General features: G+C 62.7%; 48 protein-coding genes. 9 read left to right on the top strand and 39 right to left on the bottom strand.

Annotation, left to right across the window (positions count from 1 at the left end):
- Positions 1 to 235: 235 nt before the first annotated feature.
- Genes I5R65_RS24020 through I5R65_RS24010 form a run of 3 tightly spaced genes read left to right on the top strand, consistent with a single transcriptional unit; the run spans position 236 to position 3,102 of the window.
- Entirely contained in the window at positions 236 to 2,161 is a 1,926-nt protein-coding gene (locus tag I5R65_RS24020) for an FUSC family protein (RefSeq protein ID WP_180671272.1), read from the top strand.
- 48 nt (positions 2,162 to 2,209) lie between these two features.
- The gene (locus I5R65_RS24015; RefSeq protein ID WP_180671271.1) at positions 2,210 to 2,668 is read left to right on the top strand and encodes a hypothetical protein; all 459 of its coding nucleotides are present in this window, start codon (positions 2,210 to 2,212) and stop codon (positions 2,666 to 2,668) included.
- A gap of 56 nt (positions 2,669 to 2,724) precedes the next feature.
- On the top strand, positions 2,725 to 3,102 hold the full coding sequence (locus tag I5R65_RS24010; RefSeq protein ID WP_180671270.1) for a DUF423 domain-containing protein: 378 nt from the start codon (positions 2,725 to 2,727) through the stop codon (positions 3,100 to 3,102).
- Positions 3,103 to 3,109: 7 nt separating this feature from the next.
- On the opposite strand, the gene I5R65_RS24005 is transcribed toward I5R65_RS24010, so the two are convergent.
- The 4 genes from I5R65_RS24005 to I5R65_RS23990 form a co-directional block, all read right to left on the bottom strand.
- A complete protein-coding gene (locus I5R65_RS24005; RefSeq protein ID WP_180671269.1) occupies positions 3,110 to 3,799 on the bottom strand; it encodes a methyl-accepting chemotaxis protein in 690 nt (229 codons plus the stop codon).
- Between the two features lie 126 nt (positions 3,800 to 3,925).
- On the bottom strand, positions 3,926 to 4,738 hold the full coding sequence (locus I5R65_RS24000; RefSeq protein ID WP_180671268.1) for an ABC transporter ATP-binding protein: 813 nt from the start codon (positions 4,736 to 4,738) through the stop codon (positions 3,926 to 3,928).
- A 17-nt stretch (positions 4,739 to 4,755) separates the two neighbouring features.
- Positions 4,756 to 5,685, bottom strand: coding sequence for a nitrate ABC transporter permease (gene ntrB / locus I5R65_RS23995; protein WP_180671267.1), 930 nt, complete (start codon positions 5,683 to 5,685; stop codon positions 4,756 to 4,758).
- A 76-nt stretch (positions 5,686 to 5,761) separates the two neighbouring features.
- Positions 5,762 to 6,934, bottom strand: coding sequence for a CmpA/NrtA family ABC transporter substrate-binding protein (locus I5R65_RS23990; RefSeq protein WP_180671275.1), 1,173 nt, complete (start codon positions 6,932 to 6,934; stop codon positions 5,762 to 5,764).
- Between the two features lie 670 nt (positions 6,935 to 7,604).
- On the opposite strand from I5R65_RS23990, the gene I5R65_RS23985 reads away from it, so the two are divergent.
- Positions 7,605 to 7,763, top strand: a complete 159-nt coding sequence (locus I5R65_RS23985; protein WP_006464722.1) for a DUF3309 family protein — start codon at positions 7,605 to 7,607, stop codon at positions 7,761 to 7,763.
- A 246-nt stretch (positions 7,764 to 8,009) separates the two neighbouring features.
- Complete coding sequence (locus tag I5R65_RS23980; protein ID WP_180671266.1) at positions 8,010 to 8,345, top strand: hypothetical protein; 336 nt, start codon at positions 8,010 to 8,012, stop codon at positions 8,343 to 8,345.
- 141 nt (positions 8,346 to 8,486) lie between these two features.
- Here I5R65_RS23980 and I5R65_RS23975 read toward each other — a convergent pair whose 3' ends face one another.
- From I5R65_RS23975 to I5R65_RS23915, 13 genes are all read right to left on the bottom strand, one after another.
- A complete protein-coding gene (locus tag I5R65_RS23975; protein WP_006464720.1) occupies positions 8,487 to 8,702 on the bottom strand; it encodes a glycine zipper 2TM domain-containing protein in 216 nt (71 codons plus the stop codon).
- 87 nt (positions 8,703 to 8,789) lie between these two features.
- The gene (locus I5R65_RS23970) at positions 8,790 to 9,128 is read right to left on the bottom strand and encodes a hypothetical protein (protein WP_180671265.1); all 339 of its coding nucleotides are present in this window, start codon (positions 9,126 to 9,128) and stop codon (positions 8,790 to 8,792) included.
- A 248-nt stretch (positions 9,129 to 9,376) separates the two neighbouring features.
- Positions 9,377 to 9,547: a CsbD family protein gene (locus tag I5R65_RS23965; RefSeq protein ID WP_180671264.1), complete on the bottom strand. Its 171-nt coding sequence runs from the start codon at positions 9,545 to 9,547 to the stop codon at positions 9,377 to 9,379.
- Positions 9,548 to 9,847: 300 nt separating this feature from the next.
- Positions 9,848 to 11,881, bottom strand: a complete 2,034-nt coding sequence (locus tag I5R65_RS23960) for a PAS domain-containing protein (protein ID WP_180671263.1) — start codon at positions 11,879 to 11,881, stop codon at positions 9,848 to 9,850.
- 220 nt (positions 11,882 to 12,101) lie between these two features.
- Complete coding sequence (locus I5R65_RS23955) at positions 12,102 to 12,596, bottom strand: response regulator (RefSeq protein WP_180671262.1); 495 nt, start codon at positions 12,594 to 12,596, stop codon at positions 12,102 to 12,104.
- A gap of 75 nt (positions 12,597 to 12,671) precedes the next feature.
- A complete protein-coding gene (locus tag I5R65_RS23950; RefSeq protein WP_006464715.1) occupies positions 12,672 to 13,301 on the bottom strand; it encodes a response regulator transcription factor in 630 nt (209 codons plus the stop codon).
- Positions 13,302 to 13,620: 319 nt separating this feature from the next.
- Positions 13,621 to 13,950 (bottom strand): BON domain-containing protein, encoded by a 330-nt coding sequence (locus I5R65_RS23945; protein ID WP_180671261.1) that lies wholly within the window; start codon positions 13,948 to 13,950, stop codon positions 13,621 to 13,623.
- A gap of 93 nt (positions 13,951 to 14,043) precedes the next feature.
- Complete coding sequence (locus I5R65_RS23940; RefSeq protein ID WP_102664530.1) at positions 14,044 to 14,421, bottom strand: cell envelope biogenesis protein TolA; 378 nt, start codon at positions 14,419 to 14,421, stop codon at positions 14,044 to 14,046.
- A gap of 167 nt (positions 14,422 to 14,588) precedes the next feature.
- Positions 14,589 to 14,801 carry a CsbD family protein gene (locus I5R65_RS23935; protein WP_180671260.1) on the bottom strand — a complete coding sequence of 71 codons (213 nt, stop codon included), beginning with the start codon at positions 14,799 to 14,801 and terminating at the stop codon, positions 14,589 to 14,591.
- A 78-nt stretch (positions 14,802 to 14,879) separates the two neighbouring features.
- Positions 14,880 to 15,446: a ferritin-like domain-containing protein gene (locus I5R65_RS23930; protein WP_180671259.1), complete on the bottom strand. Its 567-nt coding sequence runs from the start codon at positions 15,444 to 15,446 to the stop codon at positions 14,880 to 14,882.
- Between the two features lie 108 nt (positions 15,447 to 15,554).
- On the bottom strand, positions 15,555 to 15,869 hold the full coding sequence (locus I5R65_RS23925) for a YqjD family protein (RefSeq protein ID WP_180671258.1): 315 nt from the start codon (positions 15,867 to 15,869) through the stop codon (positions 15,555 to 15,557).
- A 433-nt stretch (positions 15,870 to 16,302) separates the two neighbouring features.
- On the bottom strand, positions 16,303 to 16,485 hold the full coding sequence (locus I5R65_RS23920; RefSeq protein WP_180671238.1) for a hypothetical protein: 183 nt from the start codon (positions 16,483 to 16,485) through the stop codon (positions 16,303 to 16,305).
- Positions 16,486 to 16,524: 39 nt separating this feature from the next.
- Positions 16,525 to 16,722 carry a CsbD family protein gene (locus tag I5R65_RS23915; RefSeq protein ID WP_180671257.1) on the bottom strand — a complete coding sequence of 66 codons (198 nt, stop codon included), beginning with the start codon at positions 16,720 to 16,722 and terminating at the stop codon, positions 16,525 to 16,527.
- A gap of 915 nt (positions 16,723 to 17,637) precedes the next feature.
- Here I5R65_RS23915 and I5R65_RS23910 point away from each other — a divergent pair.
- Entirely contained in the window at positions 17,638 to 18,102 is a 465-nt protein-coding gene (locus I5R65_RS23910; RefSeq protein WP_180671256.1) for a PA2169 family four-helix-bundle protein, read from the top strand.
- A gap of 167 nt (positions 18,103 to 18,269) precedes the next feature.
- Here the strand turns inward: I5R65_RS23910 and I5R65_RS23905 are convergent, their stop codons facing one another.
- From I5R65_RS23905 to I5R65_RS23880, 6 genes are all read right to left on the bottom strand, one after another.
- Entirely contained in the window at positions 18,270 to 18,995 is a 726-nt protein-coding gene (locus I5R65_RS23905; RefSeq protein ID WP_180668129.1) for an ABC transporter ATP-binding protein, read from the bottom strand.
- A gap of 15 nt (positions 18,996 to 19,010) precedes the next feature.
- A complete protein-coding gene (locus tag I5R65_RS23900; RefSeq protein ID WP_006464705.1) occupies positions 19,011 to 19,778 on the bottom strand; it encodes an ABC transporter ATP-binding protein in 768 nt (255 codons plus the stop codon).
- A 15-nt stretch (positions 19,779 to 19,793) separates the two neighbouring features.
- Positions 19,794 to 21,008, bottom strand: a complete 1,215-nt coding sequence (locus I5R65_RS23895; protein ID WP_180668130.1) for an ABC transporter ATP-binding protein — start codon at positions 21,006 to 21,008, stop codon at positions 19,794 to 19,796.
- A gap of 89 nt (positions 21,009 to 21,097) precedes the next feature.
- Positions 21,098 to 22,027, bottom strand: a complete 930-nt coding sequence (locus tag I5R65_RS23890) for a branched-chain amino acid ABC transporter permease (protein WP_180668131.1) — start codon at positions 22,025 to 22,027, stop codon at positions 21,098 to 21,100.
- Between the two features lie 612 nt (positions 22,028 to 22,639).
- Entirely contained in the window at positions 22,640 to 23,608 is a 969-nt protein-coding gene (ispH, locus tag I5R65_RS23885; protein ID WP_180671255.1) for a 4-hydroxy-3-methylbut-2-enyl diphosphate reductase, read from the bottom strand.
- Between the two features lie 59 nt (positions 23,609 to 23,667).
- Entirely contained in the window at positions 23,668 to 24,123 is a 456-nt protein-coding gene (locus I5R65_RS23880) for a peptidylprolyl isomerase (RefSeq protein WP_180671254.1), read from the bottom strand.
- A gap of 206 nt (positions 24,124 to 24,329) precedes the next feature.
- On the opposite strand from I5R65_RS23880, the gene radC reads away from it, so the two are divergent.
- The 3 genes from radC (at position 24,330) to rpmG (ending at position 25,638) form a co-directional block, all read left to right on the top strand.
- Positions 24,330 to 25,004 (top strand): DNA repair protein RadC, encoded by a 675-nt coding sequence (gene radC / locus I5R65_RS23875; RefSeq protein ID WP_180671274.1) that lies wholly within the window; start codon positions 24,330 to 24,332, stop codon positions 25,002 to 25,004.
- A 205-nt stretch (positions 25,005 to 25,209) separates the two neighbouring features.
- Positions 25,210 to 25,446, top strand: coding sequence for a 50S ribosomal protein L28 (gene rpmB / locus I5R65_RS23870; protein WP_006463730.1), 237 nt, complete (start codon positions 25,210 to 25,212; stop codon positions 25,444 to 25,446).
- A gap of 24 nt (positions 25,447 to 25,470) precedes the next feature.
- Positions 25,471 to 25,638, top strand: a complete 168-nt coding sequence (gene rpmG, locus I5R65_RS23865; RefSeq protein WP_006463731.1) for a 50S ribosomal protein L33 — start codon at positions 25,471 to 25,473, stop codon at positions 25,636 to 25,638.
- Between the two features lie 335 nt (positions 25,639 to 25,973).
- Here the strand turns inward: rpmG and I5R65_RS23860 are convergent, their stop codons facing one another.
- The 16 genes from I5R65_RS23860 to I5R65_RS23785 all read right to left on the bottom strand — a co-directional run bounded on the left by I5R65_RS23860 (position 25,974) and on the right by I5R65_RS23785 (position 41,083).
- Entirely contained in the window at positions 25,974 to 27,170 is a 1,197-nt protein-coding gene (locus tag I5R65_RS23860; RefSeq protein ID WP_180671253.1) for a fatty acid desaturase, read from the bottom strand.
- 82 nt (positions 27,171 to 27,252) lie between these two features.
- Entirely contained in the window at positions 27,253 to 28,611 is a 1,359-nt protein-coding gene (locus tag I5R65_RS23855) for a mechanosensitive ion channel family protein (protein ID WP_180671252.1), read from the bottom strand.
- Between the two features lie 44 nt (positions 28,612 to 28,655).
- A complete protein-coding gene (locus I5R65_RS23850; protein WP_180671251.1) occupies positions 28,656 to 29,234 on the bottom strand; it encodes a phospholipase D family protein in 579 nt (192 codons plus the stop codon).
- On the bottom strand, positions 29,231 to 30,490 hold the full coding sequence (locus I5R65_RS23845) for an RsmB/NOP family class I SAM-dependent RNA methyltransferase (protein WP_180671250.1): 1,260 nt from the start codon (positions 30,488 to 30,490) through the stop codon (positions 29,231 to 29,233). The genes I5R65_RS23850 and I5R65_RS23845 overlap by 4 nt, the downstream gene beginning before the upstream one ends.
- A gap of 55 nt (positions 30,491 to 30,545) precedes the next feature.
- Entirely contained in the window at positions 30,546 to 31,157 is a 612-nt protein-coding gene (purN, locus tag I5R65_RS23840) for a phosphoribosylglycinamide formyltransferase (protein WP_180671249.1), read from the bottom strand.
- Between the two features lie 114 nt (positions 31,158 to 31,271).
- Complete coding sequence (locus I5R65_RS23835) at positions 31,272 to 31,739, bottom strand: barstar family protein (RefSeq protein WP_370461039.1); 468 nt, start codon at positions 31,737 to 31,739, stop codon at positions 31,272 to 31,274.
- A 46-nt stretch (positions 31,740 to 31,785) separates the two neighbouring features.
- Positions 31,786 to 32,199: a ribonuclease domain-containing protein gene (locus I5R65_RS23830; RefSeq protein WP_370461038.1), complete on the bottom strand. Its 414-nt coding sequence runs from the start codon at positions 32,197 to 32,199 to the stop codon at positions 31,786 to 31,788.
- A gap of 119 nt (positions 32,200 to 32,318) precedes the next feature.
- A complete protein-coding gene (locus tag I5R65_RS23825; RefSeq protein WP_180671247.1) occupies positions 32,319 to 33,524 on the bottom strand; it encodes a patatin-like phospholipase family protein in 1,206 nt (401 codons plus the stop codon).
- A gap of 60 nt (positions 33,525 to 33,584) precedes the next feature.
- The gene (locus I5R65_RS23820; RefSeq protein WP_180671246.1) at positions 33,585 to 34,343 is read right to left on the bottom strand and encodes an SDR family NAD(P)-dependent oxidoreductase; all 759 of its coding nucleotides are present in this window, start codon (positions 34,341 to 34,343) and stop codon (positions 33,585 to 33,587) included.
- A gap of 212 nt (positions 34,344 to 34,555) precedes the next feature.
- On the bottom strand, positions 34,556 to 36,598 hold the full coding sequence (locus I5R65_RS23815) for a sodium-translocating pyrophosphatase (protein ID WP_180671245.1): 2,043 nt from the start codon (positions 36,596 to 36,598) through the stop codon (positions 34,556 to 34,558).
- 326 nt (positions 36,599 to 36,924) lie between these two features.
- Positions 36,925 to 37,581: an adenylate kinase gene (gene adk, locus I5R65_RS23810; protein WP_180671244.1), complete on the bottom strand. Its 657-nt coding sequence runs from the start codon at positions 37,579 to 37,581 to the stop codon at positions 36,925 to 36,927.
- Positions 37,582 to 37,869: 288 nt separating this feature from the next.
- Complete coding sequence (gene kdsB / locus I5R65_RS23805) at positions 37,870 to 38,685, bottom strand: 3-deoxy-manno-octulosonate cytidylyltransferase (RefSeq protein ID WP_180671243.1); 816 nt, start codon at positions 38,683 to 38,685, stop codon at positions 37,870 to 37,872.
- Positions 38,686 to 38,718: 33 nt separating this feature from the next.
- Positions 38,719 to 38,934: a Trm112 family protein gene (locus I5R65_RS23800; RefSeq protein ID WP_180671242.1), complete on the bottom strand. Its 216-nt coding sequence runs from the start codon at positions 38,932 to 38,934 to the stop codon at positions 38,719 to 38,721.
- Positions 38,915 to 39,949 (bottom strand): tetraacyldisaccharide 4'-kinase, encoded by a 1,035-nt coding sequence (gene lpxK / locus I5R65_RS23795; protein ID WP_180671241.1) that lies wholly within the window; start codon positions 39,947 to 39,949, stop codon positions 38,915 to 38,917. Before lpxK ends, I5R65_RS23800 begins: the two co-directional genes overlap by 20 nt.
- 83 nt (positions 39,950 to 40,032) lie before the next feature.
- The gene (locus I5R65_RS23790) at positions 40,033 to 40,461 is read right to left on the bottom strand and encodes a biopolymer transporter ExbD (RefSeq protein ID WP_180671240.1); all 429 of its coding nucleotides are present in this window, start codon (positions 40,459 to 40,461) and stop codon (positions 40,033 to 40,035) included.
- Between the two features lie 16 nt (positions 40,462 to 40,477).
- The gene (locus tag I5R65_RS23785; protein ID WP_180671239.1) at positions 40,478 to 41,083 is read right to left on the bottom strand and encodes a MotA/TolQ/ExbB proton channel family protein; all 606 of its coding nucleotides are present in this window, start codon (positions 41,081 to 41,083) and stop codon (positions 40,478 to 40,480) included.
- Positions 41,084 to 41,310 lie beyond the last annotated feature (227 nt).

Below are 41,310 nucleotides of genomic sequence, written 5' to 3'. Positions count from 1 at the left end.
GGCAGGCACTTCCCCGCCTGCCGGCTCCCCCCTCACCGCATCCCATCTCCGCCAAACCCGACCGGCGACAACACCACCGGCATGGAAAGTGCTTGGCACGGGAGGTAGCGAAGAGATCGACCGCCCCGTCCTCCTACCTCCAGGCCCTGCGCATTCATGCAGGTCGCCTGTAGTATTCGTGAAAGAAACTCCTCATATCCTTTCAAAGTGGTCCCACCACGTTGATGCAGTCCTGATGAAAACCGCCCGCTCCCCCTTCGCCCTCCGTCACCGCCCCTCCCTGCTGCATCGACATGGCCGGCTTGCCAGCCTGCTGTCTGCGTTCACGCGTCGTGCCGCGCGGCGGCTGGAGTTGCGCTCCTTCCCCTTGCTGCAGGAACAGTTCAGCGCCGAGGAAGGATGGCGCGCCTGCCTGGCCATCGCGCTGCCGCTGGCGGCGGCCATGGTGAGCGGCCAGCACTGGCTGGCATGGGCCGTGTTCGCCGCTTTCTGGACCTGCCTGTGCGACGCCCCGGGGCCGCACGTCCAGCGGCGGCGCCTGCTGGCCGGCTTTGCCGTGGCGGGCACGGTAGTGGCGTTCATCGGTTCATGGAGCGCCTCCTGGAGCAGTCACGCGGCCCTGCTGGCCGCACCGGTGATGGTGCTGCTCAGCGTCACGCTGATCGGTGCCATTCAGTCGGCAGCCCTGCTGGGGACGCTGCTGGCAGTGGTGGCGGTGGTGGCGGCCGGGTTCCCGCACGCGCCGGCGTTGGCGGCGCTGCAGGCTGCATCCTTCCTGATCGGCGCGCTCTGGGCCTGGCTGCTGATCAACCTCGTCTGGCGTATCGACGAACACACCGCCTTGCGCCAGGCGGCGCAGGCGGCCCTGCTGCGCATGCTCGACATGAGCCGCGACCTGCTGGCCGCTCGCGACGGCCAGCACCGTGAACAGCACTGGCACAGCGAACACGGCGAACACCGCCGTGCCGTGCGACTGGCATTGGAACGGCTGCGCACCATGCTGCAGCTTCATGAACGCGCCCCGGGTGGTGGCGCGCACACCTATCGCCGCCTGCTGGAAGCCTGCGAAATGATCTTCAGCGCCTTGATCGCGCTGGAACACGCCGCCATCCAGCAACTGGCCTCGCCCGGCGAGCGCCGCATCGTGGCGCGGGTAGCACGCATCGTGGTGCTGCGCGCATACCAGCGGCTGTCGCTGGAACCGCATGCCCCGCTGGCATCCAACCAGGCCCGCCCGATCGACCTCAAGCGCAGCAGCCGGCTGACCGACACCTTGATGCGCGGCTGCCTGTCGGCCTTGATGCAGGCCCACACGCTGCTGCTGTCCGATCCCGCCTGGGCGCAATACCACGAGGAGCACGGCAGCGATGATCCCTCACCGACCGCAACGCGACCCGACTGGCGCACCGGGCTGGGCCGGGGCCTGCAACAGGGCGCCCGTCAGGCCGCCGGCGTGGCCGCCGTGTTCTATGCGGCCCAGGTGTTCCAGCTCGGCTATCCCTACTGGGCCACGATGGCCGTGGTAGTGGTGCTGCAAGGTGCGGCACGCCAGACCTGGACGCGCTGCCTGGAGCGCATCCTGGGAAGTCTGCTCGGCGGTGCATTGGCGCTGAGCCTGCTCCAGGTCGCCTCCGGCGTGACCTGGGTGCTGCCGCTGGTGGCGGTGATGCTGGCCGGCCTGGCCATCGCCCTGCGGCTGGTGAACTACACGGTATTCGTGGTGTTCCTGACCATGTTGTTCATCTGCGTGACCGAAATGCTGCAACCTGGTGTGGGCATCGCCTCGGCCCGGGCGCTGGACAACCTGATCGGCAGCGCCGTCGCCTTGCTGGCCGCCCTGGCGCTATGGCCCGAACTGGGTGCCTCGCCGCGTGAGCGCATCGCGCTCGGTCTCAAGGCCAATCGCGACTATCTGGATGCAGTGGTCGGCCACCAGCCGCCATCGACCTTGCGTCGCCTGCAGCGCCAGGCCGGGCTGGCCAGCATCGACGCCGAGACCGCCCTGCACGACCTGGGTGGCTTGCGCCGCCACAGCGAACGCCTGTCCCACAGCGAGATGGCCCGTCTACGCGAAGTGCGCGAACTGGCCGGGCAGGCATCGGTGGCCTGGCATCTTGATCAAGGCACCCGGCAGGACCTGGCCACGGCGCGGGAGAGCTGATCCGGTATACTTCCGGTTTTACCGAGTCTGCCTGCCCCGCCCACCGACATGTCCGACCAAGCCCCCGAACCGATCTTCCCTGATGACGCTGTTGCCGGTGCCGATTCCATCCCCGCGCCGCGACGCTGGATCGTCCTGCAGAACATCCATGAAGTGGAAACCTGGATCGATACCTACAACCGCGAACTGCAGGCGGTGGTGTTCCGCCACAAGATGAACACCGTGAACGCCGGCCAGGGCATCTGCTTCACGCTGGAACTGGGCGGCGAAATCTATCTGCACACCACTCCGGAAGGCCAGATCCTGCTGGATGTCAGTGAGGAAGCCGCCTGGGCCGCGCCGGTCATCAGCGCTGCCGCCAATGTTCCCGCCCCTGCCGGTTCGGTCTGGGTACTGCCGCCCGATACGCTCACGCAACTGGTGCTGGGTCTGTCAGGGCTGATCGCCAGTTCACAGTTCGTGCTGCGGCATGAATATCGCCTGGGCAGGTCGCAGCGCCCGTACTGAGACGACCGCCCTGCTCCGCCTCGCCTGCATCGATACCCATACGAAGAAAGTCAACGATGAAAGAACGCACCCTGATCGCCGCCGGCGCCATCAACATGTTCATCGCCGTAGGCTGCGGCGCCTTTGGCGCGCACGGCCTGAAGCGGATGATTTCGGAAGAGATGCTGGCGATCTGGCATACCGCCGTGACCTACCAGGCCATGCACGCCCTGGGCATGATCGCCATCGCCCTGCTCATGCCGCGCATGGCCGGCGCGGCGATGCGCTGGGCCGGCAATCTGATGCTGGCCGGCATCGTCGTCTTCAGCGGCAGCCTCTACCTGCTGGCGCTGACGGGAACGCGCATCCTGGGCGCCATCACGCCCCTGGGTGGTGCGGCCTTCCTGGCCGCCTGGCTGCTGGTGGCGTGGGCCGCCTGCAAGCGCGACGCCTGAGACCTGCTCAGGCAGCCGCGCCGCTCAGGACTTCCTTGACCAGCTCGTCGATCTCGCCGGTGATGTTGGACAGCACGCCGGCCACCACCGAAAATTCCTTGCCGGCCTGACCCGAACGGGCTGCCACGATGCGCGCATTGAAGGCCACCATCTTGGCTTCGCGGGCGATGATCTCGATGTCGGTCATGATGCCGCGCAATTGTTCGCGCATGAGCCGCGCATGCTTCTTCGACTGGGCCTCGTAGACCGCCGTGATCTCGTTGAGCACGCCCAGCAGCGGCGTGGTCTCCTGCACCAGTTGGGCCAGCAGCTCGGGGCCGCTCTTGAGCCGGTCTTCGATGGCGTTGAGGGTGCGCTGGGCCAGCGCGGCGAATGCGGTGATGCGGGCATCACCGGCGGCGCGCCCGTAATACACCTCTTCCAGCTCGGGACAGAACACTCCGGGCAAATCGCCTGAACGCTTGAGCAGGGCCGCATGCGCATTGCTGAACAGGGCCAGCGCCTCGCGGGCGGTAGCACAGGCGCCCTGCTGCCCCTGCGCGGCCAGCACCGCATAGAGCACCAGACGCTGCGAGGTGAAGCGACGACGCCCGGAAAGATTGATCAAGGCGCCGAAGACTTCTCCCGACAAGGGCACGGTGGACGCATCCTCCGCCACGCGGTCGGGTGCGGTATCGATCAAGGCCAGGGTGGACATGGCAAGCTTCCTTCCTACAATGCAACGATAAAGCGCGCAGACGTGCAGCGCGCTGCGCGTCTGCGCAAGGGCCGGGGGCGACCGGACCCAATCAGGTCAAGAGCCGCGCCGACTACCCGTGACGGCTCAGGCCGCCTCGCGCGCCGGATGGGCCTGCTTGCGATACAGGAATTCCAGCACCGCGGTGCGGTACAGGCCATACTGCGCGTCCTGTGCCAGCACCACCCGGTCACGCGGCCGGGCCAGCTTCACCTCCAGCACTTCGCCGATGGTGGCGGCCGGGCCGTTGGTCATCATGACGATGCGGTCCGACAGCAGCACCGCCTCGTCCACATCGTGGGTCACCATGACCACGGTGGATTCGGTCTTGGCCACGATCTTGAGGAGTTCATCCTGCAGATGGGCGCGGGTCAGTGCATCGAGTGCGCCGAACGGCTCGTCCATCAGCAGGACCTTGGGTTCCATCGCCAGGGCGCGGGCGATGCCTACGCGCTGCTTCATGCCGCCGGAGATTTCATTGGGACGCTTGGTCTCGGCCGCGTTCAGCCCCACCAGCGCCAGTGCGGCGCGGGTGCGGTCGCGCAGTTGCGTGCGGTTTTCGCTGGCGCCAAAGACGCGTTCCACGCCCAGGTAGATGTTTTCATAGCAGGTCAGCCAGGGCAGCAGTGAATGGTTCTGGAACACCACCGCCCGCTCCGGGGCCGGGCCACCGATCTCGCGGTTGGCGCACAGGAGCACGCCGTCGCTGGGCTTGAGCAGGCCGGCGATGAGATTGAGCAGGGTCGACTTGCCGCAACCGGAGTGGCCGATCAGGGTAATGAATTCGCCCTTGGCCACCGTCAGGTTGATCTCGCGCAGCGCGTGGAAGTCGCCCTTCCTGGTATGGAACACCATCTCCACGCCGTGGATGTCGATGAATTTGCCGTTGATGTTATCCATGAAGTGCTCCCGCCTGTTCAGTTGTTGACCTGTTCATAGGTAAAGGCCTTGGCCAGCGCCACCAGCAATTGCTCCAGCACCAGCCCCACGACCCCGATGACGACGATGGCGATGATGATGTGCGGCACGTTCAGGTTGTTCCATTCGTCCCAGACCCAGAAGCCGATGCCGACGCCACCGGTGAGCATCTCGGCGGCCACGATGACAAGCCAGGCGGTACCGATGGACAGGCGCACCCCGGTCAGCATGTAGGGCAATACCGAGGGGAATAGGATCTTGGTCAGCACCTTCCATTCCGACAGGTTCAGCACGCGCGCCACGTTCATGTAATCCTGCGGCACCCGCTGCACGCCCACGGCGGTGTTGATGATCATGGGCCAGATCGAGCAGATGAAGATCGACCAGATCGCCGCCGGATTGGCCGACTTGAACACCAGCAGCCCGATGGGCAGCCAGGCCAGTGGCGAGACCGGACGCAGCAGGCTGATGATGGGGCCGAACATGCGCGACAGGAATTCCACCCGGCCGATGGCAAACCCCAGCGGGATGCCCACTAGCGCCGCCAGGCCGAAGCCCATGCCGACCCGCTGTAGCGAGGCCAGCACGTTCCAGCCTATGCCCTGGTCATTGGGACTGTTGCGATAGAAGGGATCGGAAAACATCACGCCGGCCTCCTTCAGGGTGACCCATGGCGTGGGGAAACTCGCGGTCTTCAGGGCGATGATCTGCCACACCAGCACCAGCAGCGCCACGCCCAGCACCGGCGGCACCACGCGCATGAACAGTCCGCCTGCGGCCAGGCGCTTCCTGGCGGCGCGCACTCTGGAGCGGGTGGTGACGGCTACCGGCGCCGCCTGCACCTGGCTGGCGGCAGGAACAGGTCCACCCTGGCCGTTGGCGGCGGGCTTGGCGTTATCGCCCATGATGCTTTCCATGACTGCACTCATCGCTTTCCCCTTGCTGATGACATTTCACTGTGACGGCCAGCGCTTTGGCTGCACTGCCAGCGCTGGCCGCCGAGGCTTACACCTTGATCTTGAACGACTGCGCATAGGCAGCCGGATTCTTGCCGTCCCAGACCACGCCATCGACCAGTTTGGAACTGCGCATGACTTCCTTGGGCAAGGGCGTCTTGGTCATGGCGGCGGCCTCCTTGTAGAGATCGATCTGGTTCACCGACTTGGCCACGGCGAGGTAGTCCGGATCGCTCTTGAGCAGGCCCCAGCGGCGATGCTGGGTCATGAACCACATGCCGTCCGACAGAAAGGGGAAGTTCACCTGCCCTTCATCGTAGAACTTCATGTAGTTGGGGTCGTCCCAGGTCTTGCCCAGCCCGTTCTGGTAGCGGCCCAGGATGCGCTGGTCGATCACGTCCTTGCTGGTGTTGACATAGGACTTGTCGGCAATGACCTCGGCCATCTTGTTCTTGTTGGCCAGCGAGGCGTCGATCCATTTGCTGGCGTCCAGGATGGCGGCCATCATGGCGCGGCAGGTATTGGGGTATTTCTGGACGAACTCCAGCGAGGTACCCAGCACCTTTTCCGGGTGGTCCTTCCAGATGTCCTGGGTGGTGATGGCGGTGATGCCTACGCCATCGACGATGGCGCGATGGCCCCAGGGCTCGCCCACGCAGAAGCCGTCCATGTTGCCCACCCGCATATTGGCTACCATCTGCGGCGGCGGCACGGTGATCACCTTGGCATCCTTCATCGGATGGATGCCGTTGGCGGCCAGCCAGTAATACAGCCACATGGCGTGGGTACCGGTGGGGAAGGTCTGGGCAAAGGTGTATTCACGCTTGTCGGTCTGCATCAGCTTGGCCAGCGAGGCGCCGTCGACGGCGCCCTTGTCGGCCAGCTTCTTGGACAGGGTGATGGCCTGGCCGTTGTGGTTCAGGCCCATGAGCACCGCCATGTCCTTCTTCTGCCCGCCGATGCCCATCTGCACGCCGTAGATCAGGCCATAGAGCACGTGCGCCGCATCCAGCTCGCCATTGGTCAGCTTGTCGCGCACGCCGGCCCAGGAGGCTTCCTTGCTGGGGACGATCTTGATGCCGTACTTCTTGTCGAAGCCCAGTACCGAGGCCATCACCACCGAGGCGCAATCGGTCAGGGGGATGAAGCCGATCTTGACCTCTTCCTTTTCCGGTTTGTCCGACCCGGCGGCCCAGGCGCCGCCGCTGGCCAGCCCCAGCATGCCGGCCCCGGCCGCCAGGCCTGCGCCCTGTATCAGCGTGCGGCGCTTGCCGTCCACCACGTCGATCATCCCCGCCGGCTTGGCTGGTTCGATTTCTGCGAGCTTGCCGGCCTTGTCCGCCTGAGCGTTGAATTCCATAGCACCCTTCCCCTTGCGTTGCGAATTGACGAAAGACATCAACAAAAAAGGCGTGTCCCGTCATGGATGACCATGCCGGAAGACGCCTTTGTCCTGGACGATGCGACCGCCGTTGGTCACACCTTCACATCTATTGCGCACCGAGTGCGCTATATCCTCGATTCAGCAAAGACTGTGCCAGCGCCTGATAATCGCCCGCAAAGCCTTGTCGCCGCTGTGCCGTTGGTCGATGGACCAGGGCTGCCGGGTGCTCCCGCCAGCCTGCGTGCGCCGTCAAAACGCGCGCAGACCGCACTTCCTTTGTGCTTTGCACCAACTTGGCGGCATGGTCGGGGCGGAGCCGGGGACGTAATGGGGGAAATGGAGGAGGTGGCCGCCTACCCGGCCTTGCCGGATTTTCCTACAGCACATTGCGAAGGCCGCTGATCGCGGCCACAACATCGCTCAGCCTATGATGGCTCAGCATCAAAGAACGACCCGGCGCTTGCACCCTGGCGGGCAAGAACGAACTCAATAAGAAAGGAGAAACTCCATGACCCTCGGCACCATCCTGCTCATCGTCCTGATCCTGATCCTGCTCGGCGTGATTCCGGCCTGGCCGCACAGCCGCGGCTGGGGCTATGGTCCCAGCGGCATCGCCGGCACCATCGTCATCATCCTGTTGATCCTGTTGCTGCTCGGGAAGATATAAGGCGGGGCGGCAGCAGATCCGCCAAGGTGCTCTGCTGCCAGCGCCCCCTGATCCCATCCCTGCGACCCTCCCCTCCCGGATGCAAGCCTGATACCATCGGCCTGCGGAAGGGAACACGGCGCAGTCGGTGCCCTGTCACCGACCGCGCCGTTTGCATTGCGTCCGGCTGGCTTCTCCGCCGCGACAGAGGTGTGGACGGCCCATCCCCTTGAAGTTTTCGCACGTCCGTGATGAGGCCTACAACAGATGAACAACAAACTCCTCGCTTGCCCCCTGCCCGCCTGCCTGGCCGCGCTGACCATCCTGTGCGCAGGCGCTGCCCATGCCGCCCCGCAATCCCAGTCCAATGGCGACCCCGCCCGCTGGTACCAGACCGCCGACACGCCCAAGGAGCGCCTGCGCAATCTCAATCAGGAAACCGCCGCTGCCTACGCCGAGGCGCTGAGCGACTGCAAGGCACAGCGCGGCAAACAAGCCAGGAACTGCCGCAAGGAGGCCGCCGCCGCCCGCAAGGACGACAACGCCCGTGCCCGGCGCATCTACGAGGACTACAAGGCAACGGACGCCAAGCCGGCGTCCTGAGGCCGACGCGCCGTGCTCCCGCCGCTGGATTTCTCCTGCACCATGACAAACGCCGCAACGAAATGCATCGTTGCGGCGTTTGTCGCATTCGGTCTACGCAGGCCGGGATGACCCGCTTTCCGCTTTCAGTAGAGTGCCGGCTTACTTGCCCACCTGGTTACCGATGACACCCCCCACGGCGGCACCACCCACGGTGCCGATGGCGCTACCACCGGTGAGCACTGCGCCACCCACTGCACCGGCGCCTGCGCCAATGGCGGTGTTCTTGTCGCGTGCGGACATGTTGCTGCAGCCGGTCATCGCGGAAAACGCAAAGATGGCTACCGAGGTCACTGCCAGTTTTTGAATTGTTTTCATGACTACTCCTTCCTCATTGTCGAATTGAGCCCGACGATCAGATTGCGCAGAGGGTGTCGCCGAACCACTGGCAACATCGCCACGGCATCAGGTCATCGGACGCATGATCACGCGCGCAGCCGGAGCTTGCGGCGCAGCCTTGGCCGATTCGCGGGCCACATCCTCGGAACATGCATCAGCCTGTTGCCCGGAGAGCAATACGGCTTCACGCATGAACCTGGAACGACGGCCTTCAGCCATGTCCATGTACCGGAACTTCTGTTGACCAGCCTTCTGCAGGCGGGACGCATCGACCGGCATGTGACGATCCATCGTCGAGGTCGACCAGCGTGCTGCGCTGGCATCGGCCTGTCGGGGCGCTGCATAAGCGGAAGAGGCAAGTGCCGAGGCGGCTACCAGCATGCAAATACCGACTGTTTTTTTCATGGTCTGCCCTTTCAGGGGTCCCTTCTTGGCGGTGAGCAAAAAATTTCATGCGGCAACCCGAGAACTCTTTTCCATTTCCCGGCTCTACCAGCACCATGGCGACATGGTCGCGGAAATTGCTGCATCACAAAATCAGCCGTTTCCGATTCTGGCGTAGGAAAATTCCTACACTGCCATCCCGCCGCGTGCCGAAAATGCCGTGGGCTCGTCAGAACCCATGCGGCACTCACGGCGACGGCGCCCGCCTCTTAGTTCTTTGCCGCTTCCTTGGCATCGCCATAGGACTTCTGGACATTGCCTTCCACCTGCTTGGCGGCACCCTTGACCTGCTGCGTGGTGTTGCCGGTCAGCTCACCGGTCTTCTGCTGCACCTTGCCTGCCACTTCCTTCAAGCTACCCTTGACTTGATCCTTGTTCATGATGGCTCCTTTGTGGTTGATTGCCTGATAGGTCCCGGCTGCAAAGTCAGGACATTCCTGCCCGCTGGCCGGCACCGCCGCCTTGTCTGCCCTTCGGGTCAGGCTGCGACGATGAGTCCATGGTATCGATGAGCCTGTGGCGCGCACATAAGAGAGTCGCCCTTTCGCACGTAGGAAAAAACGAAAAATCGTGCAGGAAAAACGCCCCCCTGAACAATCCTCACCAAAATGCAGAAAGCCGCCCTGGAGGCGGCTTTCGGACGAATGGCGGGAGGCAGGAACGGCGTCGGTGCGGGCCGCTCAGGCGTCGCTGGTCGGCAGTTCAGGACGGATCGGCAGGCTGATACTGATCAAGGCGCCCTTGCCCGGCGTCGAGCGGATATCGACCTCCCCGCCGAAGAAGGTGGCACGCTCGCGCAGGCCGCGCAGGCCATAGGTCTTGTGATTGTCACGCCGCTCCTCGGGGATGCCCACCCCATCATCGCGCACGGTCAGGGCAACGTGGTCCTCGTCGATATCGAGGATCACATCCACCTTGCTGGCCTGGGCGTGCTTGGTGACGTTGTTGAGCATTTCCTGCAGCATGCGATAGATGGCGATCTCCATCTCATGGCCCACATCCACGTCTTCATCCGGCAGGCTGGCGTGACAGGCGATACCGGTGCGCTCATGCAATTCGTCGAGTTGTTCGGAGATCGCGGCCTTGAGACCGAACAGGTCCAGCGTATTGGGGCGCAGTTCGGTCTGGATGCGGCGGGTGGTGGCTACGAGCGACTTCATCAGGCCCTGCATGCGGGTCTTGCGATCGGCCCATTTTTCATCCGGCGGCAGGATCTGATAAACCCCTTCCAGGTGCATCGACAAGGCCGTCAGGGAGGCGCCCATGTTGTCGTGCAGCTCGCGGGCGATGGCACGCTTTTCTTCTTCGCGCACGGTTTCCAGGTGGTTGGTCAGCTCGCGCAGCAGGGCGGTACGCTGGATCACGGTCTTTTCCAGCTGGCTCTCGCGCTGGCGCAGTTCGTCCTCGGCCTGCTTGCGCTCGGTGATGTCGGTGCTGATGCCGATGACACCCTGCACGCTGCCATCCTTGCCGAACCACGGCACCTTGGCGGTCTGGAAGGTGACCACGCCCTCGGGCAGGTGCAGCGTCTGCTCCAGCTTCTCGGGCTTGCCCGAGGCCATGACGCGGCGGTCGTCGCGGTCCACCGTATCGGCCTCTTCCTGCACCAGGAACAGTTCGCGGCTGGCGCGGTACATGGTCTCTTCCCAGGTCTTGCCCAGCTTGTGCAGGGTGGCCGGATTGGCGAAGATCATCAGGCCCTGGCGGTTCTTCACGAAGATCGGATCGCTGGTACTTTCGCTGACGGCATTCAACAAGGCGCTGGTCTCGGCCAGCTTCTGTGCATTGCGGGTCCGTTCGCCGTATTCGCTGTCCAGCCGGCTGGCCGAGCCCCAGAAGATGAAGAGCACGATGGCGCCATTGATCAGGGTCAGGGTCGGCAACACCAGCTCCGGCACGATCCAGCCATGCGTCATGCCCCAGCTCAACAGCAGGCTGAAGGCCAGTAGCAGGAACAGCGTCTGCGGCAGCAGATGACGTAGCATCTGGCCGCCCGGCGCAATGCGCATGATCACCGCCATCAGGGGGTGCGCCGGCCGCGCCATGAGCAGGGCCGCACCCAGCAGCGCGAATACCAGCGCCGATAGCAGCGACACTGGCAAGGGGAAATCGAGATAGATGAACTGGCTGACATCGTACAGATAGCCGACCAGCGGAATGGCTGACAGCGCGATCAACGCAAAGGCCAGGTACTCGGCCGGATAATAGCCGCCCAGCAGACGCCAGTCATGCAGCAGCAAGGCGGCGGCCATGAGCACGAAGCCCAGCGACAGCAAGGGTGGGATCGCCAGCGGCGAGATTGTTTCGGCGCCCTCCAGCGGCAGCCAGCCCAGCGCGAACATGACACCGTGCGCCAGCGTGGCCAGCCCGCCGACCAGCAGCAGCACCGCCAGACCGACGGCGAAGCGCCGCAGCAGCGGACGGCGTACCGGTGAATTCATGCTATTGAAGTAAAGCGCCAGGGCGCCCACGATGAAACCGCCGGCCGTGACTTCGCGCACGGCCAACAGGCCGGAGAGCAGACGCCGGTATTCCGCACCGAGGAAGCCAGTCAGCAGGACCACGATGCCCAGCAGGATCACGGCCATGGACAAGCCCATGGCCAGCGTCACCATGCCGCTGTAATTGGCGTGCGATGCCGCGAAATACTCGACCGATGCGCTGTTCTGGATATCGGCGGAGGACGGACGAAGTCCGTCTTGGTTCTTCTGCATCGTCGGGAATCCCTTGTTCTTTTGCGATCCGTGGTGTCCGTGCGTCCGCGCTGTCCATGCGGTCCGTGCGGTCCGGACATCAAGCCTGCGTCACGGTCTTGCGGACTCCGGGCAGGCTTTTTGCCATGATCGGTTCTCGTTGTCTGGTTGACCGCGGTCGCGCCGAACAGCCTTGGCGCCGCGATCATTGGCGGCACAAATTATGCAGCAAAAGTCCTGCTCAAACCCCGCCCGCCTGGGCCGGCCCCTGCGGCGAATTATTGTTCGACGAGGTGCGCCCGGACTTGCCCCCCTTCTGCGCGGCGAGTTCCTGCAACAGGTCGCACAGCAGCGGCAGTTCGGACGACTTGTCGAAGAAGTGCTGCACGCCGCATTGCACGCCCACGCGCCGATAGGTCGGGCTGACGTGATTGCTGAAGACCACCTTCACCTCGCTCTGGCGGCGGGTATTGGAGCGCGCCAGCGACTGCAGCAGGCTCATGCCGTTGCCCTGCTTCAACTGGATGTCCAGGATCAGCACGTCATAGCTGTTCTGCTGCAGGTGACGCAAGGCTTCCATTTCGGTCTCGGCGTAGCCCACCAGGCGTACGCCGGCAATTTCGGCCAGACTCTCGACGATCAGGTCCCGCACGTCCTCCGAATCTTCCACCAGGAAGAGTCGCAGGATCGTCCCGTCGCTCTCGCGCTGGGGCCTGATGTTGAGAATGTCGTCCATGATGCGATGTACCACTCTTCCTTGCCTGCGACCCCGTTGGCGCTGCCTGGCGCCAACTGCCCGGGTCGCCCGGCCTCAGTCGATCAGGTTGTTCTTGATCGCGTAATAAATGATGTCCGCGTTATTGGTCATGCTCATCTTCTGCAGCACGCGCGAACGATAGGTACTGACCGTCTTCACCGACAGGCAAAGCTCGTCGGCGATCTGGGTCACGCCCTGGCCTTGACCCAGCTTGTAGAAAATCTCGTATTCCCGCTGCGAAAGCGTCTCGTGCAGCGGCTTTTCGGAATCCACCGGTTCGCTGGTGAGCAACTCGGCCACGCCATAGCTGATGTACTTGTGACCGCGCAGGATGGTGTTGATGGCGTTGACCAGTTCGGTGGCCAGCGCCTCCTTCTGCACATAGCCGGAAGCACCGCTGCGCAGCACCTGGACGGCGTACCGGCTCTCGGGGTGCATCGACAGCATCAGCACCGGCAGCTCCGGCTTTTCCCGCTTGATCTGCTTCAAGACCTCTACGCCACTCTTGTCAGGCATTGCGATATCCAGCAGGACAATGTCCCAGTCCTGGGTGCGCACCAGCCGGATGGCTTCTTCCGCCGTGCTGGCCTCGCCGCCAATCTCCATCGACGGAATTTCCGAAATGAAATGGTGCACACCTGCCCGTACGACCGCGTGGTCATCGACTACAAGTATTTTTGTCATGGCAATTTTGAGCAGTGAATTGAAACGCCAGCGCCGGGGGCGCTGCTTGGTACGATTTGTAGTTGTACTCTGGTTTTACGCCGTTTTACGCGGTAATCAAGTCCCCGGGATTTACCCGCTTCCCCACCGCGCCGCCCTTCCCTGGCCGGCTTCGCGCGTGCCCGGCAGCAACGGATTCCAACTATACCCGACTGCACCTGACCTGTCTTCTTGCGCAACGCACCGGATCGTTCCGAGACGCTCTGCAAGCAGCAAGCCCTCAAGCAGGACAAGCGCGGACCGGTCAACAGACCGGTCGCGCGCTCACAAGTTCCCTGCCTTATTGCTTCAGACGCAGGTCGTTACGCACCGAGACCACACCCTTGACGCCACGGGCCAGTTCGGTGGCACGGGCAGCCGAGGTGGAGCTGGAGACGAAACCGGAGAGCTGGACCACGCCCTTGTAGGTCTCGACATTGACTTCCGCCGACTTCAGGTTCGGTTCGTTGAAGATCGCGGCCTTCACCTTGGTGGTGATGACGGCATCATCAACGTATTCGCCGGTGCCTTCCTTGCCCGGGCTGGAGGCGCAGCCCACCAGGGAAACCATGAACAGGGCCAGGAAGAAACCGAGGAAACGCTTGGTCAGGGACATTTTGGTCAGCGACATGATAGAACTCCTATGATGTTGGGGGGATTAGCGTGCTCTGGCGACCCTGGAGCGGATGGTCCGTCCCCTGATCGCCTGTTCAATGAATCGGGATTACTTGCCGTACTTGGCCTTGGCGTTGGCCACGCACTTGTCCTTGGCGTCGCCGCTCAGGGCGTCGCACTTTTCCTTGGCGACGTCATAGTTGGCGTCGTTCTTGTCCTTGCGAGCATCCTTGTCGGCTTCGCTACCCTTGCGCTTGGCCTTGGCATCAGCGATGGCCGATTCGTGAGCAGCCTTGGCTTCCTTCTCGCAAACGTCCTGGTCATTGCCCTTCAACGGACCGCATTTCTTCTTGGCGGCCTTGTAGTCGGCGTCAGCACGCGACTTGTCGGCCTTGTATTGCGCAGCAGCCGGATCGGCGGCGAACGCTGCGCCGTGCATGCCGATGGCGGCAGCACCGAAGATCATGGTTGCGATAATTTTTTTCATTGTGTTGTCCTTCCTCATGGTTTGCTTTGATAGCCTGGGTTGCGGCCTGGGGCCGTATTCTTATGCAGGCCGGCGAACCGGCCTGCGTCCTGCGGTTTCACTCTCTCTTGCTCACTCACACTCACACACTCCAACTTCTATCGGGCGGCAGGCGCGGATGGCCTGGCTTATTGACGCCAGTCCTTGTTGCGCTCCTCGAAATCACGGACCTGCTTCTCGGCTTCGTCCTTGCTCACGCCGTAGGCTTCCTGCACACGGCCGGCCAGCTGGTCCCGCTTACCGGCGATGACGTCGAGATCGTCGTCGGTCAGCTTGCCCCACTGTTCCTTGGCCTTGCCCTTGAATTGCTTCCAGTTGCCTTCAACGATGTCCCAGTTCATGTTGCTCTCCTTGTTGTGGTGTTTGGGGTGCGGGCAGGATGCACTCCTGTCCGGCTTCGATACGCCTGTGCGCTACGCTTACAGACCCAGCAGATCGCTCATGTCGTCAGCGTGTTCTTCTTCCTGCGCCATGATCTGGATCAGCATGTGCTTGGTGGTCGGATCGTCGTCGCCGATGCGTTCGATCATCTGGCGGTAGGCCTCGATGGCCACACGCTCCTCCACCAGGTTGGCGCGGATCATGTCCTTGATATCGGAGGACTCGTCATACTGCGCATGGCTGCGCTCGGCGATGGTCTTCGGATTGAAATCCGGCTCGCCATTGAGCTGCACGATGCGCTCGGCAATCTGATCAGCGTGGCTCTGCTCTTCCTGCGCATGCTGCAGGAACTCGCCCTTGATGGACTCGATTTCCAGACCCTTGGCGGTGTAGTAATGACGCTTGTAGCGCATCACGCAGAGCAGCTCGGTCGCCAGTGCATCGTTGAGCATGGCGACGACTTCCTCGCGATTGCCGCGGTAGCCTTCCGTCACCGCGCCATCATCGATCTTCTTGGCGGCAGCGCGAATGGCATCCTTGTCCAGATGGAATTCGGATTTTTTCTTGACGTCGGTCTTCGGGGGATTCTTGGTCATGGTGGTCATTCCTTTTCTCCGTTTTCTTGACTAATACGCTTCGCTTCGGGATCCACTCCCTGCGAGCGCCTGGCTGCAGCCGGGATGCCACGCAGGCATCGCAGCGGCCTGCGGAAATCAGTCGTGGTCAGCGCAGCGACCCACGGCCAGACCGACCAGCAGGCCGATACCGGTGCCGATGGCAATGGCGCGCCACGGGTTGGACTGCACATAGTCATCCGTGCTGGTGACGATCTGGCGACCGGTCTCCACCACAGCCGCCTGGGCATCCTGCGCGGTACTCAACGCCTGCTCCAGCAGATCCTGTGCGGTCGCACGCAGGTCATCGGCTTTCTTGCCGGTAGTGTTGGCCGCTTCGGCAAACATATCCTGGGCTTGCTGCAGCAACGATTGGACATCGCTGCGGACGGTCTTGAATTTATTGGCTTGCATACTTGCCCTCCATGTATTCGTTTCAGGTTGAATGGCGGACGGGGTATCGTCGTCGGCGCCTTCAAAAATTGCTTACATCAGATACTGCAGAACGACCAGCATCAGCACCGGCACACCCAGAAGCCATCCGAGCACGAGCTTGTCCATGATCTCCTCCTCCGTTGTTCTTGGTCATCCCGGCGATCTCGTGTCATCGCGACGCTATCTCCGGCGCCATCGTTTGCTGCTTCGTTTGCTGCTTCGTTTGTTACTTCATTGGCCGCTGCATTTGAGCTCTTCGCTTCGTCTCGCATTGCCTCGGCACTGCATTCATCACTTCCGAAAATCTCTTCTGCGAGTCAGGATCAAGATACTGATCGCACACCGGTCTCGCTATCGGCGCCAGCCCGATTGCCTTGTAGGACAAAGGGCGAGCAGCATCGCACGATGGGACTCAGCGGCGACCACGCTGGGCCACGACGCGGGCGCTGCCGCCCTCGTCTTCCCAGCGTTGCAAAGCCAGCTTCTGCTGACGACGATCACGGCGCGCGGCCTCACGGGCCAGCATGCGCAAGGTAGCGCCGACCGCCACGCCGGCCATACCGGCAGCCCATAACAGTTTTCTGGAAACACTCATCTTTTTCTCCTGCTGCTAGTTGACTGGACTGCGCAGGCTTTACACCGAACCCGCACGCTGGCGCAGGGAGCGCTTGATCAGGTCCTGCGCCTCGCCGACGGCATGCATGATGCGGCCGTCCATCTGGCGCCGCTGCGCTGCACGTTGCAACTGCACATTACCCAGCGCGCTGCCCACGCCTTCCTGGAACTTGCCCAGGGCAAACTGGAACTGGCCGGTGATGGTCTTCTTGTTCATGGTGCATCTCCTCGTGGTCAGGGTGGTCTGGGTGTTTCCGAAGACGGCTTCGGAGTTGCGTTGCGTTTCGTTTCTGTTCTTTCCGTTCTACCTGCTCTCGTTGTATCGGCTCTCTCTGCGCACCCGGTCTACCCGTTACGCCGGCTTACCTGTGCAGCATGGGAAAAATGATAGCGAGGCCCTACTGCCGGGCTCTATAGGACGGCTGCCGATTGTCTTGTAGGACAAAGCGCAAAGGCTTGTCGGCATTGGGATTGCGGCAATCGGGTGAACGTCGCACGCAAGATCGGCAGCCTCCTCGGCAGAGGCTGCTGGCAGGAGGAAACCGCGGCTGTTTTCCTACATGCGCTTGCGTCACAGTCCGATGGAATTCACCGCAGCGAGGTCATAGGATGACATCGTGCAAGTGAAAAACAGCGTCGGCCACAGGGCTTTACATCGCCTTTGCCGACGTCCCTCCACCTGAAACCAACGCATAAGAAGGAGAACATCATGGGCAAGTATTTTCTGGCGTGGCTGTGCGGCGTTCCGGCTTTCCTTCGGGTGCTAGGGCCTGTTCACATTTAATCTACGAGTGCGAGAGGTCGCCAAGCGTTGACTGCCTAGGCGCGGCGACGCGCCGTAGTGGTGCTACGGCAAGGAGCTGCAACAACGGCAGGCGACGCTTGGCGGCCTCTCCCGGAGGGTTGGCGCCAGAAGGCGCGCTGGCGGCGTTGCACGTCAGGGCTGGTGGCACCACCACCAGCCCTGACGCGCGCCTTGCCACCACGCCTTCTGGCGCCAACGCATCTCGCAGATTAAATGTGAACAGGCCCTAGTCTATCTGTTCGTACACTGACGTGAATCACTGCTGTGACGACAATGACGCGGCCCGGCGGTGCCATAAGCGAAGAAAACGCGAGAAAGGAGAGCAACATGAACAACGATCGTCTGATTTCCACGCTCAACGACCTGATCCAGATTTCCATCGATGGGGAAAAGGGCTTCCGCGCCTGCGCGGACGATGCGCAGGAACGCTACATCCCCTACAAGGACACCTTCATGGTACGGGCCACCGAATGCGCGCAAACGGCGCTGGACCTGCAGGACCTGGTGCGCCGGTTGGGTGGTGAGCCGGCCAGCCACAGCACGCTGGGCGGCACCCTGCATCGGCAGTGGGTCAACCTGAAGAGCGCCATCACCGGTCGCGATGACGAGAGCATCCTGGAAGAGTGTGAACGCGGCGAGGATGCCGCCGTCAACGCCTACCGCAAGGCATTGAGCGAGGACTTGCCCACTGATATCCGCCTGATCGTGGAGCGCCAGTATCAAGGGGTACTGGCCAATCACGACAAGGTGCGCAGCCTGCGAAATCAGGTGCGGGCGCGCAAGGCGGCCTGATACCGCACACTGCCGCTCACTACTCACTACTCACTACCGTCTCATCGGCATGCCGAGCTGATGGACGAAAAAAAGCGCAGCCAGGCTGCGCTTCTTTTCGTCTACGTTGCCTGCATCTCAGGAAGGACGCAGTCAATCACCTATCGCATCGTTGCCAATGCCAATGATCAACCCTCACCCAGATAAGCTGCCTTGACCCGCGGATCATCCAGCATCTGCCTGGCCTCGCCTTCCATGGTGATCAGGCCCGACTCCATCACGTAACCGCGATGCGCCGCCTCCAGCGCCAGCTTGGCGTTCTGTTCCACCAGCAGGATGGTGATGCCCTGGGCCGACACATTGCGGATCACTTCAAAGATCTTCTCCACCATGATCGGCGACAGGCCCATCGAGGGCTCGTCCAGCAACAGCAGCTTGGGGTGGCTCATCAGCGCGCGCGCCATGGCCAGCATCTGCTGTTCGCCACCCGACAAGGTACCGGCCATCTGCGCCGCGCGCTCCTTCAATCGCGGGAAGACCTCGAACCAGCGGTCGATGTCGGCCTGGATCTGGCCCTTGTCATTGCTGGTGTAGGCACCCATCAACAGGTTTTCCTGGATGCTCATGCGGGTGAAGACGCCCCGCCCTTCCGGCACCATCGCCAGCTTGTCCTTGACCAGCTCGAAGGACTTCTTGCCCTTCAGCGGATTGCCCAGGTAGGAGATATGGCCATCTACCTTGCTGCTGGGCAGCGTGCCGGTGATGGCCTTCAGGGTGGTGGTCTTGCCGGCGCCGTTGGCACCGATCAGGGTTACCAGTTCGCCTTCATTGACTTCCAGCGCAATGCCCTTGACGGCCTGGATGCCGCCGTAGGCCACGCTCAATTGTTCGACTTTGAGGATGTTCGTTGTCATGTTCTGTGGTCTCGCTTAATGGCCTGCGCCCAGGTAGGCTTCGATCACCGCCGGGTTCTTCTGTACATCGGCCGGTACGCCCTCGGCAATCGGCTTGCCGTAATCCAGCACCGTGATGCGGTTGCACAGGCCCATCATCAGCTTCACATCGTGTTCGATCAGCAGGATGGTCCTGCCGTCGGCCTGGATCTTCACCAGCAGCTCGCGCAGGCCCAGTTTCTCGGTGGCGTTCATGCCGGCCGCCGGTTCGTCCAGCGCCAGCAGCTGCGGGTCGGTGGCCAGGGCACGGGCGATTTCCAGGCGACGCTGGTCGCCGTAGGACAGGTGGCGTGCGGTGCGCTTGGCGAACTGGCCGATGCCCACGAAGTCCAGCAGTTGCTGCGACTTGGCGCGGATCGCCGCTTCTTCGTCACGGGCCGCCTTGTGGCGGAAGACCGCACCAAACACGTTCTGCTTGGTGCGCACGTGGCAGCCGACCATCACGTTTTCCAGCACGGTCATCTCGCCGAACAGACGGATGTTCTGGAAGGTACGGGCGATGCCGGCCTTGGCCACTTCGTGCGGGGCGCTGGGCGAATACGGCTTGCCGTCCAGCTCGAAGCTGCCGGTATCCGGTTGATACAGGCCCGTGATGACGTTGAAGAAGGTGGTCTTGCCGGCGCCGTTGGGGCCGATCAGGCCATAGATCTGGCCGCGCTCGATGGTGATGCCCACGCCGTTCAGGGCTTGCAGGCCGCCGAAACGCTTGCTGACGTCGCGGATCTTGAGCAGTGTCTGTGTCATGTTCTGTGCTCCAGCTTAGGCGTTGACTTCGCCGGTCGTGCCGACTTTGGTATGGTCCACTTCGGGACGGTCTTCATGGCGCGGCGAGGGCCACAGGCCCGCCGGGCGGGTCAGCATGATGATCACCATGGCCAGGCCGTAGAGCAGCTGGCGCAGCACTTCGGCATCGATCCAGACACGGCCGAAAATGGCCATCTGCAGCGGTTCCACCACGTGGCGCAGCACTTCCGGCAGGGCCGCCAGGATCACGCCACCCAGCACCACGCCGGGGATGTGGCCGATGCCGCCCAGCACCACCATGGCCAGCACGGCGATGGATTCGGTCAGGGAGAAGGATTCCGGCGAGACGAAGCCCTGGAAGGCGCCGAACATGGCACCGGCCACGCCACCGAAGGAGGCGCCCATGGCAAAGGCCAGCAGCTTGACGTTGCGGGTGTTGATGCCCATCGCCTTGGCCGCGATCTCGTCTTCGCGGATGGCCACCCAGGCGCGACCCAGGCGCGAGTCCTGCAGGCGCACCGAGAAGAAGATCACGAAGATGCACAGCACCAGGAACAGGTAGTAGTAGGCATTGACTGAGGGCAGGCTCATGCCCAGCACCTTGACCATGGAACCGGAGCCGGGTTCGCCGGCCAGCGACACGCCAAAGACGCGGATCGGGTCGATCAGGTTGATCCCCTGCGGGCCGTTGGTGATGTTGACCGGGGCGTTCAGGTTGTTCATGAAGATGCGGATGATCTCGCCGAAGCCCAGGGTCACGATGGCCAGGTAGTCACCGCGCAGCTTCAGGGTGGGCGCACCCAGCAGCGCGCCGAAGAGGGCCGCCAGCACGCCCGAGATCGGCACGATCAGCCACAGCGACAGGTGGATGCCGTTCTGCACGATCTGCGGACCATACAGCCAGACCAGGAAGTTGCCGACGTCGGGATAGGTATTGACGAAGGACTCGATCACGGCCGCGAACTGCGGCGAGGCCAGCAGGCCCGTGGTATAGGCGCCGATGGCGTAGAAGGCGATGTAGCCCAGGTCCAGCAGGCCGGCGAAGCCCACCACCACGTTCAGGCCCAGGGCCAGCATGATGTAGAGCAGCGCCATATCCATGATGCGCACCCAGGAATTGCCGAAATGCTGGGCAATCATGGGGAAGATGATCATCAGCGCCAACAGCACCAGCAGGCTGATACGCGCCTGCTGCGGGTTGCGCTTCATGTCGAAGGTCATGAGAGCCATAGTGTTCTCTTCCGATTCTCTAAGTTCTGTTTTTTAAACTTTTAGGTCTTTACGTTTCAAGGTGTGCAAGGTGCGCACACCTTGCACACTCAAGCCCGATCCGCCACGCGCTCGCCCATGATCCCGGAGGGGCGCAGGGTCAGCACGATGATCAGCACGATGAAGGCGAAGATGTCCTGGTAGTTGCTGCCCAGGAAGTTGCCGGTCAGGTCGCCGATGTAGCCGGCACCCAGGCTTTCGATCAGGCCCAGCAGGATGCCGCCCAGCATGGCACCGTAGATGTTGCCGATGCCACCCAGCACCGCCGCCGAGAAGGCCTTCAGGCCGGGCACGAAGCCCATGGCGAACTGCGCGGTGGAATAGTTGGCCGCCCACATCACGCCGGCGATGGCCGCTAAGGCCGCGCCGATGGCGAAGGTGACGATGATGACGCGGTTGGCGTCCACCCCCATCAACCCGGCGATGCGCGGGTTCTCGGCGGTGGCGCGCATGGCGCGACCCATCTTGGTCTTTTCCACGATCAGCACCAGGCCGATCATGGCGGCCAGGGCCAGCAGCAGCAGCATGATCTGGGTCGGCGAGATCAGCGCACCAGCGATATGCACCGGGTCAGACGGCATGACCTGCGGGAACGGCAGCGGGCTACGGCCCCAGATCATCATGGCGAAGGTCTGCAGCAGGATCGACACGCCGATGGCGGTGATCAGCGGCGCCAGGCGCGGTGCATTGCGCAGCGGGCGGTAGGCGATGCGTTCGATCAGGAGACTGACCACGATACACACCGGTATCGCACCGACGATGGCGATGATCAGCTTGACGATGCCCGGCAGGTCCGGTGCCACGTGTTGCACCAGTTTGAGCAGCGACAGGCCCACCATGGCCCCCACCATCAGGATGTCGCCGTGGGCAAAGTTGATCAGGTTCAGCACCCCGTACACCATGGTGTAGCCCAGGGCGATCAGTGCGTACATGCTGCCTAGCACCAATCCGTTGATGATCTGCTGGATGAAAATGTCCATGAATAACTCTTCGATCTAAATTGAAACAATAAGAACACGCAGGTCTGCACCAAAGCGGACACCGCGCGAAAGCATGTCGATTAGCAAAATCCGTTCCCGGCATTCGGGATCGCGTTATCACCCTTCATATAAAAGGCGATAGCGCACCGTCGAAACAGTCGTCGAACTCAAGAGAAATGAAGTGGGGGGATCAGCCGCTGTTGCCGCCGGGGCGGCGGAAGCTGGACCTGGAAGCACCACCGGAGCGGCAACTGGGAGGTCGGGACCGGATGGACCGGCGCATGCCGGCAGGCAAGTGGACTTGCATGGTGTTGTCTCCCTGTCTCTCGTTACGCCGCGTTTGCGGCGCTCCGCCCTCTTTGGAGAGGGCTTGCGCGGGAGCCGCCTTTTGGGCGGCACGTCAATAATGGTGCGGAATTATACGCAGAAGACGCCAACAATCGCGCACAAACAATCGGCTGTTACACAAGAAAGTGCGGTAAGACCATTGAACCATAGGGCAATCTGCAACAAGGTCGGGCAACGCTCATCCCAAATAAAAAAGGCTTGCATCAGCAAGCCTTCGGGAAGGGGTGGTTGTGGCGGCTGGTCCCGCCGCCAGGTCACGGATGCTCAGGGGGTGTCGGCGGCGGCGGCGCGCGCGCCCAGGCCCTTGGGCAGGGGGAAGATGACGTTTTCCTCGATCCCCTCCAGCACCCGCACGCTACGGGCGCCGATTTCCTTGATGCGATCGATCACCGCCTGCACCAGCACTTCCGGCGCCGAGGCGCCGGCGGTGACGCCGATGCGCTGGCGGCCGCTGATCCATTGCGGATCGATCAGGGCGGCGTTGTCGACCATGAAGGCCGGTACGCCCTTCTTTTCGGCCAGCTCACGCAGGCGGTTGGAGTTGGAGCTGTTGGGGCTGCCCACCACGATCACCACTTCCACTTGCGGCGCCATGAACTTCACGGCTTCCTGGCGGTTGGTGGTGGCGTAGCAGATATCGCCCTTCTTGGGTTCGGAGATGGCCGGGAAGCGCTCGCGCAGGGCGGCGATGATCTCGGCCGTGTCGTCCACCGACAGCGTGGTCTGTGAGACATAGGCCAGCAGTGCCGGGTCGGCCACCTGCAAGCGCGCGACGTCCTCCACTGTTTCCACCAGATGCATGCCGGCTTCGGTCTGGCCCATGGTGCCCTCCACTTCGGGGTGGCCGGCATGGCCGATCATGATGATCTCGCGCCCTTCACGGCGCATCTTGGCCACTTCCATGTGTACCTTGGTGACCAGGGGACAGGTGGCGTCGAACACGGTCAGGCCGCGTTCGGCCGCCTCGGCCTGGATCGCCTTGGACACGCCGTGCGCCGAAAAGATGACGGTGCTGCCGGCCGGCACGTCGGCCAGTTCCTCGATGAACACCGCACCCTTGGCGCGCAGGTCATTGACCACGTAGGCGTTGTGCACGATCTCATGGCGCACGTAGATGGGGGCGCCGAACTGCGCCAGGGCACGTTCGACAATCTCGATGGCGCGGTCCACCCCGGCGCAGAAACCACGGGGCTGGGCCAGCAGGATTTCGGATTCGGCGTTAGCCATGGTCATGGTAATTCCCTTGATTCTTCAAAACATCGCTAGCGCGGTATCGCCAATTATCGAGGCGCTTACAGGATTCCTATGATTTTCACCTCGAACTTCAACGTCTGCCCGGCCAGCGGGTGATTGAAGTCGAAAATTGCGCCATCATCATCCATTGCACGCAGGATGCCGGCGAAGCGGCCGCCACCGGGGGCGGCAAAATCCACCAGGTCACCGATGCGGTACTGCTCGTCCAGGGACGAGTTCTCGTCCAGCGTGGCACGCGAGATGCGCTGGATCAGCTCATCGCTGCGCTCGCCGAAGGCCTGGGCCGGTGTCAGTTCGAAGGTCTGGTGCGCGCCCTCGGGCAGGCCCAGCAGGCAGGCTTCCAGAAAGGGCGCCAGCTGGCCCTGGCCGAACTGCAGCGTGGCCGGGTTTTCGTTGAAGGTGCTGACGATATCTTCCCCGTCCAGCGAAGCCAGGCGGTAATGCAGCGTGAGGTAGGCGTTTTCGGTGACGACGGGGACGGATGGGCTGGACATGACAGGTATTCGAAGGTGCACAGGAACCCGCTATTGTAAGCCACGTTGGAGCGGCGCGTCGCTGGAGGCTTCATGGCGGCAAGGTTCCACATGCAGTTCCCTGCCCTTTCCTTGCGCCTGAGCAAATCCACTCCCTGTGATCTTCATTCCCAGCAATCTTGATTCCCTCTTTCTCCCTCTTCTTACAGGAGCACGACGACATGAGCATGACCCTGACAGACTGGCCCAAGGATCAACGGCCGCGCGAACGCTTGATCCAGCATGGGCCGGCGGCCCTGTCGGACGCCGAACTGCTGGCGATCTTCCTGCGGGTGGGCATTCCCGGCAAGAACGTGATGGACCTGTCCCATGGGTTGCTGCAGCGTTTCGGTTCTCTCGACGAACTCTTCGATGCCGCCCACAAGAACAGCGACCTGGGTCACGGTCTGGGTCCGGCCAAATGTAGCCAGCTGCGAGCGGCGCTGGAGCTGTCGCGTCGGGTAATCCACGAACAGCTGAAGAAACAATCGGTCATGAACTCCAGCCGCATCGTGGGCGACTACCTGAAGCTGATGTTCAAGGGCAAGGAACATGAATGTTTCGTCGCCCTCTTCCTCAATGTACGCGGCCACCTGATCGGTACCGAGGAATTGTTTCGCGGCACGCTCAATCACTCGGCCGTCTATCCGCGTGAAGTGGTCAAGGCAGCGCTAAGACACAATGCCGCATCGGTGATATTGGCCCACAACCATCCCTCGGGCGACCCCGAGCCCAGCACGGCCGATCTGGAACTCACCAAGGCGCTGGACGAGGCACTGGGGATGATCAGCGTGGATCTGCTGGATCATTTCGTGGTGGCCGAAACACGTCTGTATTCCTTCGCCGACCATGGCCGGCTGTGAGCCAGTCCGATCTCGTCGGCCGCAAACCCGCACGGAGCAAGGCTGCCAGCACGGTGCACACGATCGGCGGAGTGGTGGCGCGGCAAATTGTTAAATAGATGATCCAAACAAAGACACAATTGTTTTATGCAAGTCATTGAAAAACCTGAGTTTTTTCCTTATACTCACGTTTTTCCCAAATTCGGAAATTTTTAAGGAGTCTCACATGGCACGTGTCTGCCAAGTCACCGGGAAGGGGCCGATGGTCGGCAACAACGTTTCCCATGCAAACAACAAGACCAAGCGTCGTTTCCTGCCCAACCTGCAGAATCGCCGCATTTTCGTCGAATCCGAGAACCGCTGGGTGTCGCTGCGTTTGTCCAACGCCGGCCTGCGTGTGATCGACAAGATCGGCATCGATGCCGTCCTGGCCGATCTGCGTGCTCGTGGCGAAAAAGTCTAATTAGCAGAGTAAAGGAAATCTATCATGGCGAAATCCGGCCGCGACAAAATCAAACTGGAGTCGACCGCAGGTACTGGTCACTTCTACACCACCACCAAGAACAAGCGTACTACGCCCGAAAAGATCAGCATCATGAAGTTCGATCCCAAGGCGCGCAAGCACGTTGAATACAAGGAAACCAAGATCAAGTAATTGATCCCGGTATCTGGGTATTCCAGTAAAAAACCCGCAGAGCGATCTGCGGGTTTTTTATTGCCTGGCGCCCGTCGGCAACCGCTGCTACTTCTCCGGAGCGCTGCCTTTCCTGCCAGGCAGCGGGCGTAAGGCCGGCTTAGCGCGATCAACCGTCATCCGACGCTGCGCCCAAACTCCCGCGTTGCCAGAGTAGGCGGCGCAACCGTCACTGCAGCCCCCAAACCCGGCAAGGGAGAATGTTCATCTCCCTCACCCGCCCTCAAAGAAAAAACCCCCGCAGATCGCTCTGCGGGGGTTTTTTCTTCACATCCCGGCTTACCCGGGCTGGAAAATCATGCGTAGCTGCGCAGGCGCAGGGCAAAGTCGCGCAGGGCCTTCACGCCCGAGGCTTCGGCACGCGCACACCAGTCCTGCAATTGCTGCAGCAGCTGTTCGCGGGTCGAATGCGAGCGCTCCCAGATGGCGCTCAGTTCGATGCGCATTTCGTGCATGGTCTGCAAGGCCTTGCTGTGGGCGAAGAGCTCCGACAATTGCTGCTTCTGGCCATCTTCCAGGCGAGCCGGCTCACGCTGCAGCAGCTTCTTGGAGGACTTCAGGAAGCGCGATTCCAGCTTGGCCTTCTCGATCAGGTGATCCAGCTCATCCTGCCAGGCGGTCTTCAGGGAACGGGCATACTTGGCCGTCACATCGTAACGGTTGGAAATGACGGATTGCAGCGTATCCAGGTCGATCACCGATTTCTGGCGATCGAACTTGGGCACCGGAGCGACCTTCTTGACCTTGGCCAGGCCGAAGGTTTCCAGGATACGGATGTACATCCAGCCGATGTCGAACTCATACCACTTGGCCGAGAACTTGGCCGAAGTACCGAAGGTATGGTGGTTGTTGTGCATTTCCTCGCCGCCGATGATGATGCCGATCGGGAACAGGTTGGTGGCTGCATCATTGCAATCGTAGTTGCGATAGCCCCAGAAGTGACCCAGGCCATTGACCACGCCGGCTGCCCAGAAGGGAATCCAGGCCATCTGCACCGCCCAGACTGCCAGGCCGACGGCGCCGAACAGCAGCACGTCGATGATCAGCGTGATACCTACGCCCTGCCAGCCATACTTGCTGTAGATGTTGTGTTCCAGCCAGTCGTCAGGGGTACCGTGACCGAATTTCTCCATGGTCTCGGCATTCTTGGACTCCTCGCGATACAGCTCGGCGCCCTGCCACATCACCTTCTTGATGCCGCGCGTCTGCGGGCTGTGCGGGTCTTCTTCGGTCTCGCACTTGGCGTGGTGCTTGCGGTGGATGGCGGCCCATTCCTTGGTCACCATGCCGGTCGTCATCCACAGCCACAGGCGGAAGAAGTGGCTGGGGATCGCGTGCAGTTCGAGTGCACGGTGCGCCTGGCAACGATGCAGGTAGAGAGTCACGCCCACGATGGTGATATGGGTCACCACCAGTGTGTAAATGACAATCTGCCAGCCGGATGCATGCAGCAAGCCGTTGGCAACAAAGTCGAGGATCGCATCAAGGGTCATCAGTACAACTCCAAATAGAAAACAACTATCGGTCTACAAATCGAGATTTAAACTTGTTCCGTCAAAATGGTTTTATTTTCTTTTAATTGCCGGGCATTGTACGCGAATTCTGCGTCTCTGGGCCATCAGGATTTTCCTGGGTGGTGCTTTGGCGGAAGCTCCGCTCATCCATGATGCGGATGTCGCGCTTGGCATGGGCCACCTGGATGCCATGTTGCTTGAAGGCTTTCCAGACGGCACGATTGACATCGGACAGGACGTTGAGCCGCCCATTCTCGGGGTCGGTGATCCAGAACCCTAGCTCCAGGTCCAGCCCATCGACTCCGATCTTGATCAGCAGCGCGTGTGGCGCGGTCTGCTGGGAGACTCTCTCTACGACAAGTGCGGCTTGTTCCATGATGGACAAGACCGTTTCCACATCGTCCTGGTACAGAATTGTAACTTGTGTAGACAAACGTACAATGCGATGCGTCAAGGAATAGTTTTGTACCGGATTGGAGACAAATAGCTCATTGGGCAACACCGTCTCGATACCGTCCAGCCCTTCCAGGATGGTGTAGCGGGAATTGATCTGGGTGACCTTGCCGAAATATTTCTCCACCGCAACCATGTCGCCGATGACCATGCTGCGTTCCAGCAGGATCACGAAACCGGAGACATAACTGCTGGCGATCTTCTGCAAGCCCAGACCGATACCCACGCCCAGCGCGCCGCCGAAGACCGACAGCACGGTCAGGTCGATCCCCACCAGCGACAGGCTGACCAGGAAGGCGATCAGGATCAGCAGCGCACGCGCCATGCGGGCCACCACCGTGCGCAGCGAGGAGTGCATGCCGCTGAACTTCATCAGGCGGTTCTCCACCACCGTGCCTATCCAGAGGGCGATGATCAGCGTCACCAGCACCGAGGCCGCGCCTTGCAACATGGTCAGCAGCGACACCTTGTGGCGTGCCAGCGGCAGCGTGGTGGTATCGAGGTAATCGACGAAGTCGGGCCACAGGCCGGTGATCCACAGCACCACGCACAGCCAGACCAGCAGCGCGATCACCTTTTCCGACAGATGTAGCAGCGCGCCCACGGTGGCGTCCTTGACGAAAATCCCCCGCAACACATAGAACACGAAGCGCATCGCCACCTGCGCCACGGCCAGCGGGAACATGATCTGCCACAGCGAGACCGCGTGACCGCCGCGCTTGAGGATGAAGTATGCGGACGTCAGCAGGCCCAGTGCCAGCAGCGGTGAGAGCACGCGGGTGAAGCTCTTGACGCCGATCTGCATGACCAGCGACTGCGCTTCCTGGTCGGAGGGCAGCACGAAGCGCGCGCGCAGCCAGCGCGACAGGCCGATACCGCCCAGCAGCGAGAGGACGATCACTACCAGCTGGCGCAACAGGTCGACCGGGCTGGGATCAGTGAAGAGGGAGAAGAAATGGTCGGTCATGGGGTCATGAAAGGCCGCTATCGAAGATCAGGTCAAGTCCGACCTTACGGCGCCGCTTCGGCATCCTGCCGGTGACGCTGCCAGTTGGCGGCGTAGCGCGCGGCCAGCGGCGGATTCTTGCCCAGGACCAGGATGTTCTCGGCGTTCTTGTGCTGGGCCGACCAGGTGAAGTTATAGCTACCGGTAATCACCGTGGCCGAGGCCAGGCTGGCATCGATGACGATCACCTTGTTGTGGGCATTGCGGTAGTCGGTTTCCAGCCAGACCGGGATGCCGGCGGCGCGCAGCTGGCGCAGGCGGTCGTTGGCATTCTTGTCCAGCTGCCCGCCATCCATGAGCACGCGCACATCGATGCCGCGCTTGCGGGCGGCCACCAGGGCGTCGGTGATGGGTCGGCTGGTCAGCAGATAGGCTTGCACCAGGATCTGGCGACGGGCGCCGTCGAGCTGGCTGACGATCAGGGCTTCGATGTCGTCCCAGGGGGCGAAGGCTGACTGGATCGTGCCTTGGGCCGCTACCACGGGGGGCGGCGGCAAGGCTTCCCTGGCCTGCACGCCAGGGATGGCAACCAGGCTCATCAGCAGCCCGGCCGCCAAGACCCGCAAACGAGCCAGACGCATCATGCCGCGCGGCGCTCCAGCACGGCCGCGAAGAAGCCATCGGTCTGATGCACGTGGGGCAATAGCTTCAGGTAGTCGCCCATTTCCAGGGTGATCTTCTGTTCAGCCAGCACCTCGCTCATGGGACGCACGAAGAAGTCAGGATGCGACTGCAGGAAGTCGGCGATGACTTCGTCGTTCTCTTCTTCCAGGATGCTGCAGGTGCCATAGACCAGGCGGCCACCCGGGCGCACCAGGCGGGATGCACTGGCCAGGATGGCACTCTGCTTGGCGCGCATCTCGTTCAGGGTGTCCACGGACTGGCGCCATTTCATGTCGGGATTGCGGCGCAGGGTACCCAGGCCGCTGCAGGGCGCATCGACCAGCACGCGATCCAGCTTGCCGGCCAGGCGTTTGACCTTGGCGTCGTTCTCATGGGCAATCACCACCGGATGCACATTGGACAGGCCGCTGCGTGCCAGGCGCGGCTTGAGCTTGGCCAGGCGCTTTTCGGACACGTCGAAGGCATACAGGCGACCGGTATTGCGCATCAGCGCACCCAGGGCCAGGGTCTTGCCGCCGGCGCCGGCACAGAAATCGACCACCATCTCGCCGCGCTTGGCACCGACGATCTGGGCCAGCAGCTGGCTGCCCTCATCCTGCACTTCGATGGCGCCTTCCTTGAACACCGGGATGTTCTGCAACGCCGGCTTCTTGAACACGCGCAGGCCCAGCGGCGAATACGGGGTCGGCTCGCAGGCCACTGGCGCCTTGGCCAGTTCGGCGATGACGGCATCGCGGTCGGACTTGAGGGTGTTCACGCGCAGGTCCAGCGGCGCCGGGCGGTTCATGGCATCGGCCAGCTCCAGGGTAGCGGCCTCGCCCATGCGGGCCACCAGCTTGTCCCACAGCCAGGGCGGCAGGTTGCTGCGCATCTGCGGTGCCAGTTGGGTGCGATCGATGTGGGCCACACGCTCCAGCCATTCGGCCTCGCCTTCCTGCAGGCCGGCGATGGATTCGGCACCGACAGCGTCGGCCAGGCCCAGCAGGGCCAGGCGGCGCATCATCGGGCCGATGCCGGACTCGGCGAAGTTGGTCAGCACCGTCTTGTTGCGCAGCAACCCGTAGATGGCTTCGGCGATCACGCCGCGCTCGCGGCTGCCCAGGCGCGGGTTGTCGCGGAAATAACGCGATAGCGTCACATCGGCCGGGCCGGTGAAGCGCAGTACTTCGCGCAGCAATTCTTCGGTATGGGAAATGATCGCGGGAGGCAATCTCATGCTAGGTCCTTCAGTTTCAATTCAAGATAAGTGATGCTCAGAGCTGCACGGCGGTTCAGGCCGCTTCAGCCAGGCGCACGCGGGCGGCTTCCAGCGTCAGACGGCCTTCGACGAACCAGCGCACGGCGCGCGGATAGATCGCATGTTCCTGTTCCAGCACGCGCTGGGCCAGCGTTTCCTCGCTGTCGTCTTCCAGTACCGGGACCGCGGCCTGGGCCACGATGGGACCGTGGTCGAGGTCGGGCGTGACGAAGTGCACGGTGGCACCATGCAGCTTCACGCCAGCGGCCAGGGCCTGCCGGTGCGTCGCCAGGCCCGGGAAACTGGGCAGCAGGGACGGATGGATGTTGAGCATGCGGCCCTGGTAATGGTCCACGAAAGGTGCCGTCAGGATGCGCATGAAACCGGCCAGTACCACCAGGTCAGGGGCAAACGCATCGATGCAATCGCGCAGCGCGGCATCGAACAAGTCACGCGTGGGATAGTCGCGGTTGGCAATGACGGCGGTGGCAATACCATGCTGGGCAGCGAATTCCAGGCCGCTGGCATCAGCGCGATTGCTGATGACCGCGGCGATTCTGGCAGGCCACCGCTCAGCCTGTGCGGCGCGGACGATGGCTTCCATATTGCTGCCACGTCCGGAAATCAGGATGACAATGCTTCTCATGGGGTCGCATTGTACCTGCTGGCGGCACGGTCGCTTCCGTTTTTCACGATGTGAAAGGCGGGGCGTGGCGTAAATGGTTTATCCGGGTTTATCCGGATTTGTCCGGCCAGGGATTTACTGGAAGGAATAGAAAACCCGGAACGGTACCTTCTTTTCCGCCCAGTAATCGGCGGCGTCGCGGAACACGTCCAGCAAGGTCTCGCGCGCTTCCTTGTCGAACTTCTGGGTATTGGGCAACTGCTCCAGCACCACGACGAAGCCGATCTGCTTGCCGGCCTTGTGGGTCAGGTCAGTCAGACAATCGTGCAGGGCGTCGAAGTTCTTGCCGAAATGCCGGGGGAAGTGGAAGGCGCTGGCGATGGTGCTCAATACCTGCTGCTTGGTCACGGCGTCAGCACAATAGGCATAGAGAAAATGCTGCTCCAGATGCGCGGCCTCCTGCTGCAGCTCGTTCACGCGGAAAGCGCGAATGGACTGCACGATATTGGGCGGCACCGTTTTAAACAAACTCATTCTCCCTTCAGTATCCATAGGCGGGGCTGTGTGGCTATCGTGGTTGAACTGGCTGACCTGGGCTGACACGCTTGCTACAGCAGGACTGGCCACCTGCCCTGCGACCTGGGCGCGATCAGTCCCGAATCCGGCGGAAGCTCTTGTAGTGATCGCTCGTGTAATAGTATTCGCCGGAAGATCTGGGTTCACCACCACTGATGATGCGTCGGGCGCCCCGGTTGCGGGCGCGCGGCGTCTTGACAGTGTATTCGCGATAATACCCGCGCTTCTGCCTGGGTAAAACCCCTTCGTAATTGCCGAAGACGGCACCGTCCTTTTCATACGGGAAGGGGCCGCCCTCGCGGATCAGTGCCATGGTCTGCTGGGCCTCCCGCGGCAGCTGGTCGAGGTTCACCTCGGGCAGGCCGCTCGGGCCCGGACCACGTGCGTGCACCGGCGCGGCCAGCATCAGGGCGGTCAACAGCAGCAGCCAATACTTCGTGAATATCGAGAAAATGTGTCGGGAAATGTATCCGGCTCGCATCTGCATCGTCCGCGCCTAATCTATGGATTGCAATTTTGTCAATTAAAAACGACAGCACCCGGTAGATTAACTTGTTGCTTTCGGCTAGGCAACCACGGCGGGGCCAGGCCTTGACCGGCAGCAAATCAGGCAGAGGCTTGGAGCAACTGCGCCGTATCCGGTTCAAAAAACGCCAGCACTTCCTCGCGCTTGGCGTAGGTGTCGCTCTCGCCCAATGCAATGAGCTCGTTGGTAAAGCTCTGTTCGAACAAGAGATAGGACGCCAATGCCGAACCTCGCGCCTCGGTCGCGCCAATCCCGCCGAGCATGGTACGGATCGGCCGCGGCAGGCTGCTGACATGGCGGCTGGCGATGCTGTCGATGCGGTGCGAAGGCGAGATCACCAAGGTGCGGATGGGTTTCAAGGGCGTATGGCGACGCTGCTCCTCGTTCAACACCGACAGGGTCTGGTTGACCCGGTTGATCCGTTCGATGTCGGCCGACAGGCCATCCAGGAAGATGCCCGACATCGCATGCCCGGCCACCTGCGCCAGACTGGGATAGTGCGGCGTATCGGTGGGCGCCTGCTCGCCCTTCTCGCCCATGCGACCGGCACCGATGATGAGCACCTTGGTCGCGCCCAGGTGGATGGCCGGCGAGATCGGCGCGATCTGGCGCATGGAGCCATCGCCGCAGTATTCGCAGCGGCCGTCGATATACACGGGAATGGCCGGGAAGATGAAGGGAATCGCCGACGAGGCCAGCAGGTGGTCGATGCCGATCTGGTCGCGGATGGCCAGACGCTGCGTGCGCCGCCAGGGTTCGATCTCCTCGGCGCATTGATAGAAGGTGATGTGCTGGCCGCTGGTGTAGGACGAGGCGGTCACCGCCAGCGCATGCAGTTGCCCTTCCGCCAGCGCGGCATCCAGACGCGGCAGATCCAGCAGGCGATGCAGCATGCTCACCAGGGGTGTGTTGTCCAGCAGGGAGTTGGGCGGGTTGGCGCGCCACTTGCGCAACAGCCAGCCGAACGAGAACAGCGACAGCCAGCGCGCCCCGGAGCGGATCACGCCCAGCGAGTCGGCGCGGTAGACCTGCTCCACCTGGAAGTTGCTCCATACCGCCATCAGCTCGCGCACCGCCTCGCCGAAATCGTCGGCGCGGCAGGCCAGCGCGGTGCCGTTGATGGCACCGGCCGACGTGCCGCAGATGATGGGGAAGGGATTGCTGTGTACCGGCCAGCCGGCTTCGAGCAGGATCATCGAGAGCGCATTGAGCACGCCCACCTGATAGGCCGCCCGTGCGCCGCCGCCGGTCAGGATCAAGCCTGTTTTATGTTCCATTGTCTCCATGCGGCCAGCTTATCAGCAGCGCCCGCGCTGTGGACAAGAGAATTGGCAGGGAAATGCGGCCTATTTGGGCGGCATGCGGATGGCACCATCCAGGCGGATGGTCTCGCCGTTCAACATCACGTTCTCGATGATGCTCCTGGCCAGTTGTGCGTATTCGGTGGCGCGCCCCAGACGCGGCGGGAAAGGCACCGCCTGGCCCAGCGAGTCCAGCACTTCCTGCGGCATGGCCAGCATCATCGGCGTTTCGAAGATGCCCGGTGCAATGGTCATGACCCGGATACCGCTGCGCGACAGATCGCGTGCCATCGGCAGGGTCATCGCCACGATGGCGCCCTTGGAGGCCGAATAGGCGGTCTGCCCGATCTGCCCATCGTAGGCCGCCACCGAGGCGGTGTGGATGATGATGCCGCGCTCGCCTTCCGCCAGCGCCTCGCCCTTGGCCATGGCGTCGGCCGCGAAGCGCGCCATGTTGAAGCTGCCGACCAGGTTGATGTTGAGCGCCTTCATGAACAGCGCCATGGTATGCGGACCGTTCTTGCCGATCAGCTTTTCGGCCGGGGCGATGCCGGCACAATTGATCAGGCCGCGCAAGCTGCCCAGCGCCAGCGCCGCCTGCACCACCGCCTGCGCATCGTCCTCGGAACTGACATCGCAGCGCACGAAGACGCCGCCCAGTTCCTGCGCCAGCGTACTGCCCGCCTCCTGGTTCAGGTCGGCCAGCACCGGCTTGCCGCCGGCGGCCGCGATCATGCGCGCAGTGGCCGCGCCCAGACCGGATGCTGCGCCGGTGACGATGAAAACATTTCCTTCGATACGCATGGAGTCTCCTGTTTTTTATCTCGCTGACCCGGGCGGATGGCCCGGGTCGCCGTGGCCTGATGATGAGGTGATGCCTCAGGCAGCATTATTTGACGGATCGGCCGGCCTGGCAATGTCCTGCCCGGCGTGAGCCTCCGTGGTGGCGGAGATTATGCGCACGCCACCGCGCCCCGACTATCGGCGCGGCGACAATTGCACGACTGCAGACTGACTCAGTTCGGAATGTTCGGCAACAAAGGCACCAGCAGCAGCGCCACGATGTTGATGATCTTGATCAGCGGATTGACCGCCGGCCCCGCCGTGTCCTTGTAGGGATCGCCCACGGTGTCACCCGTGACCGCCGCCTTGTGCGCATCGGACCCCTTGCCGCCGTGGTGACCGTCCTCGATGTATTTCTTGGCATTGTCCCAGGCGCCACCACCGGTGGTCATCGAAATCGCCACGAACAGGCCGGTGACGATGGTGCCCATCAGCAGCCCGCCCAATGCAGAGGCACCCAGCAGCAAGCCCACGAGAATCGGCACGATCACCGGCAAGAGCGACGGCAGGATCATCTCGCGGATGGCCGACGAGGTCAGCATGTCGACCGCTTTGTCGTATTCCGGCCGTCCGCTGCCATCCATGATGCCCTTGATCTCGCTGAACTGGCGCCGCACCTCGACCACCACCGCACCGGCCGCCCGCCCGACCGCTTCCATTGCCATCGCACCGAACAGGTAGGGAATCAGGCCACCGATGAACAACCCGATGATCACCGCCGGACTGGACAGGTCGAAGCTGGCCGTCTTGCCCACCGATTCCAGCGCATGCGTGTAATCGGCGAACAGCACCAGCGCCGCCAGCCCGGCCGAACCGATGGCATAGCCCTTGGTGACGGCCTTGGTGGTATTGCCCACCGCATCCAGCGGATCGGTGATGGCCCGCACCGAGTCAGGCAGGCCGGACATCTCGGCGATACCGCCGGCATTGTCGGTGATGGGGCCATAGGCATCCAGCGCCACCACGATGCCGGCCATGGACAGCATGGCCGTCGCCGCGATGGCAATGCCATACAAGCCCGCCAGCCAGTACGACACCAGGATCGCCGCGCACACCGCCAATACCGGATAGGCGGTCGACTTCATCGACACGCCCAGGCCAGCGATGATGTTGGTGCCATGGCCGGTGGTGGAGGCCTGGGCGATGTGCTGCACCGGCTTGAAGTCGGTCCCGGTGTAGTACTCGGTGATGTAGACCATCAGGCCGGTCAGCACGATGCCCACCACCGCCGCACCCATCAGCGGCACGCGCAATTCGGGCGGCAACAGCAGCCAGGTGACGATCGCAAAGCCCACCAGCGACAGCCCGGCCGACCACCATAGCCCGGTATAGAGCGCCGACATGATCTTCTTGCCCGGCTGCGCCTTGACCATCGCGCAGCCGACAATGGAGGCCAGGATCGACACCCCGCCCAGCGCCAGTGGATACAGCACGGCCAGCGTCTCCATGCCCTGCAGTACCAGGGTACCCAGCAGCATGGTGGCGATCAGCGTGACCACGTAGGTCTCGAACAGGTCGGCCGCCATCCCGGCGCAGTCGCCCACGTTGTCGCCGACGTTATCGGCGATCACCGCCGGATTGCGCGGATCATCCTCGGGAATACCGGCCTCGACCTTGCCGACTAGGTCGGCGCCCACATCGGCACCCTTGGTAAAGATGCCACCGCCCAGCCGGGCGAAGATGGAAATGAGCGAGGCCCCGAAGGCCAGCCCGATCAGCGGCTGGATGGCATCGTGCAGGCTGGCGGCGCGCCCCTGTCCGTAGACGAACAAGACCCAGAAGAACAGCGACACCCCCAGCAGGCCCAAGCCCACCACCAGCATCCCGGTGATCGCCCCGCCACGAAATGCCACGGCGAGCGCCTCGTTCATGCCCCGCGTGGCTGCCTGGGCGGTGCGCACATTGGCCCGCACCGAGACATTCATGCCGATGAAACCGCAGGCGCCCGACAGCACCGCCCCCAGCAGGAAGCCGACGGCGGTCAGCCATCCCAGTCCGGGGATGAGGGCGATGATGATCAGCAGCACCACGCCCACCATGGCGATGGTGCGGTACTGCCGCGCCAGGTAAGCCGCCGCCCCCTGCTGGATGGCCAGCGCGATTTCCTGCATGCGGGGGTTGCCGGGGTCTTGCTTGAGGATCCAGCGACGCGATACGAGGCCATAGATCACCGCGACAATGCCGCAGGCAATGGCGAACCACAGGGCAAGTGCCATCTTCGTCTCCTTTGTTATCACGACTCATCAACAATCACGAACATCCGCCGTGGCGCCCGGGTCGGACATCGCTGCCCTGTCACCCACGCATCACCGCCGATACTGCGCCTGCAAATTACGTCGCCCTTCTTATTGGAGTTGTTGTGCTTGCCGGGGCTGCTACCGCCACACCCTCGGGCGGGTGCGGACGGCGACCAATTCCGATTGACCGCGCCGATTGACCGCGATCTGCCGCGAACTATCGATTTGTTAGTTTTCGAGCTCTTCCGCTCTTTGTGTCAGCCTTCAAAAGGCTAAAAAAAAAGCGGACCGTAGTCCGCTTTACTTTACTCCGCCAGGGCGGCAAATGCACGATCCCTGATTTCTTCCACCGGACCCACGCCGGCGATCTTGCGATACTTCGGCGCACCCGGCTGGCCCGATTCGGCCCACTTGCCGTAGTAGCCCAGCAGCACTTCGGTCTGGTCATGGTAGACCGACAGGCGTTTGAGGACGGTTTCTTCCTTGTCGTCGTCGCGCTGGATCAGCGCTTCGCCGGTGAGGTCATCCTTGCCCTCGACCTTGGGCGGATTGAACTTGACGTGGTAGCTGCGACCCGAACCCGGGTGCACGCGACGGCCGCTCATGCGCTCGACGATGGCGCTGTCGGGGACGTCGATTTCCAGCACGTAGTCGATGGCCACGCCGGCTTCCTTCATGGCGTCCGCCTGACGGGTGGTGCGCGGGAAGCCGTCGAACAGGTAACCGTTGGCGCAATCCGGCTGTTGCAGACGATCCTTGACCAGGCCGATGATGATGTCGTCGGAAACCAGACCGCCCGCATCCATCACCTTCTTGGCGGCGATGCCCAGCTCGGTACCTGCCGCCACCGCAGCACGCAGCATGTCGCCGGTGGAGATCTGCGGAATGTTGAATTTTTCCTTGATAAAAGTGGCTTGCGTGCCTTTACCGGCACCAGGCGCTCCTAAAAGGATGAGGCGCATAGGGTTTCCTAAATTGAGGTTTTTGAAAATTTGAATGCTTGAATTCTTTTGCGACGGGATGACAGAGGATGCCTGCCATCTACACGGTTATGCAGCTTGTTTGCGCGCCGTTTGCGTCAGCTCCGGGACGAAACTTACCACAAAATCCTACCGAACCATGACAAACGCCTGATTTTTAAGCAGTCTCCTGGCCCTGATTGTGTCGTGTCAGCTTGACAGGGAACTTACAGCAAGCGGCACCGGCCGGCCTTGCGCCGGATCATGCCGGGATGGCTGCGTCTCTGCATATCAGAGTGCGGAGATGCTTTGCACCAGCGCACTGTCGGGCGGGGCCTCGAAATGCTTGCGCACGCGCAACAGGTCCTCGGGCGTATCGACACCGGCTTCCGGCACCAGCGAGGTGACATGCACGGCAATCGCATGTCCGTGCCACAGCACGCGCAACTGTTCGAGCGCCTCGATGCGCTCCAGCGGCGCCGGCGTGAGCGTGGGATAGAGCTGCAGGAAGCGGTTGCTGTAGGCATACAGCCCGATATGGCGCAGCGGTACGTATTCGTTGGCGTGATCCGGGCCACTGGCATCCGGCAGTACCTCGCGTGACCTGGCGAAGGCATCGCGATGCCAGGGAATGGTGGCCCGCGAAAAATACATGGCACAGCCTTCCTTGTTCAGCACCACCTTGACCACATTGGGATTGAAGGCGTCGGCCGCGCTCTCGATGGCATGCGCCGCCGTGGCCATGGGCACGCCGGTCTTGATGTGGGCGGCGGTAGCGGCGATGAGGCCTGGATCGATCAGCGGTTCGTCACCCTGCACGTTGACCACCACGGCATCCTCGGCCAGATCCATGGCGGCGGCCACCTCGGCGATGCGGTCGGTGCCGGAGGGATGGTCGGCGCGGGTCATGGCCACCTCCACACCGTGCGCCTGGCAGGCGGCGTGGATGTCGTGGTGATCGGTGGCCACGATGATGCGGGCCGCACCCGACAAGGCGGCACGCTCGGCCACCCGCACGATCATCGGCTTGCCGCCGAGGTCGGCCAGGGGCTTGTTGGGCAGGCGCGTGGAAGCCAGGCGCGCCGGGATGATGACGGTGAAGGTCATGGGATCAGCCGCAGCAAGGAAGGTCAATCGGGGTCAGGCTGCCGGGGCCGCCGGCGCGGAAGTACCTGAAGGCGCCGCAGGCGCCGCGCCCAGTTCACGGGCTTCATCGGCCCACATGATGGGGATGCCGTCACGGATGGGGTAGGCCAGCTTGTCTGCCTTGCAGATCAGTTCCTGGGCTTTCTTGTCGTAGTCCAGCGGACCCTTGCAGATGGGGCAAACCAGGATATCAAGCAGTCGGGCGTTCACGGAGTTTCTCCACTATATGTTCAGCCAGCGCGCCATCGATGCGCGCTGTTACGGGCACGACCCAGATGCGCGGGTCGTTTCGGATGGCCTCGATAGCCCTGCATTTTACTGCATCCTTTTCCGTGATCAGGATGACATCGGCGGCAAGGCCAGCAAAGGGATCGATGGCGAAGTCGTAATGGTCGGGCAAGGGATGGCGGGCAAAGGCCAGGCCGGCCCCTTCCAGCGTGGCGAAAAAGCGCTCGGGATGGCCGATACCGGCCACCGCCGCCAGGCGCGCGCCGCCCTCCCCCATCTGCGCCAGCGGCTTGCGCGCCACCGGTGACGCCAATTGCACCGCCTCGTCAGCCTGCAGACGCATGGCATGCACGCCGGCCGGCGCCGTTCCCTGCAAGCCGACATTGAGCACCGAGAAATCACGCCGGCGCGAGGCCGGCTCGCGCAACGGGCCGGCCGGCAGCAGCCAGCCATTGCCCACGCCCCGTGCATCGGAGAGCACGATCTCGATATCGCGCCCCAGCGCATAGTGCTGCAGGCCGTCGTCGGAGATGATCACATCCACCCCGGGGTGCGCCGCCAGCAGGCTGCGCGCTGCCGCAACCCGGCGCCGCCCCACCACCAGCGGCACACCGGTACGCTGGGCGATCAGCAACGGCTCGTCACCGACCTGCACGGCGGCGGCCTCGGGAGTGACCTCCAGGGTCTGCCCGACACCGTTGCCCGCACCATAGCCACGCGAAATCACGCCCGGATGAAAACCGGCCGCCCGCAGCGCCTCGATCAGCCAGATCGCGAAAGGCGTCTTGCCGGTCCCGCCGACGAAGACATTGCCCACCACGATCACCGGTACCGGCAGGCGCTCGGCGCGCTTGATGCCCAGCGCAAAGAGCAGCCGGCGCAATGCCGCCAGGGCGCCGAACAGCAGCGACAGCGGCCACAGTGCACAGGCCAGCACACCGCGACCTTGCCAGGCGCGGCTCAGGATGGCTTCGGCAGTGGGCCTGGAATCGGCCATGGTTTCAATCCGTCATCAAGAAAAGCGTGGCGCCAAGGCCAAGGCCCTGGCGCCACGTCGGAAAACAAAAGCCTGTGGATAAATCACTTGCTGCTGGACTGCGCCGCAAAGGTCAGCTTGGGATACCCCGCCAGGCGCGCCGCCTCCATCACGTTGACCACGGTCTGGTGCGTGGCCAGTGCGTCGGCATTGATGATGATGACCGGGTCGCGCTGACTGCCGCTGGCCTGCACGACGGCCTGCATTTCCTCGGAGAGCCCCTGCGCATCGCGCGCCGGAATGCGCTTGTTGTTGATCGCATAGCGCCCGCTGGCATCGATGGCAACGTTGATCTCGAAGGGCTGCTCCAGCGCCTTCTGGGCATCGGCCGTGGGCAGCGTGACCTGCAGCGCGGTGAACTTGCTGTAGGTGGTGGTCACCATCAGGAAGATCACGATCACCAGCAGCACGTCGATGAAGGGAATCAGGTTGATCTCCAGGTCTTCGCGGGGACGGCCCTTGCGGAAGTTCATGGTCGGCTCCGCGCAATCAACGACGCACGTCGTGCACGATGTCCACGAACTTCACGGCCTGCTGCTCCATGTCCACCACGAAGCCATCCACCTGGGCCCGGAAGTGGCGATAGAACACCAGCGCCGGCATGGCGATGGCCAGGCCGAAGCCAGTGTTGTAGAGCGCAATGGAGATACCGTGCGCCAGTTGCGCCGGGTTGGTACCGGCCGCGTTCTGCGAGGCAAAGATCTCGATCATGCCTACCACGGTACCGAACAGGCCCATCAGCGGCGCCAGCGAGGCAATGGTACCCAGCGTGGTCAGGAAGCGCTCCAGCCGGTGCGCAGCACCCTGACCGGCTTCCTCGATGGCTTCCTTCATGACCTCGCGCGGAGCGTCGACATTGCGCAAGCCGGCGGCCAGTACCTGGCCCAGCGGCGAATTCTGTTCCAGCTTGTCGATCACGTCGTCGTTGACGCGACCGCTCTGGTAGACCCGTACCACCTCTTCCAGCAGGTCCGGCGGCAGGATGCGCGGGCGGCGCAGGTAGACCAGTCTTTCGATGACCAGCGCCAGGCCGATGATGGAAGCGATCAGCAAAGGCCAGATCGGCCAGCCGGCGGCGAGGATGATGGCGAGCAAAACGTACTCCTGTTGAAATGCGGTGAAGATCTGATTCTGGTGCGAAGAGACGACCCGCCGGGCGCGCCTTCTTCTGCGGTGCAGAATGTAGCCGGTTGCGTGCGCCTCGGCAAGCGCCGTCGGCTTGGCCTTACAATGCCGCATTGTATCGCCCTTGGATCACCTGCGCCCCATGCCCACCGACAAGTTCCCGCCCTTCCCCACCGCCCGCAGGCAGGGCCTCGGTG

This window comes from Herbaspirillum sp. AP02, assembly GCF_015767275.1.
Classification (GTDB): domain Bacteria; phylum Pseudomonadota; class Gammaproteobacteria; order Burkholderiales; family Burkholderiaceae_D; genus Herbaspirillum.
This window is presented reverse-complemented; position numbering and strand designations above follow the sequence as displayed.

Coding starts and splice junctions, on each gene's coding strand:
- I5R65_RS23825 (WP_180671247.1), bottom strand. CDS start 33,524: ATGGAGACAATGGAACATAAAACAGGCTTGATCCTGACCGGCGGCGGC.
- I5R65_RS23905 (WP_180668129.1), bottom strand. CDS start 18,995: ATGACAACGAACATCCTCAAAGTCGAACAATTGAGCGTGGCCTACGGC.
- I5R65_RS23960 (WP_180671263.1), bottom strand. CDS start 11,881: ATGCAGAAGAACCAAGACGGACTTCGTCCGTCCTCCGCCGATATCCAG.
- I5R65_RS23910 (WP_180671256.1), top strand. CDS start 17,638: ATGAACAACGATCGTCTGATTTCCACGCTCAACGACCTGATCCAGATT.
- I5R65_RS23790 (WP_180671240.1), bottom strand. CDS start 40,461: ATGAACTTCCGCAAGGGCCGTCCCCGCGAAGACCTGGAGATCAACCTG.
- I5R65_RS24005 (WP_180671269.1), bottom strand. CDS start 3,799: ATGTCCACCCTGGCCTTGATCGATACCGCACCCGACCGCGTGGCGGAG.
- I5R65_RS23970 (WP_180671265.1), bottom strand. CDS start 9,128: ATGAAAAAAACAGTCGGTATTTGCATGCTGGTAGCCGCCTCGGCACTT.
- I5R65_RS23990 (WP_180671275.1), bottom strand. CDS start 6,934: ATGCTGGGGCTGGCCAGCGGCGGCGCCTGGGCCGCCGGGTCGGACAAA.
- ntrB (WP_180671267.1), bottom strand. CDS start 5,685: ATGAGTGCAGTCATGGAAAGCATCATGGGCGATAACGCCAAGCCCGCC.
- I5R65_RS23925 (WP_180671258.1), bottom strand. CDS start 15,869: ATGCAAGCCAATAAATTCAAGACCGTCCGCAGCGATGTCCAATCGTTG.
- I5R65_RS23900 (WP_006464705.1), bottom strand. CDS start 19,778: ATGACACAGACACTGCTCAAGATCCGCGACGTCAGCAAGCGTTTCGGC.
- I5R65_RS24010 (WP_180671270.1), top strand. CDS start 2,725: ATGAAAGAACGCACCCTGATCGCCGCCGGCGCCATCAACATGTTCATC.
- I5R65_RS23945 (WP_180671261.1), bottom strand. CDS start 13,950: ATGTCGCTGACCAAAATGTCCCTGACCAAGCGTTTCCTCGGTTTCTTC.
- I5R65_RS23940 (WP_102664530.1), bottom strand. CDS start 14,421: ATGAAAAAAATTATCGCAACCATGATCTTCGGTGCTGCCGCCATCGGC.
- I5R65_RS23860 (WP_180671253.1), bottom strand. CDS start 27,170: ATGACCCTTGATGCGATCCTCGACTTTGTTGCCAACGGCTTGCTGCAT.
- I5R65_RS23845 (WP_180671250.1), bottom strand. CDS start 30,490: ATGAGATTGCCTCCCGCGATCATTTCCCATACCGAAGAATTGCTGCGC.
- kdsB (WP_180671243.1), bottom strand. CDS start 38,685: ATGACCTTCACCGTCATCATCCCGGCGCGCCTGGCTTCCACGCGCCTG.
- I5R65_RS24015 (WP_180671271.1), top strand. CDS start 2,210: ATGTCCGACCAAGCCCCCGAACCGATCTTCCCTGATGACGCTGTTGCC.
- I5R65_RS23950 (WP_006464715.1), bottom strand. CDS start 13,301: ATGACAAAAATACTTGTAGTCGATGACCACGCGGTCGTACGGGCAGGT.
- I5R65_RS24020 (WP_180671272.1), top strand. CDS start 236: ATGAAAACCGCCCGCTCCCCCTTCGCCCTCCGTCACCGCCCCTCCCTG.
- I5R65_RS24000 (WP_180671268.1), bottom strand. CDS start 4,738: ATGGATAACATCAACGGCAAATTCATCGACATCCACGGCGTGGAGATG.
- adk (WP_180671244.1), bottom strand. CDS start 37,581: ATGCGCCTCATCCTTTTAGGAGCGCCTGGTGCCGGTAAAGGCACGCAA.
- I5R65_RS23850 (WP_180671251.1), bottom strand. CDS start 29,234: ATGATGCGTCTGGCTCGTTTGCGGGTCTTGGCGGCCGGGCTGCTGATG.
- I5R65_RS23915 (WP_180671257.1), bottom strand. CDS start 16,722: ATGAACAAGAAGACCATCACCGGCCAGTTCCAGTTTGCCCTGGGCAAG.
- purN (WP_180671249.1), bottom strand. CDS start 31,157: ATGAGAAGCATTGTCATCCTGATTTCCGGACGTGGCAGCAATATGGAA.
- lpxK (WP_180671241.1), bottom strand. CDS start 39,949: ATGGCCGATTCCAGGCCCACTGCCGAAGCCATCCTGAGCCGCGCCTGG.
- radC (WP_180671274.1), top strand. CDS start 24,330: ATGACCCTGACAGACTGGCCCAAGGATCAACGGCCGCGCGAACGCTTG.
- I5R65_RS23830 (WP_370461038.1), bottom strand. CDS start 32,199: ATGCAGATGCGAGCCGGATACATTTCCCGACACATTTTCTCGATATTC.
- I5R65_RS23935 (WP_180671260.1), bottom strand. CDS start 14,801: ATGAACTGGGACATCGTTGAAGGCAACTGGAAGCAATTCAAGGGCAAG.
- I5R65_RS23930 (WP_180671259.1), bottom strand. CDS start 15,446: ATGACCACCATGACCAAGAATCCCCCGAAGACCGACGTCAAGAAAAAA.
- I5R65_RS23975 (WP_006464720.1), bottom strand. CDS start 8,702: ATGAAAACAATTCAAAAACTGGCAGTGACCTCGGTAGCCATCTTTGCG.
- I5R65_RS23980 (WP_180671266.1), top strand. CDS start 8,010: ATGAACAACAAACTCCTCGCTTGCCCCCTGCCCGCCTGCCTGGCCGCG.
- I5R65_RS23890 (WP_180668131.1), bottom strand. CDS start 22,027: ATGGACATTTTCATCCAGCAGATCATCAACGGATTGGTGCTAGGCAGC.
- ispH (WP_180671255.1), bottom strand. CDS start 23,608: ATGACCATGGCTAACGCCGAATCCGAAATCCTGCTGGCCCAGCCCCGT.
- I5R65_RS23985 (WP_006464722.1), top strand. CDS start 7,605: ATGACCCTCGGCACCATCCTGCTCATCGTCCTGATCCTGATCCTGCTC.
- I5R65_RS23895 (WP_180668130.1), bottom strand. CDS start 21,008: ATGGCTCTCATGACCTTCGACATGAAGCGCAACCCGCAGCAGGCGCGT.
- I5R65_RS23955 (WP_180671262.1), bottom strand. CDS start 12,596: ATGGACGACATTCTCAACATCAGGCCCCAGCGCGAGAGCGACGGGACG.
- rpmG (WP_006463731.1), top strand. CDS start 25,471: ATGGCGAAATCCGGCCGCGACAAAATCAAACTGGAGTCGACCGCAGGT.
- I5R65_RS23815 (WP_180671245.1), bottom strand. CDS start 36,598: ATGGCACTTGCCCTGTGGTTCGCCATTGCCTGCGGCATTGTCGCGGTG.
- I5R65_RS23855 (WP_180671252.1), bottom strand. CDS start 28,611: ATGACCGACCATTTCTTCTCCCTCTTCACTGATCCCAGCCCGGTCGAC.
- I5R65_RS23880 (WP_180671254.1), bottom strand. CDS start 24,123: ATGTCCAGCCCATCCGTCCCCGTCGTCACCGAAAACGCCTACCTCACG.
- rpmB (WP_006463730.1), top strand. CDS start 25,210: ATGGCACGTGTCTGCCAAGTCACCGGGAAGGGGCCGATGGTCGGCAAC.
- I5R65_RS23920 (WP_180671238.1), bottom strand. CDS start 16,485: ATGAGTGTTTCCAGAAAACTGTTATGGGCTGCCGGTATGGCCGGCGTG.
- I5R65_RS23965 (WP_180671264.1), bottom strand. CDS start 9,547: ATGAACAAGGATCAAGTCAAGGGTAGCTTGAAGGAAGTGGCAGGCAAG.
- I5R65_RS23820 (WP_180671246.1), bottom strand. CDS start 34,343: ATGCGTATCGAAGGAAATGTTTTCATCGTCACCGGCGCAGCATCCGGT.